Genomic DNA, 48,705 nt, shown 5'->3' on the forward strand with positions numbered 1-48,705 from the left:
CAAATGCATAACCAGTCACAAATTAAAATGAAAACCTATAAAAACAAAAACCAAAGTAATAGTAAAATTACTCTGGTTTAATTATTTATTTTTGTACTTAAATCTGTATCAGATTTTCAGGACTAGTCATTTTAAAAACGTTTATGCATCAATTTTTGCATATTTCGCATTTTTCTCGATAAACTCTCTTCTTGGCGGAACCTCATCTCCCATCAACATTGAGAAAATACTGTCTGCTTCCACGGCATTATCAATGGTTACCTGCTTCAGAATTCTGTGTTCCGGGTTAAGAGTAGTTTCCCAAAGCTGCTCAGGGTTCATTTCACCAAGACCTTTGTAACGCTGTACTTCTACTCCTTTACCATCCGGAGACATTTCTAAAGTAAACTCTTCACGTTCTTTTTCGTTGTAAGCATATACTTTTTTGTTTCCTTTCTTTAACAGGTATAAAGGCGGTTGAGCAATATAGATATAACCGTTCTCAATAAGCTCTTTCATGTATCTGAAGAAGAATGTCAGAATCAACGTAGAAATGTGAGATCCGTCAATATCGGCATCCGTCATGATAACGATCTTGTGGTATCTCAATTTTGATAAGTTCAATGCTTTGCTGTCTTCCTCTGTTCCTACAGAAACTCCAAGAGCTGTATAGATATTTCTGATCTCTTCGTTATCATATACTTTATGAAGCATCGATTTTTCTACATTCAGGATTTTACCTCTTAACGGTAGAATTGCCTGGAAGTGTCTGTCTCTCCCTTGCTTTGCTGTTCCTCCAGCGGAGTCTCCCTCTACAAGGAAAATCTCAGATTCTGCCGGATCTTTTGATGAACAGTCAGATAGTTTTCCCGGAAGACCAGAACCTCCCATCGGAGATTTTCTCTGAACCATTTCACGGGCTTTCTTGGCTGCCTGTCTTGCTTTTGCTGCCAAAACCACTTTCTGAACGATCTGCTTCGCTTCATTAGGGTTTTCTTCAAGAAAGTTGGTAAGCATCTCACCTACAATTTTATCTACAGCCCCTGAAACTTCAGAGTTTCCTAATTTTGTTTTAGTCTGTCCTTCAAACTGAGGTTCCATTACCTTTACGGAAACTACAGCAGTTAATCCCTCACGGAAGTCATCTCCTGTAACTTCTACTTTTTCCTTCTGTGGAATCCCTAAATCATCAGCATATTTCTTAAGCGTTCTTGTCAAAGCACGTCTGAAACCTGCCAGGTGAGTTCCCCCTTCATGGGTGTTGATGTTATTTACATAAGAGTGAAGATTCTCATTGAAAGAAGTGTTGTAACGCATTGCTACTTCTACAGGAATATCATCTCTTTCTCCTTCCATGAAGATTACATGTTCCATGATAGATTCACGGTTACCGTCAATGTAAGCAACGAACTCCTTCAAACCACCTTCAGAATGAAAAACCTCTGAACGGAAAGATCCGTCTTCCAGTTTCTCCCTTTCGTCAGTAAGGGTAATTGTAATTCCTTTATTAAGGTAAGAAAGCTCTCTTAGACGGCTTGCTAATGTATCGTAATTGTAAACTAATTCTGTAAATATAGTATCATCCGGCTGGAAAAACTGCTTGGTTCCCCTTTTTTCGCTGTGACCGATCTCTTCAACGCCTGTCTGTGCTTTTCCTCTTGAATAAATCTGCTGATAAACGTTCCCGTCTCTGTAAACAGTAGTGATCATCTCATTGGAAAGTGCATTCACACACGAAACTCCAACCCCGTGAAGACCACCCGAAACCTTATAAGAGTCTTTATCGAACTTACCTCCGGCTCCGATTTTAGTCATTACAACTTCAAGGGCTGATTTCTGCTCTTTTTCGTGGAAATCAACCGGGATACCTCTACCGTTATCACTTACTTCAATTCCGTTTCCTTCCTTGATGCTAACGAAGATCGTATCACAGTATCCTGCCAAAGCTTCGTCAATAGAGTTATCTACTACTTCATAAACCAAGTGGTGAAGTCCTCTGACTCCTACATCACCAATGTACATTGAAGGACGCATACGAACGTGCTCCATTCCTTCCAATGCCTGAATACTACTAGCTGTATATTGTTTCTGACTCATATTAAATATTAAAAATCCTGCTAAATGCAAAGACTTACAAATATCGTGATTTTTTTCGAGGTATGAAAGTTAAAAAGTGTCAAAAAAATGTAGAGTTTTCTTATCTAAAACATAAAGAACAGGATGCCTGTAAAAGATTCAAAATTAAATGGTATTCCTGAAATACCAGCTGTTGTAAATCATATTCAACATCAATAATTTATGCGTAAATTTATTTACTTAAAAGTTGAGATTATGGATGATTTTATTGCAGCCCGGTCCCAGATGGCCTTATCTCTGGGTTTCCATATTATTTTTTCCTGTGTAGGTATGGTAATGCCCTTTTTAATGGCTTATGCCCACTGGAAATACTTAAAAACCGATAATGAAGTATATAAAGGACTTACCAAGGCATGGAGCAAAGGTGTTGCCATCCTTTTTGCAACGGGAGCTGTTTCCGGAACTATGCTTTCTTTTGAACTAGGGCTGCTGTGGCCCGGATTTATGAAACATGCCGGACCTATCTTCGGAATGCCTTTTTCTTTAGAGGGGACGGCTTTTTTCATTGAAGCCATTGCCATCGGATTCTTTTTATACGGATGGGAAAGATTCAACAAATGGTTTCACTGGTTCTGCGGATTTTTAGTGGGAATAAGCGGACTTGCTTCCGGAATTCTTGTTGTTGCTGCCAACGCATGGATGAATTCCCCTTCCGGCTTTGATTATATAAATGGCCAGTACCTTAATATAGATCCGATTAAAGCGATGTTCAATGATGCATGGTTTCCTCAGGCTCTTCACATGACGGTTGCTGCTTTTTGTGCAACAGGATTTGCAGTTGCAGGAGTTCATGCTTTTATGATCATGCGAAAGAGAAATATTGAGTTTCATACCAAAGCGTTTAGAATTGCTGTAGGATTTGCTCTTATCGGAGCTTTTGGAGCCCCCTTGAGTGGCGATGTTGCTGCTAAATCTGTGGCAGAGAGACAACCTATTAAACTGGCTGCTATGGAAGCGCATTTTGAAACTGAAAAAGGAGCTTCGTTCGTGATCGGTGGAATTCCTGATGAGGAAAAAGAAGAAGTGAAATATGCAGTGAAAATTCCAAAAGTCTTAAGCTTTCTGGTAAGCAACGATTTCAATTCCGAAGTAAAAGGTCTTAAGGATTTTCCGAAAGATGAGTGGCCTCCGATTGCAGTTGTTCATTATGCTTTTCAGATCATGATCTTCTTTGGTGTCGTAATGATAGTTATCGGAGCTGTCTATTTGTATGCCTTCTTCTTCAGAAAAGAATGGCTGAATAAAAACTGGCTGTTAAAAACCTTCCTCATTGCTACACCTTTTGGTTATATTGCGCTGGAAGCAGGATGGACCGTAACTGAAGTCGGAAGACAGCCATGGATTATATACGGCATTATGAGAACTGTAGATGCCGTAACCCCGATGCCGGGAATACAATATTCATTTTATTTCTTCACCGCAATTTTTGTATCCTTATCACTGATCCTGATTTTCCTTTTAAAAAGGCAGATTCAGATGGTACCGAAACTTTACGACCCTACCGACTCTCAGTTTAACGATAAAAACAAAAAATCATGATTTACATTGTAATAGGTTTTCTCTGGCTTTCCATCTGTCTTTATATTATTCTGGGAGGGGCTGATTTCGGAGCTGGAATTGTAGAGCTTTTTACCAATAAAAAAGCCCGTCATAAGACCAAGGAAATCATGTATGAATCTATAGCTCCTGTATGGGAAGCTAATCATATGTGGCTGATCATTGCGATTGTAATCCTCTTCGTAGGCTTTCCTCAAATTTATACTACGATGTCTACCTATCTTCATATTCCTCTGGTCCTTATGCTTTTAGGAATTATTGCAAGGGGAACAGCATTTACGTTCAGACATTATGATGCCGTAAAGGATAACTGGCAGGTATTATATACTCAGATCTTTTATTATGCAAGCCTTTTAACACCTTTCTTTTTGGGATTAATTGCTGCTGCAACGGTTTCGCATTCCATTAATCCTGACGCCGTTGGTTTTCTTGATTTGTATATATTCAGCTGGCTGAACTGGTTTGGGGTTTCCGTCGGCTTATTTACCGTATCACTCTGTGCTTATCTTGCTTCTATTTTCTCTTTGAGAGAAACACGTGATAAAGCTGATCTTTTATTGATGATAAGAAAATCAAAACAGACAATGATCTTTGTAGTGGTTACAGGAATTCTGGTATTTGTTACCGCCTATACTTCGGATATTCCTCTTTTGATGTGGATATTCTCTAAACCTTTAGGAATTATGGCTATAGCCTTTGCAACCATTGCATTACTGCTTATTCTAAGAGCAATGAATCGCCAAAAACTTCTGCCCGTACGTGCATTGGCAGGGTTTCAGATAGTAATGATTTTAGTAGCTGCGACGTATCAGCATAATCCTAATATTATTTTGTTAGGGAACGGACAGCATCTATCTTTACTGGAACACATGGCACCCGAAAAAACGATTGCTGCATTGGGATGGGCCCTGATGCTGGGTTCATTATTTATTCTTCCGTTTTTATTTTACCTGATGGCTTCTTTCAGTAAACTGAGAAAATAGTAAATATGCAGGGTTATAAGGATAAAAAAGAGCTTATTGAAGAACTAAAGAAAAGATATGAGCTCTATGATCAGGAATTTAACGATATAAAAGAAGAGGAAAAAGATCTTCTGCAGCCAGGAGTTGATAAAACCCCATCACAAAATATTTCCTATCAGTTAGGCTGGACTCATCTGCTTTTACAATGGGAATCTGATGAAAAAAACGGAATTGAAGTAAAAACTCCTACTCCTGATTATAAATGGAATAACCTGGGAGGGTTGTACCAGTCTTTTTATAATCAATATGGTTCTCATACTTTACAAGAACAAAGAGAACTGCTTCGAAATCAGGTGGATGAAATTATCAACTGGATAGAAAGCCTTGATGATGATACAGTATTTATTTCCGGCAAAAGAAAATGGGCAACAACACCCGCTCAGTGGCCGGTCTGGAAATGGATTCATATTAATACCGCAGCTCCGTTTAAAAGCTTCAGGACACAGCTCCGGAAATGGAAAAAAGAAAAAGGTACAGCATAGCACTGTACCTTTTTTATTTATATTTTCTGAGAAATCTTAAGCCAGTTTCATCAAAAGATTTTCGTCAATTTTCTCTACTTTCACAATATTGTTCTTTGTCAAAGTTTTGGAAGCTTTATCCCATTTTTTACCGGATAACTGGCTTCTTTCTTTTACTTCAGCCAAAGCCATCGGCTCTTCCTGGGAATTAAGGATTTCAAGGATTACTTTTTCATCTTCCCCTAATTCAATCTGTGGAGCAGCTTTTTCCGGTCTCATCTGAGGGAAGAATAATACTTCCTGGATAGAGGCATTATTCGTTAAGAACATGATTAATCTGTCCATACCAATTCCTAATCCTGAAGTTGGCGGCATACCGTATTCCAATGCTCTCAGGAAGTCCTGATCGATAAACATTGCTTCATCATCTCCTCTTTCAGATAAAGCCATCTGTGCTTCAAAACGCTCCCTCTGATCGATAGGATCATTAAGCTCTGAATAAGCGTTTGCGATTTCTTTACCACACACCATTAATTCAAAACGCTCTGTTAAACCTTCCTTGCTTCTGTGTTTTTTTGTCAGCGGAGACATTTCAATCGGATAATCTGTAATGAAAGTCGGCTGAATGAAGTTTCCTTCACATTTTTCACCGAAAATCTCATCAATTAATTTTCCTTTACCCATCGTCTCATTTACTTCAATACTGATAGACTTGGCAAAATCATATAATTCCTGCTCAGTTTTTCCTGTAATATCGAAACCTGTAAATTTAAGGATCGCTTCCGTCATGGAAACTCTTGGATAAGGAGCTTTGAAATCCACTTCATGTTCCCCAAAGGTAGCTTTTGTGGTTCCGTTTACCTGGATCGCACAGAATTCCAGTAATTTCTCAGTGAAATCCATCATCCAGTTGTAATCTTTGTAAGCCACATAGATTTCCATAGCAGTAAATTCCGGGTTGTGTGTTCTGTCCATCCCTTCATTTCTGAAGTTTTTGGAGAACTCATATACTCCGTCAAAACCACCTACGATCAGTCTTTTCAGATATAATTCGTTGGCAATTCTTAAATATAATGGAATATCCAGCGCATTGTGGTGTGTGATGAACGGTTTAGCTGCTGCTCCACCAGGAATTGACTGAAGAATTGGAGTTTCCACTTCAAAATATCCTGCATCATTAAAGAAAGTTCTCATGGCATTGAACAATTTTGTTCTCTTCACGAAAATTTCTTTCACCTGTGGATTTACCGTTAAATCTACATAACGCTGTCTGTATCTTAATTCAGGATCTGTAAAGCCGTCATGTACAACTCCATTTTCATCTGTTTTAGCCTGAGGCAGCGGACGTAAAGCTTTTGTAAGAAGGGTAAAGTTTTTTACTAAAACCGTCTTTTCTCCTACCTGAGTGGTAAACAATTCTCCTTCGATACCGATAATATCACCGATATCCAAAAGGTGCTTGTATACTTCATTATATAGTTCTTTATCTTCACCCGGACAGATCTCATCCCTGTTGAAGTAAACCTGGATTTTTCCTTTAGAATCCTGCAATTCTGCAAAAGAAGCCTTCCCCTGAATTCTGCGGGACATCAATCTACCAGCGATCTTCACCTGTTTACTTTCAGAAAAATCCTGTTTTATAGATTCTGTAGTATCTGTAATTGTATACTCATCCGCAGGGAACGCATTAATCCCCATTTCAGTAAGCTTGTTCAGCTTTTCTCTTCTAATGATTTCTTGTTCTGATAATTGCATTTCTTATTTTTCTAAAAGCGTACAAATTTAGGCATTTTTGACTTGACCGTCAATGGCTTTTTTAAGAAATTTTAAAAAGTGAACAGGAATGGAGTTAAGATGCCGGATACGGTGCAGGGTAAGGAGATCCGGATATACACTCCCGTGCTATTAATCTTAAACTTTAAACTTTAAACAGTCCAATTTTTTCTCTCTTTTTGAGGAATGAATGTCCAGGCCAGTATTCTGCTTACTTTTTGTCCCTGGGCCATATCAATGGTTTTCATTTCTGTAGATTTTACCTTCTTTAAAAGATTCATCAGTTTATTAAGATTATCTTTTTTAGAAACCAGACATGTGAACCAAAGAACCTGGGACGAAAATAATGTACTTTCATTAATCATTTTTGTAATAAACGCCAGTTCACCGCCTTCGCACCACAGTTCAGACTGCTGGCCGCTGAAATTAAGAAGAGGTTTGGATTTCTTTGATTTATTAAGGTTTTTTGTTTTCCTGATATTCCCTTTCATGGCAGACTCTTCAGAATCATGAAAAGGAGGATTGCACATTGTAAAGGTAAACTTGTCGTCAGGTTTGATAATATTGACAAAAACATGGTCTGCATCAGGCTGACTTTCCAGCTGAATAACGGAACACAGATCCGGGTTCTGATCTAAAATATGCTGAGCATTTTTCAAAGAATCCTGATTGATATCTATTCCAAGCATCGTCCAGCCATAAGACCTGTGACAGATTAATGGATACACGAGATTGGCTCCCGTTCCTATATCCAGACCTTTTACAGAATTTCCGGCCGGAATCTTATCAGGATGTTCGGCTAAGAGATCAGCAATATAATGTACATAATCTGCTCGTCCCGGAATGGGCGGACAAAGATTGGTGTCCGGAATATCCCAGCCTTTGATCTGATAAAAGTGTAAAAGCAGAGCTTTGTTGAGCAGTTTGACTGCTTGTGGAATGCTGAAATTAATGGTTACCGTCTGATAAGCATTAACGAAAACATAGTGTTTCAGTTCCGGCACACAAGAAATTAGCTGATCAAAATCATAGGGATCACGATGCAGGTTTCTTGTGTGCAGACTGGATTTTTCAGCGGACATATTTTATTTCTTCTGACTCAAAATATATTCCACCATTTTTTTGGCATCTTCTTTAGACACCTGTGGATGGGCAGCCATAGGCACACTTCCCCATACTCCACTGCCGCCTTCTATAATTTTGGAAGCTAACAATTCCGTATCTTTTTCAGAATACTTCCCTGCAATTTCCTGATAAGAAGGTCCTATCATTCTCTCATTAACAGAGTGGCATCCTGAGCAATCTAATGTTTCGATGATCTGATCGCCGGAAAGAGTAGATTTTACAGGTTCTGAAACGGTAACCGTCTCAGAAGAAGCCGCCACTTCTGTTGTATTTTCTTTTTTAGAACAGGAAAGGATCATCAGACCCATTATCCCTGCCAAAAGTATTTTTTTCATTATTTTTTCGCTGTAGAATCTGTTTTAGCAGCTTCAGGAACAGTAGCAGCCGGAGTTTCAGCCGGAGCAGCAGGCTTAGCGGTAGAATCTACAACAGTGGCAACTTCCGGTTCTTCAAGCATGGTATTGCTGTCCTGTAATGAATGATCTACTTTTTTTGAGCAGTTTACTACTAATAAACCTCCGATAAATGCAATTGCTAATACTTTTTTCATTGTTTTCTAATTTGGAAGCAAAAATATAAAAAATAAACTTTTAAACTGATGACAAATGTCTTCTTTAAAGAATATTTTAGATCTTTAATTAATTAGCACACTGAAAAATAATTCAAAATAAAGGGAATTTTAATTCAGATCATTATTTTTGTAAAATATTGTTCAGATCTTCAAAATGAAAAAATAATACCTTAAAAACAAAACTTATGACCAGAAAAAATTTATCCGGAGCTTTAATTGTTTTAGCTTCTTCTCTCATTCTTTCTACATGTGACAACTCCTCATCATACGATGAAAAATCAGAATACTCTGATAAAATTGAGTCTGTGACCTTATTAAAATCAACTAAATCCTGGGACGGAACGCTGTATAACAGTTATCCCGGCGGGCAACCTGAAGTTTCCGTTCTCAGAATATCCGTACCTCCCAATAAAGCATTGGACTGGCATAAACATCCGGTCATCAATGCAGCCTACATAGAAAAAGGAGAAATTCAGATAGAAAGGAAAGATGATGGAAGAACTCAATGGGTAAAACAGGGGCAGGCCCTTCCGGAAGTCGTAAATACGGCCCATAGAGGAAAAACCGGAGATAAGGGAGCAACTTTAATTGTTTTCTACAGCGGGACCACTGATCTTCCGCTCTCGGAACCTGTTCACTAAATACCTTTTAAAACAGAATTTTTGAAATTCATTTTAATCCTTATTGAGAATTCAACAGAATAATATTAAATTTAAACTATGATTCTAATTTCAAAAATTCTGTTTTTCACCAGTCATCATGGTTTTTATACTGTGATTCTGTTGTTTGCATTCTTTGGTGGGCTTTTCTACCTGACCAAAAAAGCCTGGTTTTTGATTCCGATTATTCCCCTGGCAATATTAAACGGATTCGGAGGACAATTCCTAAACGCCTGGTTCCTGAATAAATACGGAGTGGAAAGTACGGCTATAATCACCTCTGACGTACAGACTAATTCTACTTTAAACGACATGTATATCCATGATTACGAAGCTATTGTAAAGAAACAGGACGGAAAATACATATCCACTTTTTTCTCTACTACAACAGCTTCAATTTACCCTATTGAAAATGCTATCAGAATTCCTCAAGCAGAAGTCCCCTTTCCCGTAAAGTATATTCCGGGATATGAAAAGAATGTTGTAATCCTTTACAATCAGTCTGAAGAAGGACAAGCAGCTCTTAAATATTCAAAACTTGCACCGGTAAATTCTGCAAAAATTAAATATGAGGCAGACAGAGCCAATAAGGAATTTATTAAAGAATATATATCAGCATTGGAAGAGTATGTAAAAGACTATGATGACGAAGCTTACAAGGAAAAAATCAAGGAATTAAAATATGAACTTGAACAGCTCAAATAAGAGATTTCATATTAATTTTTTATATTTTTTACCTTTTATATTGAAAAAATTTCTACATTTGCCTCATGTTTAATATGAGCAACAATATTTGGTGGTGGCTTTCAAACTCTTCGTCGGGTCTGAAAGTATTGTCACGTTGTTAAATATACAGCAGAAATAATTAAATAAACAATATATAGGCTTTGACGGATACCGTTGAAGCCTTTTTTTATTCCTTAATCTTAATAAAAACAAAAAGATGTTTACAGACACAATCAAAATAAAAACTGTTTCGAAAAAAGCACTTGGAGACCTTCATACTCCAATGAATATTTACCTCAAGATCAGGGATAAATTCCGTGATACGATTCTTCTGGAAAGTTCAGATTCAAAAAGTATTGATAATAATTTTTCCTTTATTGCGGTAAATGCCATTGCCGGAATTGAAGTGAAAAACCTCAACGAATATGAAATCAAACTTCCTGCATCTGCTCCTGTAAAGCAGTTTATTATGGAACGAAATATCACAGATATATTTGAAGATTTCCGCAATATTTTTAAATGTGAACCCACCAATGACGCAATAGAGCAAACCGCTCAGAGCCTTTTTGGATATACAAGCTTTGAAGCCGTACAGTTTTTTGAAAACATCAGCCTTAAAGCACAAAGCAAAGAAGTCGAAATTCCTGTCCTGAGATACAGATTATACCAATATGTAATCGCGATCAATCATTTCAATGATGAAATGTATCTTATTGAAAATTTTATTGATGGGGTAAAATCTGAGCTTCACCTGTTGGAAAATCTTATTAAAAATCAGAATACTCCTGTTTATCCTTTCGAGAAAACAAGTGAGGAAACCTCCAATATTACAGATGAAGAGTATATTGAACTGGTAAAAACAGCACAGAAACATTGCATGCGTGGGGACGTTTTCCAGCTGGTTCTTAGCAGAAGATTTGAACAGAAATTCAAAGGTGATGAGTTCAATGTTTACCGTGCTTTGAGAAATATCAACCCTTCCCCATACCTCTTCTATTTTGATTACGGAAATTACAAATTATTCGGTTCCAGCCCTGAAAGCCAGTTAATCATTAAAGATAATAAAGCCATCATCCATCCGATTGCCGGAACATCCAAAAGAACGGGAAATTTTGAAGCAGACCTTGAAGCCATTGAAGTTCTGAAAGCCGATCCTAAAGAAAATGCAGAACATACCATGCTGGTAGATCTGGCAAGAAATGATCTGGGAAAGCTTGGAAAAAATGTAACGGTTACTAAACTTAAAGAAATCCAGCTGTTCTCTCACGTAATTCACATGGTAAGCGAAGTGACTGCAGATGTTTCTGATGACATTAATCCTCTTGAAATGGTGTCTGCCACTTTTCCTCAGGGAACCCTTAGTGGCGCACCTAAGCATAAAGCACTTCAGCTGATCAATCAATATGAAAAAGATTCCAGGGGCTATTACGGCGGCTGTATCGGAATCATCGGTCTGAACGGAACCTGCAACCAGGCTATTATGATCAGGACTTTCTTAAGTAAAAACAATACCTTATTTTATCAGGCAGGTGCCGGACTGGTGGCAAAATCGGTTCCGGAAAATGAACTGCAGGAAGTCAACAATAAACTGAATGCCCTTAAAAAAGCCGTGGAAAAAGCAGAAAAAATAGTTGAAATTTAATCGATCCCAACACTTACAAATTAACAAGAACAATGAACAACACTATAAACTCTCAGCAGTCATCGCTTAAAGTCCTCGTTTTTGATAACTATGACAGCTTCACATACAATCTTGTCCAGATTATTGAAAGAATTCTGAACCAAAAAGTGGATGTAGTAAGAAATGACGAAATTACCCTTGAAGAGATTGGAAAATATGACAAAATCATCCTTTCTCCCGGCCCCGGAATTCCTGAGGAAGCAGGTATTTTATTAAACCTTATTAAAGAATATGCTCCTACAAAAAGCATCTTTGGCGTATGTCTCGGCCAACAGGCTATCGCAGAAGCTTTCGGAGGAAGTCTGATCAATCTGTCTGAAATCTTTCACGGAGTGGCTACCACGACTGAGCTGGTGAAAGAAAATACCAAACTTTTCAAAGATTTGCAGTCTGGGCTGGAAGTGGGAAGATACCACAGCTGGGCAGTAAATCCGGAAGGTTTCCCGGAAGAGCTGGAAATCACTGCTGTAGATAAAGACGGAATGATCATGGCTTTACAGCACAAAATGTATGATGTACATGGTGTACAGTTTCACCCTGAAAGCATTTTGACGCCCGAGGGTGAAGTGATCATTAAAAATTTCCTATTGTCATGAAAACTTTAGAAACTCCTTCAACAACTATAAAAACACCTCAAATGAAAGAAATACTGCAATACCTGTTTAATCACAATACGCTTTCAAAATCAGAAGCCAAGGCTACGATGATTGAAATTGCTCAAAATAAGTTCAACTCCGCAGAGGTGACGGCCTTCATCAGTGTTTTCCTGATGAGAAATATTACCCTGAAAGAACTGGAAGGCTTCAGAGAAGCTTTATTACAGATGGCTATTCCTGTAAATATTGATGCCAGTGATGCTATTGATATCGTAGGAACCGGAGGTGACGGAAAAGACACTATCAATATCTCCACTCTGGCCAGCTTTGTAGTGGCCGGAGCCGGTCAAAGGGTAACAAAACACGGAAATTACGGAGCTTCTACCACTACAGGTTCATCTAATGTGCTGGAAGAATTGGGATATCAGTTTAAAAACAGCTCGGAACAATTGAATGAGGATCTTGAAAGAGCCAACATCTGCTTTTTGCATGCTCCTTACTTCCATCCTGCGCTGCAATCCGTGGGGTTATTGAGAAAATCTCTCGGATTAAGAACATTTTTTAATCTGTTGGGCCCGTTAGTGAATCCGGCCAAACCTAAATATTCGATGATCGGGGTTTATAATCTGGAAATTGCAAGAATTTATCAGTATCTCCTTCAAAAAGAAGAACGTGAGTTCATTCTGGTACATGGCCTTGACGGATATGACGAAATAAGCCTTACAGACGACAGCAAAATCATTACAAAAAACGGTGAAGAGATCTATTCTGCAGAAGATTTAGGCTTCAATCCTGTAACACTCGAAGATATTAAAGCTGGTAGTTCTATTCAGGAGACAGCAAAAATATTTATGAATATCCTGGAAGGGAAAGGTACGGAACAGCAGAACTCTGTAATTCTTGCCAATGCCTCAACAGCACTTTACCATACCCACAAATTCGGGACCTATGATGATTGTTTGCTGTTAGCTCAGGAAAGCCTGCTAAGCGGAAAAGCTTTAAATAGTTTTAACCTTTTAATTAATTAAAAGCTAAAAATCACAATTGACTAATTTTAAACACACGAAATGACCATACTGGATAAAATTATTGAACGAAAAAAAGAGGAAGTTGCATCAGCTCAATCAAAAATACCTCTTGATCATCTAAAAGACAATGCTTTTTTCAGGAGAGAAACAATTTCTCTGAAAGAATCCATCAAAAATAAAAGTGGAATTATCGCAGAGTTTAAAAGACAGTCTCCGTCAAAAGGTATCATTAACAACAATGTAGAGCCGATAGACATAGTTTCTGCTTACGAAAAATTTGGAGCCAGCGGAATTTCTATCCTCACTGATCATGATTTTTTCGGAGGAAATTTAAATGATGTTCTCAGTGTAAGAAATGACATCAACATTCCGATTCTGCGTAAAGATTTCATGATTGATGAGTATCAGTTCTATGAAGCTAAAAGCATTGGTGCTGATGTTGTTCTACTGATTGCATCTTGCCTTTCACCAGCTCAGGTACAGGAATTCACAGACCTTGCTCATGAGCTGAAAATGGAAGTTCTATTGGAAATTCATACGGAAAATGAACTGAAACATTTCAATTCAAAAATTGACTTGGTGGGGATCAATAATAGGAATCTTAAAGATTTTAAAGTAAATCTTCAGCATTCTGTTCAGCTGAAAAACCAGCTTCCAAAAGAAGTTCTGTCTGTTGCAGAAAGTGGTATTTACAACCTTGAAGATTTTAAGTTTTTAAAGGAAAAAGGATTTGACAGCTTCCTGATGGGTGAATATTTTATGAAAAATACAAATCCGGCTAAAGCGTTTGAAGAATTTGCTTCTCAAATTTAAATATAATTAATAATGAATCGGCAACCTCAGCTCAAAGTCTGCGGACTCACAAAACCGGACCAGATTCAGGAATTGATTTCTATGGATGTAGATTTCCTGGGTTTTATCTTCTATGAAAAATCACCGAGATATGTTTTGAATCATCTGGGTGCGGAAGAGATTTCAGCTATTGATCATCATGGAAAAACTGGTGTTTTCGTCAATGAAAAATTGGATATCATTCTACAGATGGTGCAAAAAGCCGGATTAAATTTTGTTCAGCTTCATGGCGATGAAAGTGATGATTTCATTGTTGAACTAAGACAAAAAATGAGTCCTAAAGTCAGGATCATCAAAGTGATAAGAATAGGGAATGATGATGCGGAGAGCAAAAATAGAATAACACAGACCATAGCAAAAGACCTTCCTGTAGATTATTACCTGTTTGATACAGACAGCAAAGCCTTTGGTGGAACGGGAAAACAATTTGACTGGAATATTCTGAATGAATTTACTATTACACTACCCTACTTTTTAAGCGGTGGGATTTCAGAAGACAACATCGGGAATATTGGAATGTTGAAACAGCAGCCTTTTGCACTGGATATCAATTCAAAATTTGAAACAGAGCCCGGACATAAAAATATCAACAGGATAAGAGAATTTAAAAACCTGTATCAGCAGAATAAATAATTAAAAAAACACAATGATGAACATACATTTGCTAAAAAAGACATTTTACAAAACATTATTTCCGCCTAAATTCGGGAATGAAAAAATCCAGAACCTGTACCATTTTGTTGCAGAGAACGACAGTAATACAGAACATTGGGAAGTGGGTGGATTATTGTCTGATTTCATTTGTATTATTAAAGATTTTGAGGAAGGAGACATCCAGTACTTTTTTGAAAGAATCAGCCTGTGGAACAGCTATTATCTGGTTATTATTTCGGATAAATTTTTAGAAAACCATGTCAGATCAGTAGTAAAGTATGACTTAGGGTTAATTTATGCTAAAATATTTTTACTTTATGACGATTCTGATTCTTATTATTTGATTGATAATCTCGAAATTGCCATCACGATGTATCAGTCAAAAATAGATAAAGCAACCTTAATAGATTTAATGCACAAAATTGAGTTGTTATATTATAAAAAACTGATCACCAAACAACAATATGACTACCATCTTACATTTATTAATAGTTTAAACTCATGAAATATCAGATAAAAGAAACTCAGGATTTAAAGGAAAAGGAAATTGAACATATTTTGCAGCTATGGGATATTTCTGCATGGAACGCCATGAAATCTGCCTATTTTATTACTTTTTTCAAATATTCGGAATTTCATTTCCTGCTGGATGCGGATGAAAATATACTGGCGGTTTTGCGGGTGAATTTTGATTTTACCTTAAAAATAGCAGACAATGAATATTCCTTTGCAGAAGTGGTAGGACTTGTCTCTGCCCATAAAAAGAAAGGATATGGAGCGGCTTTGGTTCGTCATTTCAAAGAAAATGCCACACAAAGAAATCTGGAGGCAATAGGTTTCTGTCATTCAGATCTTCGTCCTTTTTATGAAAAATGTGATATTGAAATACTCCATGACAAAGCCAAAATGATCAAAGAAAGTATCGGCTCGGAATGGGTGAATTCTGAAGATGATGATATTTTGATTTTTCACACCACACAGGAAAGAAAAGAACTGCTCAACCAGCTGAGCCCGCAAAACAATGCTTATTTAATGACTAAAGAATAAAAAATGAATTATAAAAACCCCGATGAACACGGATATTATGGAGAGTTTGGAGGTGCTTTTATCCCCGAAATGCTCTATCCGAATGTAGAAGAATTGCAAAAAAACTATCTTGAAATTATAGAGTCTGAAGATTTTCAGGCTGAATATCAGGATTTGCTTACCAATTATGTAGGACGCGCTACGCCACTATATTTAGCTAAAAATCTAAGCCAGAAATACAATACCCGGATCTATCTGAAACGGGAAGACCTCAACCATACCGGAGCCCATAAAATCAATAATGCCCTGGGACAGGTCCTTCTGGCAAAACGTCTCGGAAAAAGGAGGATTATTGCTGAAACCGGAGCCGGGCAGCATGGTGTTGCCACTGCTACAGCGTGTGCTCTATTGGGTTTACAATGCATCGTTTATATGGGAGAAATTGATATCCAGAGACAGGCCCCGAATGTGGCGAGAATGAAAATGCTGGGTGCTGAAGTTGTAGCAGCCACTTCAGGTTCAAAAACCTTGAAAGATGCAGTGAATGAAGCCCTGAGAGACTGGATCAACAATCCTGTAACAACACATTATGTGATCGGAAGTGTGGTGGGCCCTCACCCGTTCCCGGATCTTGTGGCGAGGTTCCAGAGTATCATTTCAAAGGAAATCAGAGAACAGCTTAAAGAAAAGACCGGAAGAGAAAATCCTGATTATGTGATTGCCTGTGTAGGCGGTGGGAGTAATGCTGCCGGGACCTTCTATCATTTTGTAGAAGAAAAGGAAGTAAAAATTATTGCTGCAGAAGCGGGAGGACTGGGTGTAGATTCAGGAAAGTCTGCTGCCACTACATTTTTAGGAACGCTTGGAGTACTTCACGGAAGCAAAAGCCTTGTAATGCAGACGGAAGACGGACAGGTCATTGAACCGCATTCAATTTCCGCAGGACTGGATTATCCTGGAATCGGGCCTTTTCATGCCCATTTATTTAAAGAAAAACGTGCTGAATTCTTTAGCATTAATGATGATGAAGCTTTGAAATGTGCTTTCGAGCTGACCAGACTGGAAGGAATTATTCCTGCATTGGAAAGTTCTCACGCTCTGGCTGTTCTGGATAAGAAGAAATTTAATGAAAATGATGTTGTGGTCATTTGTCTGAGCGGCCGTGGAGATAAGGATATGGAAACCTATTTGAAGAATCTGTAAAATATCGGATGTACAAAGTATAGTGTATTTCCGCCCCTGACTTTAATATCTACTTTATACATTGTACTTTGTACATTATACTTTAATACAATAAAAAATGAAAAAACTAAATATATACTTCACAGCAGGAATTCCACAACTGGAAGATACCGCTGATATTATACAACTGATTCAGGATTCGGGAGCAGATATGATCGAGATCGGAATGCCATATTCTGATCCTGTAGCAGACGGCCCTGTGATCCAGAAAGCTCACGAACTGGCTTTACAAAATGGAATGACCATTGAAAAACTGTTGTCACAATTAAAAGCCATAAAAAACGAAATCAGAATTCCTGTTATTCTGATGGGCTACATCAATCCGGTATTGAGTTTCGGATTTGAAAAGTTCTGTGCTGCATGTGCAGAAAGTGGTGTCTCAGGATTGATTCTTCCTGACCTTCCCCCTATTGAGTTTGAGAAAAATTATCAGTCTGTTTTAAAGCAGTACAATCTTAACTTTACCTTTCTGGTGACTCCGGAAACCTCTGATGAAAGAATGATCTATCTGGATTCATTAAGTTCAGGTTTTCTGTATGCAGTAAGCTCTTCATCTACAACAGGAAATGAAAATGCCATTTTAAAAAATGAAAACTACCTTTCCAGGGTAGCTTCCCTCCCACTTAAAAATCCTGTGATGATCGGATTCGGAATTAAATCGAAAGAGGATTTTGAAAATGTAACGGAAAAAGCAGACGGTGGTATTATCGGAACTGCTTTTGTCAATATCCTTCTGCATGATCAAGACTGGAAGAAAAGTGCCATAGATTTTATCCATTCCATAAAAGGGTAAAATTCACTAAATTTGTATATCAAAAATTGCAATGAATACAAATCAGAATAAAGTAGTAGAATTTGAAGATTTAGGGATCAGAGAATATCAGCCGGCCTGGGATTACCAGGAGCAACTGATGAAAAACATCATTGATACCAAAATAAAAAACAGAGATCTTCCTGCAGAACAGCATACCATTACGCCCAATCACCTTCTTTTTGTAGAACATCCTCACGTTTATACCTTAGGAAAAAGCGGACATGAAGAAAATATGCTTGCCGGTATTGATAAACTGAAAGAAATTGATGCTACTTTCGTGAAAGTAAACCGTGGCGGAGATATTACCTATCATGGCTACGGACAGGTTGTAGGCTATCCTATTCTGGATCTGGAAAATTTTTTTACAGATATTCATTTATATATGAGAAATCTGGAAGAAGTTATCATCAGAACCATTGCTGAATATGGCATTCAGGGGGAACGCTCTCCGGGAGAAACAGGAGTATGGCTGGATGTAGGAAAACCTTACGCCAGAAAAATGTGTGCTATGGGTGTGAAAGCCTCCCGATGGGTAACTCTTCATGGCTTCGCATTGAATGTAAATACAGACATGCGCTATTTTGAATACATCATCCCATGCGGTATCAAAGACAAGCAGGTGACTTCTTTAAAAAGAGAACTTGAAAGAGAACTGACGCCCGTAGAAATGGAAGAGCTGAAAGCCAAGATCAGAAAACATTTTGCCGATGTTTTCCAGGCAGAATTGGTTTATAAATAAACAAATTAAGATATACCCATAAGCCGGTTTCAAATGTGAGACCGGCTTTTTTATTTATAATTTTTTAATTTTCATTTTCCCGTCATTCATTAAAATCATAAGACTTTTTCAGCTTTTTACCTGTCATAAAATCAAAGATATAACAGAATATTTTATTTTCTGAAAAAAAATATTGTATATATTTTAATTTTTATTATTTTTAATATCACAAAATAGTGAACTATTATAATTAAAAGTTCACTGAAAATTAACCACCAAAATATAAAAACTATGAAAAAATTTCTGTTATCCATGATGGCATTTGTGACGATCCTGTCATTCAATGCCTGCTCTGATTCAAATGCCAGCCAGGACCCGAATCTTATCGCTAAGGAATCTAACGAAGTTGCAATGAAAGATTTCGGCAAAACTGTCCCGGTAGGGATTGAAAAAGAAAATGGAAAATTTAAAATCTCCTTTATGGTTACTGCCCAGCCATATGAAATCGCGGACAGTAAAGAAAATGCAGGTTATATTTCCATGATCAGACAGGCTGTTGAGAATGAAACTCCTGTTCATGTTTTCCTTGAAACCAATACGAATAAAATTGCAAAAGTAGAAAAGGCAACAGATGATGACATCCGTTATTTCAAATCTGTATTCAACAAGGAAGAAAGAGGGGAAAGCAGTAAGGCTGCAAGTGTAATTCCTAATCTTGCAACGCTAAACAGCCTTTTTGCTCAGATCAAAAACCAGGCTTGCGGGACTTCTACGGCATCTTCCCCATGCATTACGTTCAGATATCCTGTTGACGGATGCTATGCAAGAGCTCACAAAATGAGACAAATACTATTGAATGCAGGTTACGACTGTGAAAAGCAGTTCGTTTATGGCAATCTGAGAGCTTCTACAGGAACATGCTGCGTTTCATGGGTATACCACGTAGCAATTCTGGTAAGCTTCAAAAATGCTTCCGGGGTTGTTGAAAAAAGAATCATAGATCCTTCATTATTCTCCAGTGGTCCTGTAACTGATTCTGCATGGAGAGCTGCATGTACCAATACAAGCTGCGGATCTGCATCTGTATCTTCTTACGCCAATACAGCAGGAAATGTTTACTACAGAAGTCCGTCAGGTTCATTACTGTATGATAACAACTATGTGAATACCAATTGTGTATTGAATATATTCTCATCCCTATCCGGATGTTCTCCTTCCCCTGCACCAAGTGTAGCAAACTGTGGATTTTAACTGATTTATATAGAGCTCCTGCATTTATTTTGATACATTGCAGGAGCTTTTTTACTTAATACTTTTCATTATGAAAGCCTGGTCATATCTATTATTATTTTTTATTATGATTGCATCCTGTTCGGGTAATTCCAGTTCACAGAATTTAACCTGGTATAATAACGTCACTATTTCAGATATTACGGAAGATCCGGATAAACCTGATGAAGTAGTGCGTGTCGCCATTGGCATCAGTGCTCAGGTATTTTATCTTTCCAAAAAATCACCGGACTATAAGGCTCTTATGGAAAAAGCTACCCAAAGCTTTAAGAAAAGTAAGACTTATAATATAGGTATTGAAAATAAAACCAATATCATTAAAGAAATTAATGATATCAAGTAATCAGGGTTATCTGATCACGGAAATACCCGCATCTACTTTTACTTCAGCTCCGTGAATATACGATGCTTCATCCGAAGCCAGAAACAGTACTACATTAGCTATTTCTGAAGGTTCTCCCTGTCTTTTAAAAGGTATGGTAGGAATTATATCTTCAATAGCGCTTTCAATCTGTTCTCCGGTTAAACCTGTATTATTAAAAATATTGGTTCTAATATGACCGGGGCTTACTCCATTCACACGGATTCCCCGTTGTGTAAGTTCTACAGCTAAAGTTTTGATAAATGACTGCACCGCAGATTTTGCAGCAGAATATATCGAGAAATTAGGCATGGCAATATCTGTTGCTACTGAAGTATTGAAAATAACAGAACCTCCGCTTTTCATCAACGGCAACATCTGCTGTACGGTGAAAAAAGGACCTTTTACCAAAACATTGAAAAGTTCAACAAACTGATTTTCATCCACATATTCTACCGGAGCAAATTTTCCGTATCCTGCATTCGCAAAAACCAGATCAATCTGCTCTGTATATTTTCTAACCTCCTGCTGAATACTCATAAGATCTTTCATATTCCCGGCATTGGATACGATTCCGAAAGCATTTTTTTCAAGCTTCTCCAAAGCAGTGTTTACAGTTTCTTCACTTCTTCCTGTAATAATAACCGTTCCTCCTTCTTCAATGAATTTCTGAGCGGTAGCCAGTCCCATTCCATTCGTTCCGCCTGTAATCAGCGCGGTTTTGTTTTTAAATCTCTGCATTGTTTTTAATTTAAAATTCTATGGCAAAGATTGGAATACTAAGGTTTTGAAAAAATCCAGTTCTTGTGAAATTAAGCAAAACGATTAAAAACAAAGGCAAATAGCAATAGTGAACTTACTACAATACTTTTAACTGTTTGCATTTTGTTCCTCCATTTTTATCTTTATCAATAATTGCTATCAATAAAATCACTCAAAATTAAATTGTACACAATTAAATTGACCGTATATTTGTACTGTTAATTCAGCTGAACATAAAAGCTGAAATTTAAAAATCAACAAGTAGTTTAATTTAAAAACAAAAAGAAAAATGTCATTAATAGAAGATCTGAACTGGAGACATGCTGTAAAAGCTTATGATCCAACCAAAAAAGTTTCACAGGAAGACCTTAGCACTATTTTAGAAGCTGCAAGACTGGCTCCTACTTCATCGGGATTACAACCTTTCCGGGTTATTGTAGTTGAAAGCCAGGAACTGAAAGAAAAAATGGTAGCCGGAGCTTTAAACCCTGAAGTGATGAGAGATTCTTCTCACGTTTTGGTGTTTGCTGCATGGGACAGTTATTCCAATGAAAAAATTGACAAAGTTTATGATTATCATACTGACGTAAGAGATCTTCCAAGAGGCCGTTTCGGAAGCTATACTGATAAAATCAAAGAAATATATGGTGCACAGACTCCTGAAGAGCATTTTGCACACACTGCGCGCCAGACTTATATTGCATTAGGGATTGCCCTTGCTCAGGCTGCAGAACTTAAAATCGACAGTACGCCGGCAGAAGGATTCAGCAATGATGTTGTGGATGAAGTACTGGGACTAAGAGAAATGGGATTAAAAAGTGTAAGTCTTTTATATCTCGGATACCGTGATGAAGCTAATGACTGGCTTTCTACTATGAAAAAAGTCAGAATTCCAATGGATGAATTTATCATAAAAAAATAATACCTTCATCGAATCTTTCGTACTCAAAAATTATGGAAAATCCGAAAACACCCAAACTGGAAAACCAGATCTGCTTTCCACTGTACGTGATCGCCAAAGAGATTACGGGACTTTACCGTCCTTTTCTTGATGAACTGGGCATTACTTACCCACAGTATCTTGTCATGATGATATTATGGGATGAAGACGGACTTACAGTAAGCCACATCGGGGATAAACTGTTTCTGGACAGTGGTACGCTGACGCCTCTTCTTAAAAGGCTTGAGTCTAAAGGATTTATTACCCGAAAAAGAAAAAAAGAGGATGAAAGAGTAGTTGAAGTATTTTTAGACGAAGCGGGCAGGCAGCTTCAGCAGAAAGCCTGTGAAATTCCGGGGAAAATTCAGGAAAAACTGGGCATACAACCGGAAGAACTCCTGCACCTTAAAGACACGGTACTAAAAATATTAAACAAAATAGAAAATAAATGAAAACGTTATATACCACCCAGGTCACTGCAAAAGGAGGCAGAAACGGACATGTAAAGAGTGAAAACGGAGTATTGAATCTTGATGTAAGAATGCCGAAAGCTTTAGGAGGCGGCAATGATGATTTTGCCAACCCGGAAATGCTCTTTGCTGCAGGATATTCCGCATGTTTCGACAGTGCACTGAACAGAGTGATCAGTCTTTCTAAAGTAAAAACCGGGGAAACAACGGTAACAGCACAGGTAAGCATAGGACAACTTGAGAATGGCGGTTTTGGACTGGCAGCAGAACTGGATGTCAATATCCCTGGAGTTTCTATTGAAGAAGCTCAGGCGTTGACAGAAAAAGCACACCAGATATGTCCTTACTCCAATGCGACAAGAAATAATATGGAAGTAAAACTTTCTGTTACCAACAACGATTAATCCAATTTTTTTAAGCATAGTTATAGCGAAAGGAGCTGTTTCCATGGAAACAGCTCCTTTTTATTTTTTAATTTCCCGCAGATTTCGCAGATGGGCACAGATGATTGAGGATATTTTTATGTATATAGTGTTTAAGAATATCATTCATCATTTATAACTCAATATGATTTAAAATAGAGTAATTTTGTGTCATGGAAATCATTATAGATATTGTTTGTCAGGTGTATGCAGGACTAAAATCAAAAAAGACAATAGATCTCGTTCTGAAAACATTTCTTCCCGGTTATGAAAAATTAAATCTTAATTATACCTATCCCAGGCATGATAAAAATTATATCTTTAAAACAGAAGACGAAATGATAGGTTATTTCATCGAAAACCCTGCCCTTGACCAAACTTTTTACTGGAATAAATACCATGACAATCCTGATAAAATAATGGTAGGCGCAAATATTACTGAGGATGATAAACTTATTATAAGCTTAACAATGGATACTACTGAAGAAAAAAGGGATATGTATTTTAATCAGCTTAAAGAAATTTTACAATCCAATATCGGGGTAATTACCTATGTGGATCCCGCAGATTATGAAAATGGAGAAGATTTCATTGTAAAGTATGGTTAGAAAACAGAAATTTACCTGGCCTTATAACAACTTCTCATCATTCATCATCACCTTCTGTCTTTCATCAGATCGCTTTTCTGATAGGCATCTACTTTTTTATAGGAATCGTTTTTCTCTTTTTCTTTTTTATCAGAGATCAGGATTCCGAAAAGATGGTCGATTTCATGCTGGAAAATAACCGCTGTAAAACCTTCTACAATTTCTGAATATTTCTGTCCTTTCAGATCCACATATTCCAGCTGAATAACTTTACTTCTGTAAAACTGGTCTCTGAAATCAGGGATAGACAAATCACCTTCAGGACCAAGATTCTGCAGATCGGAACGCCAGACAATGACCGGATTAATAAAATACTCAAGTGGAGCCCCTTCTTTATCGAAACGCTGTACCCAGATGATCTTTCTGTTGATGCCTACTTGTGGAGCTGCAATTCCTACTCCACCGTCTGTTGACAGAAGAGATTCTTTCATCCTTTTTACCAGAACTGCTGTATTCGGATCAAGGGGATCTGCTTCTGCAGAAATGCTTAGCAAGGTTTTATGCTGATTGGAATCTGTGGTCTGATAGATCGGTAAGGCCGTATTCACATCACCCTGATTAATAATTGAAAGTTCGTGAGAAGTGAGTTTCTGGGCATTGAAAAATCCCATGAAAAAGATGAGCAGTACGGATAGTTTCTTCATGTTTTTTGAATGTTTTACAAAGGTAAATATTGTAGAATAAAAATGAGTAAATAAAATGGATTTTACATTTGGTTGAAACCGATAAAGTTTTGATATAAAAAAACGGGCTAAAGCCCGTCCCAATTAAATATTTCTTTACATTATTAATAGTTGGAATATTAAAAGGTCTTTGTCATATCTGCCGGAATAACCAGATTGAAGTCTGTCGGAATATAGTCTTTGGCAGGTACTTTCAGATCAGGATCTTCTGATTCAAAAACGGAGATGACAGCCATTTTCAGGTTTGGATTCTTCTGTTTGATATACCAATAGATTCCACCAAATTCTTTACTGTGATAGTTCCCGTTATAATGGATGAACGTCTTTCCAGCCTGATAGTTTTTAAGAATAGATTCAGCCATTGTTGCATCCTTTGTAGCCTGAGCTGAGATAAAATTCATCACTTTTGTTCCTTCTGCGTGATCTCCCATCATCTTTTTCATTTCCGGATATCCCGGAGTATCTAGAGTAACTCTGATAGGCAGCTGAGCAATATAGTTTTTCTCTTTTTCGCTTAATCTATTTAAAGATTCAAGTCCCTCTTTGGCGGTCTGTGAGGCATATCTTCTTGGGATATTGGTGGCGATAAATTTCAGCTTTTTATCTTTGGCAAAATCCACCAAAGGTTTATAATCTGTTGCATAATTGTTCCATAAACGGGCAGAATCTTTCAATGTCTTAGCATCAAACTTTCCATTTAAATACTGATCCAGTTGAACCTGATTGTCTCTTTCAAACATTTCAGCCCCTAAAATAAGCTGTCCGTTCTTTTTCGTAAACAAAGCTTCCGTAATTTTTAGCTGAAGCCAATGGTTGATGGAACTGTTATGATTTTCACCAAAAAAGACCACATCATATTCTGCGAGCTCTTTTACCAGCTTTTCTGTCTTTACTTCCTTTCCTTTTTTATCATAAAACTGATATGCCTTAAAGTCCTGAGCCTTCAATGAACAGAAGCCGGCTATCAGTATTGCTATGAAAATATTTTTCATTTTGTTTTTATAATTTAATTACAAATTACACAAATATTCTGGCACCTGCAGATTGTTTGTTATAAAAAAGACCGCTTTGAATCTTACAAACAAAACGGCCTCATTCAAATTATCTAATTATTATTTCTCTAAAGCTGCAATAAGATCCTTCCACTCCTGAAGTTCAGGAATTCCTGGTTTTCTCTTTCCAAAGAACTGAACGATAAAATCTCCTTCTTTGTTGAATACTTCAATAGCGGTTACTTCGCCGTCTTCAGTTGGTTTCTTAACGATCCAGGCTTCGGCAATTTTCGTTACATCAAGGTGCAGGTTGAAATCCGGATCCATCACGTTGAACCACTGCTGGTGCCATAGTGTTTTGTTTACATTTCCTGTGTGAATCTGGATAATTCCTCTGTTTCCAACGAAAACCATGATCGGAACGTTCTTTTCAGAAGCATCTTCAAGGATATTCACCACTTTCGCATTATCGATTTTCTTAGCAAATCCTTCCGGAGCCAGTCTTAAGGCCTGCGTTCTGCTTACTCCGTACTTTCTGGTCATCATGAAAAAATCGTGGGTGTCTTTCAATTCTGTCCATGCTTTTTTAAAGCCTTCCACATCAATGTCTGAATCTGCTTTTTCAGCCTGTTTTGGAGCTACAGCCTCAAATACAAATGCCTGGTTCTGGCCTTCCGCTTTAAATTTTTCTACAATTGTATCGAAAGCAACTTCGTTACTATCTTTTGTCAGATAAATCTTATGAAGTGCCAATCCGTCTTTTCCAAAAAACTGAAGGCTTTTCTTATCTCCTTCCACTACTGCAAAAGCAAACTTCCAATGATTAAGGAATATTCTGAGATCAATATCTTCCCCCACAAAAAGCTGGGCATGCGGGCTGCTGAAATCTCCATTCAGGTACGTTCCTTTTCTTTCATGAACACATTCATCGTTGCGGGTAAGCGCCATTACTTTTCCTAATTGCCCAGCTTCTGTAAGGATTCCCGGAAAATCCGGATTCAGCACTGTTACGCTTTCTCCTATGCCTGTCACTAATAATTCTGCTTCACTTACTCCCAGCTGTGTGGCTGCATTTCTTATTCTGATATGTGGATTTTCTGCTTTCAGAGCTTCCCATTTTTCCTTTAAATCATTAACTAATGTGCTCATTACTTTACTTTTTTATGGTTAAAATTGTATATATTCTTCGTATGGTTTCGTTTCCTGTTTTACTTTTTATTTCTTCTTCTTTTTCAGAAGTTTTCATTCTTTTGAAATGGCTTTTGGAGATTAGTTCTTCCATTTCGCTGTTGCTGTACAAGGTGAAATCAAATTCCGTAAACGGTAATTTTTCCATGAACTCTCTTTGCCCGAATGTAAGAACGAACGTTCCGTTATCTTTCAAAACCCTGTAGATTTCATTTAAAAAATCCACCGGATTTTCCCAGAAATACACAGTGTTGACTGTAAATATTTTATCGAAGGTCTCATCCTGAAAAGGAAGCTTTTTTCCTTCATACAACACAAATTCTGCCTGACTTTCAAATTCTTTATTGAGCCTTTTGGCTTCGTTGTGCATGGTTTCAGAAATATCAATTCCTATGTACCTGAGGTTTTTGGCAAGGTTCATCATACTTTTCAGGTGTCCGGCATTTCCGTGCCCTATTTCAAGGATTTGCTGGCCGTCATCTATCAAAAGTGTTCTGATACTTTCTAACGTCATACTGATGTTAGTGGCATTCATCATTTCACCAATCTCGATGCCTTTTTCTCCCCGGGGATTGGCAAGATTCTGTGCGAGGATTTTGAGTTCTTCTTTTTCCATGGTTATCCAAAAATGATCATTGGGTTATTCGTAATAGGATGGCCGCAGATGGTACACGGAAAGTTGTAGGCTTTACTGATATTTTCTGCCGTGAAAACTTCCTCCGGAGTTCCATACGCGGAAACTTTTCCTGATTTCATTAATAAAATCTTGTCTGCAAATTGAGCAGCAAGGTTCAGATCATGCAAAACAACAATGGCACTGTTGGCTTTTTTTGTGAATTTTTTGATGATTTCCAACGCTTTATACTGATGTTTGATGTCTAAATTATTCAGCGGTTCATCCAGGAAAACCAGTTTATGAACAATTTCATTCTGTAATTGTGCCATTACCCTGGAAAGATGTACCCGTTGTTTTTCACCTCCTGACAAAGAATTATAGTCTCTGTCTTTCAAATGAAAAATATCGGTTTCATAGAGCATATTATTCATCGCTTCAAGATCTTCTTTTCCGGGCTGGGCATCAAAATAAGGATACCTTCCCATCATAACGACATCTTTTACATCAAGCGGAATATCATTGCTGTTGTGCTGTGAAAATTTTGCCTTATGTTTTGAAAGCTCCTTCACATTCCATTCCTGAATAGGCTTATTTTTAAATAATACTTTCTGCTTTCCGGATTTCACTTCATCTGCCAGAACACTCAGAAGACTTGACTTCCCTGCTCCATTCGGACCTACAATGGCTAAAAATTCGCCATATTCCAGGGAGACATCTACTCCATCCAGGATACGGAATTCTTTATGTTTATAATTAATCTGGTGTGCCTTGATCATTACAGTGATTTTTTAAATTTAACCAAAATAGCGATAAAAATAGGTCCTCCCATCAGCGCTGTCAGGATTCCGATCGGAAGTTCAGACGGCGCCACAATACTTCTGCTGAATGTATCTGCCGTCAGCAGCAAAATGCTTCCACACATTGCTGATAAAGGCAGGATAAAGGTATTATCGGATTTGAATAAAAGCCTTAAAATATAAGGTACAATCAATCCTACAAAACCAATAGTTCCTGAAAATGCTACGCATGTCCCCACCATTAAAGCTACTGTGATAATGATCTGCTTTTTCAGTCTTTCTACATTAATTCCCAGATGCTGTGCATCTTTTTCTCCCAGCATCATGGCATTCAGAGCTTTTCCTTTGGGTAATAAAATGATGTAAGCTATAATCATTACAACGGCCAGAATAAAATTCTTTGTCCATGTGGCAGCTGCCAGGCTTCCCAGATTCCAGAAGGTTAAATCCCTTAGCTGTTCATCTTTTGAAATATAAATCAGGAATCCGGTAATTGAGAAACCGATTGCGGTTATTGCCACTCCGGTAAGCAGCATCATCACTACATTTGTTTTTCCTCCACTTGTTGAAATTCTGTACACCAGCATCATGGATAAAAAAGAACCAATAAAAGCCGCTATTCCTACCAGTGAAAACTGTACCGCTTCAGGAAGATACGCTTTGAAATGTCCTCCCAAAACAATCGCAATAGCCGCCAACAGTGTTGCTCCTGATGTAAGGCCGATCAAATCTCCTGTTGCTAAAGGATTTTTAAAAAGCCCCTGAAGGCTTGTCCCCGAAACGGAAAGCATTCCCCCAATTAAAATGGCCATAACGATTCTCGCTGCTCTTACATCCCAGATCACATATTTATCACTTAAAGACAGGCCTGGGTCTCCTTTTATAAATTGCCACAGGATCATGAACGGGGAATTCCCTCCGAAATCATAAACTCCGGTATTAAGTGACAGCACTGCTATAATGGCAAGCAGTACCGCACTTATGATAAGATAAAAGTATAGTTTACTTTGTGTTTTCAATTAAAAGTTTGTTTAATGCTACTGCTGCTTCTCCCAGTCTCGGTCCGAAACCTGATACTAAACCTCCGTCCATTGCGATGATTTTCTTATTTTTACCGGCATTGGTTTGTGATACTCCCGGCATTTTAAGGGCTCCTTCATTTCCTCCTGCGCCCTGTAAACCTGTTTCGAAGAAGAATAATACGTCAGGGTTGGCCTTTACAACTGCCTCGGGTGTCAATGGTTTGAAATCTTCAAAATCAGTTACGGCATTTTCTCCGCCCGCAAGGTTAATTAATGAAGCCATTGGTGTATTTTTACCGCTTACCATCAACATATTTCCTCTGGCATAGATGAACAGTACTTTTGGCTTTTTAGCAATGGGCTGTACTTGTTTCAGATCAGCATCAATCTTATCATTTAATTTCTGATAATCTGTATTTCCAATCGCTTTTGCAACCTGTTCGATCAGTTTTTTAGTTCCTTCAACCGTATATTCCTGTTTAAAAACTTCGGTTTGAATTCCTGAAGATTTGATTTTCCCCATTAATTCAGGATTGATATCCTTATCAGAAGCAAGAATCAATGTTGGGTTTACAGCCATGATCGGCTCAATCGTCATCGATCTCATATGACCCAAGTCTTTAGCTGTAGCTTTTAAAGAGGTTGGATATGTACTGGTAACATCGGTTCCTACGATTTCTTTTTCGTGTCCCAAAGCAGCTACGATCTCGGTAATTCCTCCGTTTAGTGTCACTATTTTATTGTTCGTTTTTGGTGCTTCAGAACTGGTTTCTGTTGTATTTTCTTTTGTTCCTGTTTCTGCTTTTTTGCAGGAATATACTGCGACAAGAACAGAAGCTGCAAGAATGAATTTTTTCATGATATACTATTATTTGATTTCTTATAAAGCTTTATACTGGAACATCGGGAAACCTCTTTCACCTTTATCATCGGTAAGTTTCACAAATCTTAATTTGTAATAGGTTCCGGCAGCATCCTTAACAATAAAGAATACATCTCCTTTTACTTTAGATCCCGACGGACCTACTTCTCTCCAGTTTCCTCCTATTACCCTTTGCTCGTTATACACTAATTTTGAGTTATCTACATCTTCTCTTTTAAATTTATTAAACGCTTCAACCATTGACCCTGAAGTAATTTTGATTTCATAGGCCCCCACATTCGCCAGATTATTAATGGTGACAAAGTCTGCATTAACATAGCTTCCTGCCCCGGGAATAATATTGGTAAATACCGAAAAACAGATATCCCATTTATTTTTTTCCGGTTGAATATTCACTTCTTTACCTGTTTTTGAATTAAAAAAAGTATAGTTATAGGCACTATTCTTCTTAATAACCGTTTCTTTAATTGCTGCTCCTGCAGCATTAATCTCACCGTACCTGATTTTATATCCGTCTCCCTGTCTTACGATCTGTATTTTCATCCAGCCTCTGTCATCTCCCCCTGTAATTGTTGAGCCGACAGCAATGGTTCCCTTATAAAGCTCTTTTCCCAGATTTACAAGATAAACGGCATTTTCAGAATCATTAGCTTTTATTTCGTCTATGGCAGTATAGCCGGATGGAAAATTTCCTTTTACATCATCAATATATTTTGTGTTTTCGGGATCAAAATTGGCCACCCGAACCACTTCTTTCAGGCTGGTAACATCAGCTTCCTTTACCGTTTCAAGATCTGATTTGTTTGGAATTTTTGCAGCCGCCATCATAATTGATGAATTCAGAATAACCTTAAATTCAGCACCAGAATAAAATGCAAGATCCCAGTCTGTTCTACTGTTGATCGTTTGTCTGGGTTGTCCGTTCTGATCTACATCACTAAAATCTATCCATACCTGATTCGGTTGTGCAGCTCCTCTTATATCCGGATTTACTGAAACTCCTTCTGACGGAATTACCGGTACCGGATCTTCATTATCATTGATACAGGATTGTGATATGAACAACATTCCTAATAAAAGATAAAATAGTATTTTTTTCATTTTTTAGAATTTTAAAAATTGTAGCTTAATCGGGCAAAGTAACTTCTGCCATAGAAAAGATTAATCTTTGGATCTGCAGTTTCATGAGCATTTCCGGTAACTGTAGTATCCCTTACAGAAGAGACATCAAAAATATTCTTGATTCCCAGACTTATTTCCAGGTGTTGGCTGAAGAAAGGCTGCGTCACAATAAAGTTCATCATGTGGAAGTCCCCTCTTTCTCCAATTTCGTATTTTGGGTTCTGTAAATCGGAAGAAAGAACAAATTGCTGAGTCTTTCCTGTATATTTATAAAAAAGGGAAAGTGTCGTATTAATATCAGGAATCATATAATTTACCGCAGCATTCGCTTCAAGCGTATAAAAGAAATCATTCGGGGAAGTAACATCTCCGTCTTTTAAAGTTTTCGAAATTCCGTAATAAGCTACGTTAGCAGCCAATCCAAAATGTTTTTTCTGGGCTTTAAAATTAGCCTCAAACAAATAAGACTGGAACTTATCCAGGTTCAGATATTGATATTTCAGGGGTTGTCTGCTCACGGTTACAGATTCTATCCTGTCTCTCACATTAAGGTAAGTGGCGCTTGCTCCCATTCCCAAAAGCCATCCTGAATCAGTGTTTATTTTTTTCTCCTGATTCAAAGAAACAGTTATCCCTTTTTCAGGAGATAAATTTTCGTTACCTCTGATATCATGGTTGCTGTCTACCATATACGTATAAAGTTCATCAAAATTCGGGAAGCGGTTTGCACTTCCTACCACCAGTCTGAAGCTATTATTTTCCGTAGTTTTCACTCTGGCAGTTAAAGAGTAGTTATGCTGAGCCTCAAATTTATCGCTTAGAGCAAGACGGTATCCGGGACGTAATGACAGCCAATCAGCGGCATTCCATTCAACGGACATAAAGTTGGCATAATTAAAGATCTTTCTCTTGATATTATCTGTTCCTTTAAAACTTCCGGCAATATTACCGGCAAAGCCTGAGGTATGGTCTAATTCATATCCTAACTGGAAGTCAATCTTTTTACTGTCTAAAAAGTTACTGAATACACCTCTTGAATAAAATACATCTGCTTTATTATACGATTGATATTCATCTTTTTCCCCGATTAATTTTCTGTTCGGGATATCATATTTAAAATCCCTGTACTGTCTGTCCTGGGTCTGATATGAAAAATCACCTGTATAGTTGACAGCCCCAAGCTTGGTCTGAACATTCAGCTGGTGTAAATATCTTGTAGTCTGGTAATCCCTGTCATAAGAAAAATAGGTTCTGTCATTTACACTATAGAAGTGCTCTCCTACAATCGGATTATAATAATTTAATTTTTCGCTTACAAATCCAAATTTGTAAAATAAGGAGGTTTTATTTTTACTATATCTTAAAATTCCGTCTACATTCAGAACGTCTTTTGGCTGCCACAGATATCCTCTCTTCCCATCCTGTTCAAAATATTTATATCCTTCCTGTGTTCCTTTGAACCCCTGAAAATCATTATGATTGATATTTGCACCTACGAACCAGTTCTCATTAATATTATATCCTAGATTCAGGGATTGAATATGTCTTCCTTCTCCTTTTTTCTTAAAGTCGTACTCTTTATTTACTGTTTCTTCCTGTACAGAAGCATTAAGTGACAGTTTTTTCTGGCTGTTTTTTCTGGTAATTATATTGATCACCCCGGCTACTGCATTGCTTCCGTAGTCCACTCCCATTGAGCCTCTTACAACCTCTATCCTTTCTACATTATTGATGTTAAGTTTAGTAAGGTCAATATTATTTCCAAGCCCTATATCCCCTACTACCGGAATATTATCAATCAATACTTTTGTATATTCTCCTCCTAATCCCATTAAGTTTGCTGTTGAATTCCCTGAGTTACGGTCAGATATGATCAGTATATTGAGGCTCTGGTTAAGAACATCGGCAACAGTGGTGGCCGCCATATTCTTAATCTGCTCGGCATTAATAACTTCGACTTTATAGATGGATTTATTAATGGATTGCTGAGTATATTGTCCTGTAACAACAACTTCTTCTATCTTTTTCTGTTTAATAGAATCCTGTTCCTGTGCATTCACCCACCAGATGGCAGATAGTGACAGTATGGAAATCACTTTCTTCTTCATAACTATTGAGAAAAATTTTCAGCAAATATAAAACTTTATTTAGACTCATTAAAAATAAATATATATTTTTGTATAATAATTCTAAATAAAAATAAATTATGAAACTAAAATTACTTCTGGGAAGTTTAATGCTTACCGCTGTTTCAGCCAATGCTCAGCTGGCTTCTATCAATGAGACCTTCCAATCGTTTATAACAGGACCTGCCGGACCCGCAGCTGCTTGGCCGCAAAATAACTGGAACAGGGTTCAGGATACAACTAATGGACCCTGGGTGTATGCGAGCGGCACCACTAATAAATATGTTCAGTATTACAGCTTTTCTGCTCCTAATACTGCCGGCTACCTGATAACTCCACAAATTGTAGCCCCAGATGGTACAAAAACACTTGCTTTTACTGCAGCCATTACATCCGGATCAGCAAGTGGCGCTACAGGAACAATACAGGTAGGACTGGTGAACAGTATTACCGACATGACTTCATTTACACCTGTAGGCAACATCATTAATCTGACACCGGAAAATACGCAATACACTTTTACCGTACCGGTTTCAGCAAATCAGTATATTGCATTTAAAATTACAGGAAGTGCCATGCATACAGCAATACAGATAGATGATGTACTGTATAACAATTCAACATTAGGTGTCGCTGATCAGGTAAAATCTGAAAACGAGGTGAAATTTGCAGTTAATGCGGATAACACGGCACTTGAATTTGTAACCCAAAAAGATCCTAAGAAGATACAGATCTACTCTGCGCTGGGGCAAAAAACCACTGAAGGAAAACTAAACAGACAGCAATTTGACATCAGTACCCTTCAATCCGGCGTTTATTATACTGTTATTGAAACAGCAGAAGGAAAGACAATCAAATCAAAATTCATAAAAAAGTAAGGTTATCAGTCTTTATTTGCTTTAAAAGCCGGATAGACTACTTCTATCCGGCTTTTTTTATAATCAAAATTCTAAATCAAAAAGGAAAACAGATAAAAATCATATTTTTATTTAGAATTATTAAAAATAATATGTATACTTTTGTCAGGTCATTCTAAATAATGAGATGATAAATTAAAAATTAAGATATGAAAACAAAACTATTACTGGCTTCGCTGTTTGTTCTTTCAATTCAACAGACGGTGGTAGCACAAACCGATGCATTGGGATATACACAAGCCAATATGTCCATGGGAGCAGGGTATCAAAATAGGGTATTCTTTAACCTTGAGGATGGTAATATGATATCCCAACCGGCTAATACCTGGGATATCGCATTTTTCAGAAATTCTGCAATGAGTTTCGGATCAAGAATTAATGATGCAAAAGAGATTAAAGTATATGAAGCATCAAATAATCTTGCCGATTGGGACAATATCAGTATCACCAATATATCAGCGTGGGGAGAACCTATTTATAATCCGGATCAGACAACATCTCTTCAGGATGGTGCATTTGAACAGGGATCAGCACCTTATGGATGGGGGCAATATAACGGCATCACCCATCACATTGACGGCAAAATCATTTTCGTTTTACAGTATCCGGATGGCACTTACATCAAATTTGCCATCATTGATTACTTTGGAGGCTATACTTTCAAATACTCAAAATGGAACGGAGCTTCCTGGGGTGCAACTGAAACAAAGACTCTTGCCAATGGAACTGATGATGCTTTCTTCAATTATTTCTCATTTACTACAGGTGCAAAGGTGGATAATCTGGAACCCTCAAAAAGCGCGTGGGATTTTGTTTTTACAAAATATTTTACATTCTATAACAATGTGATGATGTATCCTCTTTCAGGAGCCATTCAAAGTCCTAATATTAAAGTCGCGAAAGTGCAGCCGGAAGATCAGGCAACAGCAGCGTATACCTTACCTGCCGCTTCTAACTTTTCATCAAATATTACAACGATAGGTCATTCATGGAAAGGAATAGGAACGGTGAAAAATGATGTAGTCTACTATATTAAGAAAGGAAATGATTACTACAGAATGTACTTTATTACAAACGGAGGGACCACAACCGGAGACATGTACTTCAAATACAAAAAAATAACCGCTACCCTGGGAGTAACGGAAATAGGAAAAAAAGCTTCTTTTGGCATTTATCCGAATCCGGCACCAGCGGATAAAAAGGTAACTGTTTTATTTGATATTAAGGAAAAAGCCAATAATAAAGGAAATGTAGAGGTATATGACCTCACCGGAAAAAAGGTGTACTCGGCTGAACTTACCAATCAGACAGGCTTCTATAAGCAAGATATGAACTTATCCAATCTCACTCCGGGAAGCTATATGGTAAAAATAACCTATGGAGGAAACTCTGAAACGAAAAAGCTTATCGTGAAATAATTTATTTTAATACTTTCTATTTTTTCTAATAAAAAGGCGGCTTCAATATTCTGAAACCGCCTTTTATACTAATAGATCTTAAATCCTTTATACACTTCTACCGTACTTTCCATCATTCTGGAAGCATCTTTACGGAAATCCAGCAAATGATCCTGACCATTATGCCTGTTATGATGCTCCACACTCTCCCAAAGCTCAATCAGAAAAAAGGTTCCTTTATTGTCTTTATCTTCAATAAGGTCATACTGTAAACACCCCTCTTCTTTTCTTGTTTCTTTCACAAGTTTCTGAAAAAGCTCTACCGCTTCCATCAGGTAATTTTCATTAAACTTAAAAAGTGCAATGATATGTAAATTCATGTTTCATTATTTAATGATGTAAAAGTAAAATATTTTCAAAACCAAATTTGTTTTTACTTCTTTTATTTTTCCACACTAAGCATCTTTTTCTAACTGATCACTGATTTGTAAATAGTTATGGAACTCATTACAATAACAAGCAGCCCGATCACAATAAACATTTTCCTGACCGGAAGCTTTGCGGTAAGCATTGCAGAAAAAGGAGCAGTAAGAATTCCTCCTATTAACAGTCCCAGAATGATATTCCAGTGCTGAATACCCAGGGTAAAAAAGAAAGTAACAGCTGCTGTTATGGTCAGTATAAACTTGGCCACTGTAGAACTACCTACTGCAAATCTCGGGGTAAAGGCATTTTTGATCAAAGTTCCGGTTACCAGCGGCCCCCATCCGCCTCCTGCAAAAGAATCGATGAAGCCTCCTATCACCCCAAGCCTTGTTAAATTGGTTTTTCTTTTAAGTGCTTTATTCTGCTTTTCTTTAAATGCATTTGACAATATCTGAAAACCGAGATATAGTGTATAAAAAGCAATAATGGTTTTGGTGATTTTAGCGTAATATTCTCCCAGGTACGTGAGGCAAACAGCACCAATAACAGCACCGATGACCGCGGGAACTGCCAGTTTTTTTACCAGGCTCTTACTTACATTTCTGAGTCTGATATGGCTTACGCTTCCCGCTGCTGTAGTGAAGCTTTCCGCGGAATGAATGCTGGCGCTTACTATATGAGGTGGAATATTAAGGAACATAAGGGTGGTTGTACAAATTACACCATATCCCATTCCCATAGATCCGGCTACAATTTCAGCAAAAACACCTACCAGAAGCATCCAGTAAAAGATATAATTATCTTTTGCCAGAATTGTAAGAAGTTCCTCCAGATATCCAAGCTCATACATAGAAAAAACTATAATAAGCAATATGGCAAGGGTTATAAAAAGTACATTAAGCCTGACCTGAATTTTTCTTGAAATTACCATACCACAGAATTATTGGTTTTTATATGAGCCTTTGGAGAGGCTCCTCTATTGTCTGACAGTTTTCTGTAGTTTCTGAAATGGATAAAAGCTAATGGTACAGCTGGTTGTAACAGATCTGCATCTTCTTTTGAAATCATAATTTATTCATTTGAAGTTATGCAAATATCTAATAAAAATATTATCCTACCAAATAAGTAGACTAACAAATCAAAAAAAAGGACCGGGTTAGTCTACCAGATCCATTAAAGTTTTCTTTTCAAGAATATTCAGTGAAGCATCCCGGACTTCAATAAGTACATCATGTAATCCGCAATGATCTTCGTTACAATCTTCACATTTTTCATAAAAATTAAGGCTCACGCAGGGAAGCATGGCAATAGGACCATTTACCAGTCTGATGATCTTTGCCAGTTTTACATTTTCGGGTTTTTCTTTAAAAAAATATCCTCCACCTTTTCCTTTTTTGCTGTCCAGAATATCAGCCTTTTTAAGTTCAAGCAGGATATTTTCTAAAAACTTTAAAGGAATCTTTTTGTGTTCCGCTATTTCGGAAATAAGAATCGGGCCCTCATTCCTTTTTTCTACAAGATATGAAAGCGCTTTAAAAGCATATTGAGATTTTTTTGAAAGCATTACAGCAAAAATACAAAAATTGTTTAATATGTATAATACAAAGTGGTAAAGCAAAGATCAGAATACCAAAGTGTCAATAAATGAATTTACCACACCACCCCTTTTGAATTTTTCCTATTAAATCATTATGTTTGCTATATGTTCAGTAAACAAGAAGCACAGCAATTAAAAAAAGAGTTTTGGACCGCTTTTGGAAAATCATTTCCAAGAAAATGGATTTTATATGATACTAAAGTTAAGGATTTATCATTCAAATTTTCAGCAGATAATAAGAAAGCAGAAGTTTCTCTAGACATTGAAATGAAGGATGAGCTCTTTCGAAGTGCATATTATGAAAAAATATGGTCTTTGGAAGATATTCTTAAAGATTTCATCGGTGATTTCCAAAAGGAAGAATATTTTACACTTGAAAATGGAAAGGTAATCAGCAGGATTTGGGTTGATAAACAGGGAGTTTCAATTTTCAATAAAAATACATGGCAAGAAATTTTTGAATTTTTTGTCGACAAAATGGAAGGATTTGAAAGATTTTATCTCGAATATGAGGATTTTATAAAGGACATTTAAAATCCTTACGAAATAATTACCATTTTACCTATAACTATAAAATAAAAAAGAAACTTATATTTGCTTACCACTACTTAAAACTAATATATGGAACGAATTAATATGATTGAAAATGAAAAAAGTGTACAAAAACATTTTTGGAGAAATTATCTCCAAAGGAACTGCTGTGAAACAGGATGAATACCATCTTTATTATTATGAAAAAGATTCAGACCTGTTAAAAGAAATTGAGTTTATAAGTGAGGATAACATTTATAACATCAATTATTTCATAAGTGAGGGAGAAGATGAGAATCAGGTTTTTGATTACCTGAAAGAAAAATCAGATTTTTTTGATATCGAGAAAAGAGAGTTCGTAAATGATTTTATTATTACGACCAATAAATTGTACTCCTTATCTGTAGATGATCTCCCCTTAATTTCTAGAACTGTTTTCAAAAAGGATGACCCCGAAAACTTCATCTGTTCACAGGTCATCGATAATGAAACCCACGAGCCGCAACTCGAAAGAACTATAAAATGCTGGTATACCAACGACAAAAACGGTGAAAAATATGCAGCAATAGAATGCAGCTATCAGGAAGATGGAAAACTTGAACTGGCTGTTGATAAAACTCCGGATCCCGACCATGAAGAAAACTGGATACAATATGACTATGACACTTTCCAGGATCTTCAGGCACAAATACCCACTGACATCAGCTATTACAAAACTGCCACCTTACTTCCCAAGGAGTCTTATCAGCAATAATCCATAATTTTACATCGCATCTTAAAATTATTAAATGGAAGACAATCTGATTTTTTTTGCAGACGGAAATGATCCGCAAATGATTGAAGCTTACAAAAGAGCACAGGAAACTTTTAAGTATTTCTGGCGTGAACAATCCTGGGAATACAGAAGAATTATTCCGGGCCTTAATGTATCATGTGTTAAAACTGCTTTTGAAGAGCAGGATGAAGAAACCGGGGAAAGCCTGGTAGAACACATGTGGATCAATGAAGTATTTTTTGACGGGGATCATGTAAGAGGATATCTTATCAATGAACCTAACAGCCTTAAAAACATACAGGTTGGTGATTATGTTGAAATTCCTTTACACAATATCACTGACTGGCTTTTTGCCATCACTCCGAGTGTACAGAAACCTAAAGGACTTTCCAGGCTGTTTTCAGCTTCTTCGACTCTACTTCCAAAAGCCTACGGAGGATTTACTATTCAGAAAATGCGTGCTGACATGTCTGATGCGGAAAGAAAAGAACATGATAATGCCTGGCAGCTTGATTTCGGAGACTTCAATGATATACTTGTGGTGAATAACCAGAAAGAAAATCCGGAAAATCTGATTGAGCATCCTATGAGTAAAAATATGAAAGAGGAATTTGCAAAGTTTTTACAACAGTATCCGGATGAGCTTACACAAGCCGATGAATATGGGCTGACAATTCTTCACAAAGAAACGATTGCAGGAAATTTAACCACTGTGCAGGTTGCTTTGGAAGCAGGTGCTGATAAAAACATCCGGTCTAAAAAAGGAAAAACAGCTCTGGATTATGCAAAACAGCTGAACTGGGAGCATCTTATTCCTGTATTGGAAGAATAAATCGTAAAAAAACAGTAGATTTGAAGGGAAACCGTAAAGTTTCTCTTTTTGTTTTTTATATTTGAAAAAAGACAAAACTATGAATACAAGAAACTTATCTTCTGGAGAAGAATCTAAACTCTTAGCAATTGAAGAAGATCACTTTCAAGATATAAAAAGTAAGGCGATAGCCCCTTCAAAATTGCAAGAAACATTTGTTGCTTTCGCTAACTCTGATGGAGGTGAAATATGGTTAGGAGTAGAAGATAAAAAATTTACAGGAGAAAGGATAGCAGGTTTTTCAACAAAAGAAGATGCTAATGATATTCTACATACATTACTTGAGCTAACCAATCCAACAGTTGAAAATGTTGAAATTGAATTTATAAACTTTGATTCAAAAGGATTTGTTTTACACATTGATATTCCTAAAAGTCCAAAAGTCCATTATTGTGCAAATGGAGACTGCTTTATAAGGATTAATGCAAGAAAGGAAAAAATAAAAGGCGAAAGAATAACTCAACTTGGATATGCTAAAGGTGCTTTTGTTTATGAAAAACAACCCGTCGAAATAGCTGAGCTTTCTGATTATTTAGGAGGCGACTTATTAAAAAATTATATGCAAAGGGTTTCATCAAATCTTGAAGAAGAAGTTTTCTTGAGAAAGCAGAGGTTAATTACTAAAAAAGATAGTGAATTTAAACCAAATGTAGCCTGTGTTTTAATGTTCGACGATGAACCTCAAGCTACATTAGACACACGTTGTGCTATTAAAGTTTATCGTTTATTGACAAATGAATCAGAGTATAAACGAGAACAACTTAAAACCGACCCAAAAACAATCAATGGACCAATTGAAAGTCAAATAATAAATGCAATTAAAGAAGTTCATGATTTATTAAAGGATTCAACTGTAACTATTGATGGAGAGCTTGAAAAACTAAATTATCCTAGCAAAGCAATCCATGAGATTTTAGTCAATGCTGTAGTTCATAGAGACTATAGCCTAAATGATGATATCCATGTTAAAATATTTGATAACAGAATTGAAATCATCAGCCCTGGAAAACTACCAGGCTATATAACTACTAATAATATCTATGAAGAACGCTTTTCAAGAAATCCAAACTTGGTTAGGCTTCTTCACAATTTACCCAATCCCCTTAATCATGACATTGGTGAGGGCTTAGATACAGCAAGAAACGAAATGAAAAAGTATGGTCTTATCGAACCTATAATTGAAGAAGTTGGTAATTCAGTTAGAATAACAATTAAACATAAAAAGATCGCATCGCTTGAAGATACTATTCTAAAATATTTAGGTTCAGACTACTCTAAAACTATAACAAATAGAGCTGTTAGAGAAATTAGCGGTGAAGATGATGTTAATAAAGTAAAAAAGGCTTTTCAAAAATTAAGACAACTTGGAAAAATAGAAGCAGTCGATCCAAAAGCTACAGCTTTTGACTTTTCCTATAAATTAAAAGAATAATTAACAGATAAAAAAATTCCGGAAGATTTCTCTTCCGGAATTTTTTTATTTCTATCCGAATTTTTTCTTTCTCAACCAGAAGAACAAGCTTCCGAGAAGACCAATAATCGCCAATGGAAGCAATAAGTTCAGCCACTGCCAGTTGGTTTTCTCTTCAGTAATTCTATGTCTGTCCAGAAGTCTTTCTTCAATATTTCTGTTTCTCAACTCCATCAGATTGCTGTCATCCAGAAGATAGTCTAGTGCATTTCTCAGGAATTGTTCATTTCCGAACTGCTCATTGGTCAGTAAATCTACTCCTAACGGAAGCGGCTTACCCTTGATCACTTTATTTCGTCCCACGTCCCCGTCTGCAATTACGATCATCTTATTTTCAGGACTTGCAGTTCTGAATCCGGGATAGGATTTTCTTTCAATCCTTGAAGCATATGCAGAATTGAATTTTCCTTCCAAAGCTACTGCAAATATTTTGGGGGTACTTGGCTTTTCCATTTGCCCCAGGCTGTCTACACTTGCAATCTCTTTAAGATCTACATAATTGGGAACCTGCTTCAACAATGTTCTTTCACTGGATTCAAAAAGAACTTTGGTTTTAATATTTTTTCTTCCGCCTAATGTATCAATGGAAGTAGGGAATTCAAATTTTACAGGATTGATATTTTTGGTAACCGGATTATTATCTTCTGCAATTCCAAGCGGATAATAAGGCCATGGTAAACTCGTATACTGCGGATTTCCGCTCACCTCTCCTGTCACCAACCTCAGCAGGGCAAATTTCTTAACATCCTTTACCAATGCAGGATTGATCCTTAGCCCGTAATTGAAGAAGAAATCCGTCATATTAAGATCAACAGGAAACGGCATTACTTTTTTAGATCGTGTTAAAGTATCCATTTCTGCGTTTACTGCATCAATCATCCAAAGGGTTTTTCCCCCATTCATAATATACTGGTCAAGAATTACTTTTTCATTATCAGTAAAAGCTTTTCTTGGTTTTGCTATAACCAGAGCACTCATCTGCTTCAGTAAAGGAACATCTTCCAATGAAAGCTCGGTCTGATTTTTAGGAATAATAGGCCCTGCATCATAATTCTCCATTGCCAGCTGAACAAACCCCTGGAATTCATCCGGACTCAGTTCATCGTGGTTTACCAGAATTCCTATTTTCTTTCTTTTATTGGCAGTTATATTCTTAATATTGGAAACAAGACTGTACTCCAGACCTTCAATAGATCTGGTAAGCTGCTGGTCCGCATCAATGCCGGCCTGCTGTACCACCAAAGGAATAGAAACCCCGCTATTGTCATACTTGAAAACAGCATACGGGAAAAGAGTGATTTGTGAGATTTTTCCGTCTTTTACATCCGGAAGGATGGAAGGCTGCATTCCCATAGCCATCAGGGTATCCTGTGACATCTTTGTTTTAATGGGATCAATAAATTTAAAATCAATTTTCGAATTGATCTTTCTGAATTCCTCCAGCATAAATTTTGTCTCTCCCTGAAGCTGTTTGAAGCTTGCCGGAAAATCACCTTCCAGATATACTTCAACTGTCAGAGGCTTTTTAACCGACTCCAGTACTTTAATGGTATTATCGGAAAGGGTATATCTTTTTTCTTTTGTCAGGTCTAACCTGATCCCTGAATAGGTCAGGATTACAACTAAAGGAATAATAACAATTAAGAATATTCCCAACGGAGATTTAGCATTGATCTTCTTCATATTTCTACTTCTTTTTGTTAATAAAATGATTGGATAATACTAATGAAGCACCGATTACGAGAACGAAATAAGCTATATCCTTAAAATCAATAAGCCCTCTGGTAAATCCTAAAAAGTGCTGATAGAAACCAATATTCTGAAGTATAAAATCTGCTCCTCCCAATAATTTATAGCTGGCCAGCTGCTCTATTCCGAAGTACATGATAAAACACATGAACACCCCAAGCAGATAAGCCATAATCTGATTCTGAGATAGTGAAGAAGCTAAAATTCCCACTCCCGAAAATGCTGCAATTAAAATGATTAACCCTATATAGCTTCCGAATGTCATTCCAAGATCTATATTTCCTTCCGGAACTCCTAAAACATACACTGTATAGAGATAAATAAGGGATGGTATAAGACATAAAATACCAACAACCCATACGGAAAGGAATTTTCCTGTTACCAGTTCAGAAACTTTCAGCGGTTGTGAAAAAAGCCAGTTTAACGTTCCCGTTTGCTGTTCCTCCGCAAAAGTCTTCATAGAAAGAGCCGGAATAATAAACATTAACAGCCATGGAACCAGTACGAAGTAGCTCTGTAAGGAAGCCATCCCAATCTCAAAGATGTTAGAATCGTTGTCGAAAAAGAACAGGAAAAGAGTCGCGATCAGACTGAATGCTGCAATAATTACCCATGCACTCCAGTTTCCAAAGTAACTCCAAAGTTCTTTCTTTAAAATTGCAATCATAGTTTTCTTGTAAAGTGTAAAAAGCAGTCTGTATCAGTACATACATCCTACTCCACAATTATTTGTTTTTTTTATTTTTATTAACAAGTTTAACGGTCATCATGATCAGAAATACAAGAACGAAAAATCCTGTAATTAATTGCCACCAGTATTCAATCACCATGGATTTCAGAATAACGGTAAATACCACCAGAAACAAAATAAACGTAGCAATTTCATTTGCCTGCCTCAGTTTGATATTGGGAATCCCTAATGTATTCCCGCTTAATGTCTTCAGCTGAAGAACCTTTTTCCAGCACCAGAAATGATAAGCGGCAAGACCGATAAGAAATGTCAGCTTTAAATGAAACCAGGGCATTTTCATCAGTCCCGGATTCAGAAAAATCATAACCAGTCCGCAAACCGCCATGATAACTCCTGCCGGAACAGTAATGATATTCCATAATCTTCTCGCCATAAATGTATACTGCTCCCTCAGAATTTTCTTTTTTTCCTCCGGAAATTCATCAGTATCCTTATAGTAAACGAAAATTCTTACGAGGTAAAAAATCCCCGCAAAATAACTTACCATAAAAATAATGTGCAGCGCTTTGATTATTGTATAAAGCATTCAGAAAAAATTAACAGCAAAGATAAGCTTTTATATAATTTTTAAAAATAAATTTCTTTTGATCCGGAAAATATAATCAGATAGTATGTATTTAAAAACACTTCGGCTCGGGGCAGCAAGCTGCCCCGAGCCGAAGACTATATTTTTAAAGAGGTATTCAAGTTCCATTAAGAGATCACTCCTAACTCTTTTCCCACTTTTTCAAAAGCGGCAATCGCTTTGTCCAAATGCTCTTTGGTATGAGCAGCAGATAGCTGTACTCTGATTCTCGCTTTTCCTTTCGGAACCACAGGATAGAAGAATCCAATTACATAGATTCCTTCATCCATAAGCTTTTCAGCCATTTTCTGAGAAAGGGGAGCATCATAAAGCATTACCGGAACAATAGCTGCGTCACCATCAGGAATATCAAATCCTTTAGCTTTCATTTCTGTTCTGAAATACTCTGCATTTTCCATTACTTTATCACGAAGGGAAGTATCTTCAGAGATCATATCCAATACTTTCAAAGCTGCCCCTACGATTCCCGGTGCCAAAGAATTAGAGAACAGGTATGGTCTTGAACGTTGTCTCAGCATATCAATGATCTCTTTTTTACCGGAAGTAAATCCTCCTAAAGCACCGCCTAAAGCTTTTCCTAATGTAGAAGTGATGATATCTACCCTACCCATTACTTCATTAGCTTCATGAGTTCCGCGGCCCGTTTTTCCAATAAACCCTGTTGCATGAGAATCATCCACCATCACCAATGCATCATATTTATCAGCAAGGTCACAAACTCCTTTCAGGTTAGCCACAATACCATCCATTGAGAAAACTCCGTCTGTTACGATAATTTTAAAACGGTGGTTCTTTTCGGAAGCTGCGATCAGCTGAGCTTCAAGATCCGCCATATCATTGTTTTTGTAACGGTATCTGGCTGCTTTACACAAACGGACACCATCAATAATCGAAGCATGATTCAGTTCATCTGAAATAATAGCATCCTCTTCTGTAAATAAAGGCTCAAAAACTCCTCCGTTAGCATCAAAAGCGGCAGCATACAGAATGGTATCTTCAAGGCCTAAGAAATCTGCAATTTTTTTCTCCAGTTCTTTGTGAATATCCTGTGTCCCACAGATAAAGCGTACAGATGACATTCCATAGCCGTGGGATTCAATCATATCCTGAGAAGCTTTCATCACTTCAGGGTTATTGGACAGTCCCAGGTAATTATTCGCACAGAAGTTCAGCAGTTTTTTACCGTTCGCTTCAATTTCTGCACTTTGTTGAGAAGTAATAATTCTTTCCCTTTTATAAAGTCCGTCATTCTCAATATTCTGAAGTTCATTCTGTAAATGTTGAAGGTATTTTTCAGAGATCATTTTTAGTAATTTTTTAGATGTGCTAATTTACTAAAAAGCCCGTAAACTAAAACCCTTCTTCAGTTTAATTCTAAAAATTTGATCACAGACTTCAGTTTTAACATTATTAGTCTACTAATTTAGTAGGATAATAATTATATTTGTTTAAAATTTTAGAAATATGAAACTGATTCCGGCAGAAAAAGTAAAAAAAATAAATTCAAAAACATTTATTGACACCTATATGAAACCTCGGAAACCTGTTATTCTGGAAGATTTCATAGATCCCGGCAGTCCAGCTTTCAAAAAATGGAATTATGATTATTTCAGAAAAATAGCAGGTGATCAGAAAGTTAATATTTATGGCAGCGAGCTCGAGTCTCTGGACAGGGTTGCCAGCAGTCCGATTGCACATACCTCTTTTTCAGAATATCTGGACCTGATAACCACATCTCCTACAGAGCACCGTCTCTTTTTATTTAATCTCCTTACCCTTAAGCCTGAACTTAAAAATGATTTGCACTATAATGATGTTACCAATGGCAAAATTGTCAAATGGCTTCCATTTATGTTTTTTGGAGGAGAAGGATCTGTGACCAGAAACCATATTGATATTGATATGTCCCATGTCTTTATTACCCAATTTGAAGGGATTAAAAGAATCTGGGTCTTTCCCTGGGAACAATCTGATCTGATGTACAGGCTCCCCTATAATTTTCACAGCCTGGCCAATATTAAAAGCCCCGATTACAGAAAGTTTCCTGCCCTTCGCTATGTAAAAGGCTTTGAAGCTATACTTCATCCCGGTGAAACCCTTTACATTCCTTCAGGTTGGTGGCATTACATTCAATACGAAAGCCAGGGATATTCCGTTTCCGTCAGGGCTTTACCCTCCACCCTTTCCGAAAAATGGAGAGGGTTTAAAAACCTTGTTTTCATCAGGAATTTTGACAATATAATGCGTAGGCTCTTCAAAGAAAAATGGTTCTGCCATAAAGAGGAAAAAGCAAGAAGGAAAGCCGGAAAAGCAATCAGAAAACAAAAAAGCTTTCACATCTGAAAGTCCAAAATATATTAACCTTTACAATTTTAACAATGGAGCTATTATATGCAATAACGTCACCCGAACGGCCTCTGTATTCTTTTTATCCGATCTTTTATTAATGATTATAAGCCACCTGCCTATCATTCACTCATAAATTTCTGAGGTAGCAGGAATGGATTTTCAAACCGGCAAAGGTTTACACATATAAAAATATAAACGGGCTTACAGCCCGTTTATAAATCTTTAATATTCTAGTATTTAATAAACTTAATATTCTGATCATTGATTGTAATGATATATGCCCCTGGGATAAGTTCAGCAATATTAATTGATTTTTCAGGCTGATACATTCCTCTTCTTACCAGTTTTCCATCTATTGCATAAATAGAATATGATACTGCTCTGTTAACTCCTTTTATATACAACTCATTTTTTGCAGGGTTGGGATATAATCCAAAGTTTTCCTTCTCAGCCGAAGAAACACTCAGAGTATTGTCCTGACTAACGGTAGAATTTCTTTCAAGGATCTGATATTCATAATTAAACTGAACACTGGAAACCGGAAATGAGACTGTTTCGGAAAAATATTGATTATCAGAAGTATTATTTAACATAAGATAAGCCGTCTGCCCTCCTGTCCCGTTTACTTTTACAGGTAACGGCATTTCAAAAAAACTAACAGAAGGATGGCTTTGGCCCTGATTAACATTAAATATAAGCTGATCTCCAATTTGTCTCCATTTGATTGTATAGGTGGGATATCCTTCGCCATAAATCCAGTCATTAAAAAATTCTGTAAAATCTTTTCCGGTAGATTGAAGCAATGAGGCATTAAAATCTGCCGTTCTCACATAATTATAAGCCAGATCAGGTCTTGCATGATAATCTTTAACTGCCTGATAAAAAACGGTATCTCCTAAAATCCACTTTAACATTCTCAAAACATATCCTCCTTTTGCATAGGTTAATCTTCCATCAAATATTCTTCCCACATTGGAAAGCCACGCATCCGGAACATAGGTACTCCCCCCGATACTACTTGTTATATGATCTTTCTGCCCGGACAGATAATTCATAAATTCGGAATTTGTCATGACCAGTTTTTCATAAGCCACATGTTCTCCGAAAGTGGCAAACCCTTCATTCAGCCAGATATCATTCCATGCCCCACAGGTTACCTTGTCTCCGAACCACTGGTGGGCAAGCTCATGAGCAATCAGCGTTTTACTCCATCCGCTCATGGATGACATCGTCTGGTGTTCCATTCCTCCCCCATTGATATACTCCATATGACCATATTTCTCATTCCGGAAAGGATATGCCCCGAAATAGGTTTCAAAGGTATTCATGATCTGTTTTGTCCACTCAATGTTAGACATACTGGCGGCATTTGAATTGGTGGAAGGATAAATATAGTTAACAAACGGGAACGGAGGATTTCCGATCGTGTCATTCAGCTTGATATAATTCGTAATACCCAATGCGATCAGGTAAGCGGGTGTAGGGTACATGGTACGCCAGAATGTAAGTTTCCTTCCATTGGGAAGATTAGTTTCAGACATCAGCTTTCCGTTGGCTGCCACATTATAGTTTACCGGGTTGTTTGGAGTATTGATTTTAAAATCAAATCGTTCAATCTTATCATTCAGGCTTTGTTTGGTAGGAAACCAATCCTGCGCACCATAAGGCTCGCTTAAAGTAGAAACAATGGGAGTACTGCCCTGGGAACCAAACATCACTGTGTTATAGACAGGATCCGGAGCTCCTGAATAATGAATGGTGAGAGAATCCAGTGTATTTGCCGGAATGGAAGCCGGAAAATCTATTTTTACTTCTTTCGTTGGGAGCTGTTGAAAACTCAGATTTGTGCCATGATATTGTACCTGGGAAACTGTTAAAATATTTGAAAGATCAAAATAGATACTTCCCATACTTTGAGTAGGCCTGAAATGGGAGGTTACCGATCCTGAAATAAAGTTAACCGCAGGATCTAAACTGATATCCATTCTCTGGTACTGCAAATCATAATTTAGGGTATTGGGATTAACATTACCTGCCGTCATCTTATTGACAAAGGATTTCATCTCCTTTTCAACCAAGCCTTTCTTTTCAATGTTTTGATCATGTTTTTGTCCATAAGACGGTTGGGATAACAGCGTTCCCAACATCAGAAGGTAGATTTTTTTCATATTTTACAACAATTGTAGAATTCAAATATAAAAAAAACCTTCTAATCATTGATTAAAAGGCTTTTATATTATTGAATTGTCTCGTCCTGAAATAGCGATACACAAAAAAGAATCGTTATGGCAGAAACATTAACATCCACGTACATTAAACGTACCCAGAAGGATTACAGTTTAAG

General features: G+C 37.1%; 52 protein-coding genes. 28 read left to right on the forward strand and 24 right to left on the reverse strand.

The annotated features are described in order from the left end of the window. Window positions 1-141 precede the first annotated feature (141 nt). Window positions 142-2,076, reverse strand: coding sequence for a DNA topoisomerase (ATP-hydrolyzing) subunit B (gyrB, locus tag DRF59_RS19455; protein ID WP_115964076.1), 1,935 nt, complete (start codon window positions 2,074-2,076; stop codon window positions 142-144). Window positions 2,077-2,310: 234 nt separating this feature from the next. On the opposite strand from gyrB, the gene DRF59_RS19460 reads away from it, so the two are divergent. From DRF59_RS19460 to DRF59_RS19470, 3 genes are read left to right on the forward strand one after another with little or no spacing between them, the layout of a single operon-like run. Then, complete coding sequence (locus tag DRF59_RS19460) at window positions 2,311-3,654, forward strand: cytochrome ubiquinol oxidase subunit I (RefSeq protein ID WP_115964078.1); 1,344 nt, start codon at window positions 2,311-2,313, stop codon at window positions 3,652-3,654. After that, the gene (locus tag DRF59_RS19465; RefSeq protein ID WP_115964080.1) at window positions 3,651-4,655 is read left to right on the forward strand and encodes a cytochrome d ubiquinol oxidase subunit II; all 1,005 of its coding nucleotides are present in this window, start codon (window positions 3,651-3,653) and stop codon (window positions 4,653-4,655) included. The genes DRF59_RS19460 and DRF59_RS19465 overlap by 4 nt, the downstream gene beginning before the upstream one ends. A 5-nt stretch (window positions 4,656-4,660) precedes the next feature. Continuing rightward, complete coding sequence (locus tag DRF59_RS19470; RefSeq protein ID WP_115964082.1) at window positions 4,661-5,176, forward strand: ClbS/DfsB family four-helix bundle protein; 516 nt, start codon at window positions 4,661-4,663, stop codon at window positions 5,174-5,176. Between the two features lie 36 nt (window positions 5,177-5,212). On the opposite strand, the gene lysS is transcribed toward DRF59_RS19470, so the two are convergent. From lysS to DRF59_RS19490, 4 genes are all read right to left on the reverse strand, one after another. Continuing rightward, complete coding sequence (gene lysS / locus DRF59_RS19475) at window positions 5,213-6,910, reverse strand: lysine--tRNA ligase (protein ID WP_115964084.1); 1,698 nt, start codon at window positions 6,908-6,910, stop codon at window positions 5,213-5,215. A gap of 170 nt (window positions 6,911-7,080) precedes the next feature. Then, the gene (gene rlmF / locus DRF59_RS19480; protein ID WP_115964086.1) at window positions 7,081-8,010 is read right to left on the reverse strand and encodes a 23S rRNA (adenine(1618)-N(6))-methyltransferase RlmF; all 930 of its coding nucleotides are present in this window, start codon (window positions 8,008-8,010) and stop codon (window positions 7,081-7,083) included. A 3-nt stretch (window positions 8,011-8,013) separates the two neighbouring features. Beyond that, the gene (locus DRF59_RS19485; RefSeq protein ID WP_115964088.1) at window positions 8,014-8,388 is read right to left on the reverse strand and encodes a c-type cytochrome; all 375 of its coding nucleotides are present in this window, start codon (window positions 8,386-8,388) and stop codon (window positions 8,014-8,016) included. Then, the gene (locus tag DRF59_RS19490) at window positions 8,388-8,603 is read right to left on the reverse strand and encodes a hypothetical protein (protein WP_115964090.1); all 216 of its coding nucleotides are present in this window, start codon (window positions 8,601-8,603) and stop codon (window positions 8,388-8,390) included. The genes DRF59_RS19485 and DRF59_RS19490 overlap by 1 nt, the downstream gene beginning before the upstream one ends. A gap of 206 nt (window positions 8,604-8,809) precedes the next feature. Between DRF59_RS19490 and DRF59_RS19495 the strand changes: the two genes are divergently transcribed. From DRF59_RS19495 to DRF59_RS19560, 14 genes are all read left to right on the forward strand, one after another. Continuing rightward, entirely contained in the window at window positions 8,810-9,265 is a 456-nt protein-coding gene (locus DRF59_RS19495; protein ID WP_115964092.1) for a cupin domain-containing protein, read from the forward strand. A gap of 78 nt (window positions 9,266-9,343) precedes the next feature. After that, entirely contained in the window at window positions 9,344-9,988 is a 645-nt protein-coding gene (locus DRF59_RS19500) for a hypothetical protein (RefSeq protein WP_115964094.1), read from the forward strand. Between the two features lie 238 nt (window positions 9,989-10,226). Beyond that, the gene (locus tag DRF59_RS19505; protein WP_115964096.1) at window positions 10,227-11,651 is read left to right on the forward strand and encodes an anthranilate synthase component I family protein; all 1,425 of its coding nucleotides are present in this window, start codon (window positions 10,227-10,229) and stop codon (window positions 11,649-11,651) included. Between the two features lie 32 nt (window positions 11,652-11,683). After that, window positions 11,684-12,286 (forward strand): anthranilate synthase component II, encoded by a 603-nt coding sequence (locus tag DRF59_RS19510; RefSeq protein ID WP_115964098.1) that lies wholly within the window; start codon window positions 11,684-11,686, stop codon window positions 12,284-12,286. 41 nt (window positions 12,287-12,327) lie between these two features. Continuing rightward, on the forward strand, window positions 12,328-13,314 hold the full coding sequence (gene trpD, locus DRF59_RS19515) for an anthranilate phosphoribosyltransferase (RefSeq protein WP_115964174.1): 987 nt from the start codon (window positions 12,328-12,330) through the stop codon (window positions 13,312-13,314). Window positions 13,315-13,353: 39 nt separating this feature from the next. After that, window positions 13,354-14,127, forward strand: coding sequence for an indole-3-glycerol phosphate synthase TrpC (trpC, locus tag DRF59_RS19520; protein ID WP_115964100.1), 774 nt, complete (start codon window positions 13,354-13,356; stop codon window positions 14,125-14,127). Between the two features lie 12 nt (window positions 14,128-14,139). Continuing rightward, window positions 14,140-14,799 (forward strand): phosphoribosylanthranilate isomerase, encoded by a 660-nt coding sequence (locus DRF59_RS19525; RefSeq protein WP_115964102.1) that lies wholly within the window; start codon window positions 14,140-14,142, stop codon window positions 14,797-14,799. A 13-nt stretch (window positions 14,800-14,812) separates the two neighbouring features. Then, complete coding sequence (locus DRF59_RS19530; protein ID WP_115964104.1) at window positions 14,813-15,325, forward strand: hypothetical protein; 513 nt, start codon at window positions 14,813-14,815, stop codon at window positions 15,323-15,325. Beyond that, on the forward strand, window positions 15,322-15,867 hold the full coding sequence (locus DRF59_RS19535; RefSeq protein WP_115964106.1) for a GNAT family N-acetyltransferase: 546 nt from the start codon (window positions 15,322-15,324) through the stop codon (window positions 15,865-15,867). The genes DRF59_RS19530 and DRF59_RS19535 overlap by 4 nt, the downstream gene beginning before the upstream one ends. Window positions 15,868-15,870: 3 nt before the next feature. Beyond that, entirely contained in the window at window positions 15,871-17,049 is a 1,179-nt protein-coding gene (gene trpB, locus DRF59_RS19540) for a tryptophan synthase subunit beta (protein ID WP_115964108.1), read from the forward strand. Between the two features lie 97 nt (window positions 17,050-17,146). Further along, window positions 17,147-17,881 (forward strand): tryptophan synthase subunit alpha, encoded by a 735-nt coding sequence (gene trpA, locus DRF59_RS19545; RefSeq protein WP_115964110.1) that lies wholly within the window; start codon window positions 17,147-17,149, stop codon window positions 17,879-17,881. 31 nt (window positions 17,882-17,912) lie between these two features. Then, on the forward strand, window positions 17,913-18,641 hold the full coding sequence (lipB, locus tag DRF59_RS19550; RefSeq protein ID WP_115964112.1) for a lipoyl(octanoyl) transferase LipB: 729 nt from the start codon (window positions 17,913-17,915) through the stop codon (window positions 18,639-18,641). A 270-nt stretch (window positions 18,642-18,911) separates the two neighbouring features. Beyond that, complete coding sequence (locus DRF59_RS19555) at window positions 18,912-19,871, forward strand: protein-glutamine glutaminase (RefSeq protein WP_115964114.1); 960 nt, start codon at window positions 18,912-18,914, stop codon at window positions 19,869-19,871. Between the two features lie 70 nt (window positions 19,872-19,941). Beyond that, window positions 19,942-20,253 (forward strand): hypothetical protein, encoded by a 312-nt coding sequence (locus tag DRF59_RS19560; RefSeq protein ID WP_115964116.1) that lies wholly within the window; start codon window positions 19,942-19,944, stop codon window positions 20,251-20,253. 6 nt (window positions 20,254-20,259) lie between these two features. Here the strand turns inward: DRF59_RS19560 and DRF59_RS19565 are convergent, their stop codons facing one another. Continuing rightward, on the reverse strand, window positions 20,260-21,012 hold the full coding sequence (locus tag DRF59_RS19565) for an SDR family oxidoreductase (protein ID WP_115964118.1): 753 nt from the start codon (window positions 21,010-21,012) through the stop codon (window positions 20,260-20,262). A 310-nt stretch (window positions 21,013-21,322) separates the two neighbouring features. Here DRF59_RS19565 and DRF59_RS19570 point away from each other — a divergent pair, with 310 nt between their 5' ends. From DRF59_RS19570 to DRF59_RS19585, 4 genes are all read left to right on the forward strand, one after another. After that, window positions 21,323-21,955: an NAD(P)H-dependent oxidoreductase gene (locus DRF59_RS19570; protein WP_115964120.1), complete on the forward strand. Its 633-nt coding sequence runs from the start codon at window positions 21,323-21,325 to the stop codon at window positions 21,953-21,955. A gap of 32 nt (window positions 21,956-21,987) precedes the next feature. Continuing rightward, entirely contained in the window at window positions 21,988-22,425 is a 438-nt protein-coding gene (locus tag DRF59_RS19575; RefSeq protein WP_115964122.1) for a MarR family winged helix-turn-helix transcriptional regulator, read from the forward strand. Further along, window positions 22,422-22,847 (forward strand): organic hydroperoxide resistance protein, encoded by a 426-nt coding sequence (locus DRF59_RS19580; RefSeq protein ID WP_115964124.1) that lies wholly within the window; start codon window positions 22,422-22,424, stop codon window positions 22,845-22,847. Before DRF59_RS19575 ends, DRF59_RS19580 begins: the two co-directional genes overlap by 4 nt. A 191-nt stretch (window positions 22,848-23,038) precedes the next feature. Then, complete coding sequence (locus tag DRF59_RS19585) at window positions 23,039-23,473, forward strand: hypothetical protein (RefSeq protein WP_115964126.1); 435 nt, start codon at window positions 23,039-23,041, stop codon at window positions 23,471-23,473. 47 nt (window positions 23,474-23,520) lie between these two features. Here the strand turns inward: DRF59_RS19585 and DRF59_RS19590 are convergent, their stop codons facing one another. The 9 genes from DRF59_RS19590 to DRF59_RS19630 all read right to left on the reverse strand — a co-directional run bounded on the left by DRF59_RS19590 (window position 23,521) and on the right by DRF59_RS19630 (window position 32,923). Beyond that, a complete protein-coding gene (locus DRF59_RS19590; protein WP_115964128.1) occupies window positions 23,521-24,156 on the reverse strand; it encodes a peptide deformylase in 636 nt (211 codons plus the stop codon). A gap of 158 nt (window positions 24,157-24,314) precedes the next feature. Beyond that, entirely contained in the window at window positions 24,315-25,187 is an 873-nt protein-coding gene (locus DRF59_RS19595; RefSeq protein WP_115964130.1) for a ChaN family lipoprotein, read from the reverse strand. A 120-nt stretch (window positions 25,188-25,307) separates the two neighbouring features. Continuing rightward, on the reverse strand, window positions 25,308-26,336 hold the full coding sequence (locus DRF59_RS19600) for a hemin-degrading factor (protein ID WP_115964132.1): 1,029 nt from the start codon (window positions 26,334-26,336) through the stop codon (window positions 25,308-25,310). A 4-nt stretch (window positions 26,337-26,340) separates the two neighbouring features. Then, the gene (locus DRF59_RS19605) at window positions 26,341-26,991 is read right to left on the reverse strand and encodes a class I SAM-dependent methyltransferase (RefSeq protein WP_115964134.1); all 651 of its coding nucleotides are present in this window, start codon (window positions 26,989-26,991) and stop codon (window positions 26,341-26,343) included. A gap of 2 nt (window positions 26,992-26,993) precedes the next feature. After that, window positions 26,994-27,767 (reverse strand): heme ABC transporter ATP-binding protein, encoded by a 774-nt coding sequence (locus tag DRF59_RS19610; RefSeq protein WP_002980574.1) that lies wholly within the window; start codon window positions 27,765-27,767, stop codon window positions 26,994-26,996. Then, on the reverse strand, window positions 27,767-28,807 hold the full coding sequence (locus DRF59_RS19615) for a FecCD family ABC transporter permease (protein ID WP_115964136.1): 1,041 nt from the start codon (window positions 28,805-28,807) through the stop codon (window positions 27,767-27,769). Before DRF59_RS19615 ends, DRF59_RS19610 begins: the two co-directional genes overlap by 1 nt. Then, window positions 28,791-29,669 carry a heme/hemin ABC transporter substrate-binding protein gene (locus DRF59_RS19620; protein ID WP_115964138.1) on the reverse strand — a complete coding sequence of 293 codons (879 nt, stop codon included), beginning with the start codon at window positions 29,667-29,669 and terminating at the stop codon, window positions 28,791-28,793. Before DRF59_RS19620 ends, DRF59_RS19615 begins: the two co-directional genes overlap by 17 nt. Before the next feature lie 21 nt (window positions 29,670-29,690). Next, window positions 29,691-30,794, reverse strand: coding sequence for an HmuY family protein (locus DRF59_RS19625; protein WP_115964140.1), 1,104 nt, complete (start codon window positions 30,792-30,794; stop codon window positions 29,691-29,693). An 11-nt stretch (window positions 30,795-30,805) separates the two neighbouring features. After that, entirely contained in the window at window positions 30,806-32,923 is a 2,118-nt protein-coding gene (locus DRF59_RS19630; RefSeq protein ID WP_115964142.1) for a TonB-dependent receptor plug domain-containing protein, read from the reverse strand. A gap of 98 nt (window positions 32,924-33,021) precedes the next feature. Here DRF59_RS19630 and DRF59_RS19635 point away from each other — a divergent pair, with 98 nt between their 5' ends. Together DRF59_RS19635 and DRF59_RS19640 are read left to right on the forward strand one after the other, a co-directional pair. Next, window positions 33,022-33,819, forward strand: a complete 798-nt coding sequence (locus DRF59_RS19635; RefSeq protein WP_115964144.1) for a T9SS type A sorting domain-containing protein — start codon at window positions 33,022-33,024, stop codon at window positions 33,817-33,819. Between the two features lie 188 nt (window positions 33,820-34,007). After that, window positions 34,008-35,276 (forward strand): T9SS type A sorting domain-containing protein, encoded by a 1,269-nt coding sequence (locus DRF59_RS19640; protein WP_115964146.1) that lies wholly within the window; start codon window positions 34,008-34,010, stop codon window positions 35,274-35,276. A 68-nt stretch (window positions 35,277-35,344) separates the two neighbouring features. Here the strand turns inward: DRF59_RS19640 and DRF59_RS19645 are convergent, their stop codons facing one another. The 4 genes from DRF59_RS19645 to DRF59_RS19655 form a co-directional block, all read right to left on the reverse strand. Beyond that, window positions 35,345-35,635, reverse strand: a complete 291-nt coding sequence (locus DRF59_RS19645) for a putative quinol monooxygenase (protein ID WP_115964148.1) — start codon at window positions 35,633-35,635, stop codon at window positions 35,345-35,347. A gap of 89 nt (window positions 35,636-35,724) precedes the next feature. Then, complete coding sequence (locus tag DRF59_RS19650; RefSeq protein ID WP_115964150.1) at window positions 35,725-36,612, reverse strand: sulfite exporter TauE/SafE family protein; 888 nt, start codon at window positions 36,610-36,612, stop codon at window positions 35,725-35,727. After that, the gene (locus DRF59_RS20845; RefSeq protein ID WP_157967478.1) at window positions 36,606-36,749 is read right to left on the reverse strand and encodes a hypothetical protein; all 144 of its coding nucleotides are present in this window, start codon (window positions 36,747-36,749) and stop codon (window positions 36,606-36,608) included. Before DRF59_RS20845 ends, DRF59_RS19650 begins: the two co-directional genes overlap by 7 nt. 88 nt (window positions 36,750-36,837) lie before the next feature. Then, window positions 36,838-37,245 carry an RrF2 family transcriptional regulator gene (locus DRF59_RS19655; protein ID WP_115964152.1) on the reverse strand — a complete coding sequence of 136 codons (408 nt, stop codon included), beginning with the start codon at window positions 37,243-37,245 and terminating at the stop codon, window positions 36,838-36,840. 138 nt (window positions 37,246-37,383) lie between these two features. On the opposite strand from DRF59_RS19655, the gene DRF59_RS19660 reads away from it, so the two are divergent. The 4 genes from DRF59_RS19660 (at window position 37,384) to DRF59_RS19675 (ending at window position 40,887) form a co-directional block, all read left to right on the forward strand. After that, window positions 37,384-37,812 (forward strand): DUF4268 domain-containing protein, encoded by a 429-nt coding sequence (locus tag DRF59_RS19660; protein ID WP_115964154.1) that lies wholly within the window; start codon window positions 37,384-37,386, stop codon window positions 37,810-37,812. A gap of 112 nt (window positions 37,813-37,924) precedes the next feature. Then, window positions 37,925-38,563 (forward strand): hypothetical protein, encoded by a 639-nt coding sequence (locus DRF59_RS19665; protein ID WP_115964156.1) that lies wholly within the window; start codon window positions 37,925-37,927, stop codon window positions 38,561-38,563. A 34-nt stretch (window positions 38,564-38,597) separates the two neighbouring features. Further along, window positions 38,598-39,416, forward strand: a complete 819-nt coding sequence (locus DRF59_RS19670; RefSeq protein WP_115964158.1) for a DUF2314 domain-containing protein — start codon at window positions 38,598-38,600, stop codon at window positions 39,414-39,416. Window positions 39,417-39,495: 79 nt separating this feature from the next. Then, window positions 39,496-40,887 (forward strand): ATP-binding protein, encoded by a 1,392-nt coding sequence (locus DRF59_RS19675; RefSeq protein WP_115964160.1) that lies wholly within the window; start codon window positions 39,496-39,498, stop codon window positions 40,885-40,887. 51 nt (window positions 40,888-40,938) lie between these two features. Here DRF59_RS19675 and gldG read toward each other — a convergent pair whose 3' ends face one another. From gldG to kbl, 4 genes are all read right to left on the reverse strand, one after another. Beyond that, window positions 40,939-42,609, reverse strand: coding sequence for a gliding motility-associated ABC transporter substrate-binding protein GldG (gldG, locus tag DRF59_RS19680; RefSeq protein ID WP_115964162.1), 1,671 nt, complete (start codon window positions 42,607-42,609; stop codon window positions 40,939-40,941). A gap of 4 nt (window positions 42,610-42,613) precedes the next feature. After that, window positions 42,614-43,342: an ABC transporter permease gene (locus DRF59_RS19685; RefSeq protein WP_115964164.1), complete on the reverse strand. Its 729-nt coding sequence runs from the start codon at window positions 43,340-43,342 to the stop codon at window positions 42,614-42,616. 58 nt (window positions 43,343-43,400) lie between these two features. Beyond that, on the reverse strand, window positions 43,401-43,952 hold the full coding sequence (locus tag DRF59_RS19690; RefSeq protein WP_115964166.1) for a CopD family protein: 552 nt from the start codon (window positions 43,950-43,952) through the stop codon (window positions 43,401-43,403). Between the two features lie 167 nt (window positions 43,953-44,119). Beyond that, window positions 44,120-45,316 carry a glycine C-acetyltransferase gene (gene kbl / locus DRF59_RS19695; protein WP_115964168.1) on the reverse strand — a complete coding sequence of 399 codons (1,197 nt, stop codon included), beginning with the start codon at window positions 45,314-45,316 and terminating at the stop codon, window positions 44,120-44,122. 160 nt (window positions 45,317-45,476) lie between these two features. Between kbl and DRF59_RS19700 the strand changes: the two genes are divergently transcribed. After that, entirely contained in the window at window positions 45,477-46,355 is an 879-nt protein-coding gene (locus DRF59_RS19700; protein ID WP_115964170.1) for a cupin-like domain-containing protein, read from the forward strand. A 236-nt stretch (window positions 46,356-46,591) separates the two neighbouring features. Here the strand turns inward: DRF59_RS19700 and DRF59_RS19705 are convergent, their stop codons facing one another. Further along, a complete protein-coding gene (locus DRF59_RS19705; RefSeq protein WP_115964172.1) occupies window positions 46,592-48,529 on the reverse strand; it encodes a M1 family metallopeptidase in 1,938 nt (645 codons plus the stop codon). Between the last annotated feature and the right edge of the window lie 176 nt (window positions 48,530-48,705).

This window comes from Chryseobacterium flavum (assembly GCF_003385595.1).
In the GTDB taxonomy this organism is placed as follows: Bacteria; Bacteroidota; Bacteroidia; order Flavobacteriales; family Weeksellaceae; genus Chryseobacterium; species Chryseobacterium flavum.

What these genes read in the sequence shown, in the direction of transcription:
- DRF59_RS19530 (WP_115964104.1), top strand. Translation starts at nt 14,813, where the DNA reads ATGATGAACATACATTTGCTAAAAAAGACATTTTACAAAACATTATTT.
- gyrB (WP_115964076.1), bottom strand. Translation starts at nt 2,076, where the DNA reads ATGAGTCAGAAACAATATACAGCTAGTAGTATTCAGGCATTGGAAGGA.
- DRF59_RS19675 (WP_115964160.1), top strand. Translation starts at nt 39,496, where the DNA reads ATGAATACAAGAAACTTATCTTCTGGAGAAGAATCTAAACTCTTAGCA.
- DRF59_RS19525 (WP_115964102.1), top strand. Translation starts at nt 14,140, where the DNA reads ATGAATCGGCAACCTCAGCTCAAAGTCTGCGGACTCACAAAACCGGAC.
- DRF59_RS19590 (WP_115964128.1), bottom strand. Translation starts at nt 24,156, where the DNA reads ATGAAGAAACTATCCGTACTGCTCATCTTTTTCATGGGATTTTTCAAT.
- DRF59_RS19650 (WP_115964150.1), bottom strand. Translation starts at nt 36,612, where the DNA reads ATGGTAATTTCAAGAAAAATTCAGGTCAGGCTTAATGTACTTTTTATA.
- DRF59_RS19495 (WP_115964092.1), top strand. Translation starts at nt 8,810, where the DNA reads ATGACCAGAAAAAATTTATCCGGAGCTTTAATTGTTTTAGCTTCTTCT.
- DRF59_RS20845 (WP_157967478.1), bottom strand. Translation starts at nt 36,749, where the DNA reads ATGATTTCAAAAGAAGATGCAGATCTGTTACAACCAGCTGTACCATTA.
- DRF59_RS19645 (WP_115964148.1), bottom strand. Translation starts at nt 35,635, where the DNA reads ATGAATTTACATATCATTGCACTTTTTAAGTTTAATGAAAATTACCTG.
- DRF59_RS19660 (WP_115964154.1), top strand. Translation starts at nt 37,384, where the DNA reads ATGTTCAGTAAACAAGAAGCACAGCAATTAAAAAAAGAGTTTTGGACC.
- DRF59_RS19505 (WP_115964096.1), top strand. Translation starts at nt 10,227, where the DNA reads ATGTTTACAGACACAATCAAAATAAAAACTGTTTCGAAAAAAGCACTT.
- DRF59_RS19575 (WP_115964122.1), top strand. Translation starts at nt 21,988, where the DNA reads ATGGAAAATCCGAAAACACCCAAACTGGAAAACCAGATCTGCTTTCCA.
- DRF59_RS19640 (WP_115964146.1), top strand. Translation starts at nt 34,008, where the DNA reads ATGAAAACAAAACTATTACTGGCTTCGCTGTTTGTTCTTTCAATTCAA.
- DRF59_RS19630 (WP_115964142.1), bottom strand. Translation starts at nt 32,923, where the DNA reads ATGAAGAAGAAAGTGATTTCCATACTGTCACTATCTGCCATCTGGTGG.
- kbl (WP_115964168.1), bottom strand. Translation starts at nt 45,316, where the DNA reads ATGATCTCTGAAAAATACCTTCAACATTTACAGAATGAACTTCAGAAT.
- DRF59_RS19705 (WP_115964172.1), bottom strand. Translation starts at nt 48,529, where the DNA reads ATGAAAAAAATCTACCTTCTGATGTTGGGAACGCTGTTATCCCAACCG.
- DRF59_RS19655 (WP_115964152.1), bottom strand. Translation starts at nt 37,245, where the DNA reads ATGCTTTCAAAAAAATCTCAATATGCTTTTAAAGCGCTTTCATATCTT.
- DRF59_RS19560 (WP_115964116.1), top strand. Translation starts at nt 19,942, where the DNA reads ATGAAAGCCTGGTCATATCTATTATTATTTTTTATTATGATTGCATCC.
- DRF59_RS19665 (WP_115964156.1), top strand. Translation starts at nt 37,925, where the DNA reads ATGAAAAAAGTGTACAAAAACATTTTTGGAGAAATTATCTCCAAAGGA.
- DRF59_RS19600 (WP_115964132.1), bottom strand. Translation starts at nt 26,336, where the DNA reads ATGAGCACATTAGTTAATGATTTAAAGGAAAAATGGGAAGCTCTGAAA.
- trpB (WP_115964108.1), top strand. Translation starts at nt 15,871, where the DNA reads ATGAATTATAAAAACCCCGATGAACACGGATATTATGGAGAGTTTGGA.
- lysS (WP_115964084.1), bottom strand. Translation starts at nt 6,910, where the DNA reads ATGCAATTATCAGAACAAGAAATCATTAGAAGAGAAAAGCTGAACAAG.
- DRF59_RS19635 (WP_115964144.1), top strand. Translation starts at nt 33,022, where the DNA reads ATGAAACTAAAATTACTTCTGGGAAGTTTAATGCTTACCGCTGTTTCA.
- DRF59_RS19465 (WP_115964080.1), top strand. Translation starts at nt 3,651, where the DNA reads ATGATTTACATTGTAATAGGTTTTCTCTGGCTTTCCATCTGTCTTTAT.
- DRF59_RS19670 (WP_115964158.1), top strand. Translation starts at nt 38,598, where the DNA reads ATGGAAGACAATCTGATTTTTTTTGCAGACGGAAATGATCCGCAAATG.
- DRF59_RS19570 (WP_115964120.1), top strand. Translation starts at nt 21,323, where the DNA reads ATGTCATTAATAGAAGATCTGAACTGGAGACATGCTGTAAAAGCTTAT.
- lipB (WP_115964112.1), top strand. Translation starts at nt 17,913, where the DNA reads ATGAATACAAATCAGAATAAAGTAGTAGAATTTGAAGATTTAGGGATC.
- DRF59_RS19460 (WP_115964078.1), top strand. Translation starts at nt 2,311, where the DNA reads ATGGATGATTTTATTGCAGCCCGGTCCCAGATGGCCTTATCTCTGGGT.
- DRF59_RS19625 (WP_115964140.1), bottom strand. Translation starts at nt 30,794, where the DNA reads ATGAAAAAAATACTATTTTATCTTTTATTAGGAATGTTGTTCATATCA.
- trpA (WP_115964110.1), top strand. Translation starts at nt 17,147, where the DNA reads ATGAAAAAACTAAATATATACTTCACAGCAGGAATTCCACAACTGGAA.
- trpC (WP_115964100.1), top strand. Translation starts at nt 13,354, where the DNA reads ATGACCATACTGGATAAAATTATTGAACGAAAAAAAGAGGAAGTTGCA.
- rlmF (WP_115964086.1), bottom strand. Translation starts at nt 8,010, where the DNA reads ATGTCCGCTGAAAAATCCAGTCTGCACACAAGAAACCTGCATCGTGAT.
- trpD (WP_115964174.1), top strand. Translation starts at nt 12,328, where the DNA reads ATGAAAGAAATACTGCAATACCTGTTTAATCACAATACGCTTTCAAAA.
- DRF59_RS19535 (WP_115964106.1), top strand. Translation starts at nt 15,322, where the DNA reads ATGAAATATCAGATAAAAGAAACTCAGGATTTAAAGGAAAAGGAAATT.
- DRF59_RS19585 (WP_115964126.1), top strand. Translation starts at nt 23,039, where the DNA reads ATGGAAATCATTATAGATATTGTTTGTCAGGTGTATGCAGGACTAAAA.
- DRF59_RS19690 (WP_115964166.1), bottom strand. Translation starts at nt 43,952, where the DNA reads ATGCTTTATACAATAATCAAAGCGCTGCACATTATTTTTATGGTAAGT.
- DRF59_RS19485 (WP_115964088.1), bottom strand. Translation starts at nt 8,388, where the DNA reads ATGAAAAAAATACTTTTGGCAGGGATAATGGGTCTGATGATCCTTTCC.
- DRF59_RS19700 (WP_115964170.1), top strand. Translation starts at nt 45,477, where the DNA reads ATGAAACTGATTCCGGCAGAAAAAGTAAAAAAAATAAATTCAAAAACA.
- DRF59_RS19565 (WP_115964118.1), bottom strand. Translation starts at nt 21,012, where the DNA reads ATGCAGAGATTTAAAAACAAAACCGCGCTGATTACAGGCGGAACGAAT.
- DRF59_RS19490 (WP_115964090.1), bottom strand. Translation starts at nt 8,603, where the DNA reads ATGAAAAAAGTATTAGCAATTGCATTTATCGGAGGTTTATTAGTAGTA.
- DRF59_RS19610 (WP_002980574.1), bottom strand. Translation starts at nt 27,767, where the DNA reads ATGATCAAGGCACACCAGATTAATTATAAACATAAAGAATTCCGTATC.
- DRF59_RS19595 (WP_115964130.1), bottom strand. Translation starts at nt 25,187, where the DNA reads ATGAAAAATATTTTCATAGCAATACTGATAGCCGGCTTCTGTTCATTG.
- DRF59_RS19555 (WP_115964114.1), top strand. Translation starts at nt 18,912, where the DNA reads ATGAAAAAATTTCTGTTATCCATGATGGCATTTGTGACGATCCTGTCA.
- DRF59_RS19685 (WP_115964164.1), bottom strand. Translation starts at nt 43,342, where the DNA reads ATGATTGCAATTTTAAAGAAAGAACTTTGGAGTTACTTTGGAAACTGG.
- DRF59_RS19510 (WP_115964098.1), top strand. Translation starts at nt 11,684, where the DNA reads ATGAACAACACTATAAACTCTCAGCAGTCATCGCTTAAAGTCCTCGTT.
- gldG (WP_115964162.1), bottom strand. Translation starts at nt 42,609, where the DNA reads ATGAAGAAGATCAATGCTAAATCTCCGTTGGGAATATTCTTAATTGTT.
- DRF59_RS19500 (WP_115964094.1), top strand. Translation starts at nt 9,344, where the DNA reads ATGATTCTAATTTCAAAAATTCTGTTTTTCACCAGTCATCATGGTTTT.
- DRF59_RS19470 (WP_115964082.1), top strand. Translation starts at nt 4,661, where the DNA reads ATGCAGGGTTATAAGGATAAAAAAGAGCTTATTGAAGAACTAAAGAAA.
- DRF59_RS19620 (WP_115964138.1), bottom strand. Translation starts at nt 29,669, where the DNA reads ATGAAAAAATTCATTCTTGCAGCTTCTGTTCTTGTCGCAGTATATTCC.
- DRF59_RS19605 (WP_115964134.1), bottom strand. Translation starts at nt 26,991, where the DNA reads ATGGAAAAAGAAGAACTCAAAATCCTCGCACAGAATCTTGCCAATCCC.
- DRF59_RS19580 (WP_115964124.1), top strand. Translation starts at nt 22,422, where the DNA reads ATGAAAACGTTATATACCACCCAGGTCACTGCAAAAGGAGGCAGAAAC.